Origin of the sequence: uncultured Phocaeicola sp. (assembly GCF_948499155.1) — a bacterium.
In the GTDB taxonomy this organism is placed as follows: domain Bacteria; phylum Bacteroidota; class Bacteroidia; order Bacteroidales; family Bacteroidaceae; genus Phocaeicola; species Phocaeicola faecalis.
Genome location: NZ_CAOOSE010000007.1, coordinates 57,672 through 115,342 on the forward strand (window position 1 = coordinate 57,672; position 57,671 = coordinate 115,342).

General features: G+C 44.1%; 54 protein-coding genes and 1 pseudogene (2 of these 55 cut by a window edge). 37 read left to right on the top strand and 18 right to left on the bottom strand.

What is annotated here, in order from left to right; all coding sequences use genetic code 11:
- The 6 genes from QYT14_RS07370 to QYT14_RS07395 form a co-directional block, all read left to right on the top strand.
- Positions 1-395 carry the 3' portion of a 2-amino-4-hydroxy-6-hydroxymethyldihydropteridine diphosphokinase gene (locus tag QYT14_RS07370; RefSeq protein WP_237039351.1) on the top strand. Its footprint begins 4 nt before the window's first position, so the window shows 395 of its 399 coding nt (coding positions 5-399); the start codon falls outside the window, past its left edge; its stop codon occupies positions 393-395.
- Between the two features lie 906 nt (positions 396-1,301).
- Positions 1,302-2,600, top strand: coding sequence for a TolC family protein (locus QYT14_RS07375; protein WP_288324776.1), 1,299 nt, complete (start codon positions 1,302-1,304; stop codon positions 2,598-2,600).
- Positions 2,587-3,489, top strand: a complete 903-nt coding sequence (locus QYT14_RS07380; RefSeq protein ID WP_117462819.1) for an HlyD family efflux transporter periplasmic adaptor subunit — start codon at positions 2,587-2,589, stop codon at positions 3,487-3,489. The genes QYT14_RS07375 and QYT14_RS07380 overlap by 14 nt, the downstream gene beginning before the upstream one ends.
- A 1-nt stretch (position 3,490) precedes the next feature.
- Positions 3,491-4,945, top strand: coding sequence for an ATP-binding cassette domain-containing protein (locus QYT14_RS07385; RefSeq protein WP_117462818.1), 1,455 nt, complete (start codon positions 3,491-3,493; stop codon positions 4,943-4,945).
- A gap of 41 nt (positions 4,946-4,986) precedes the next feature.
- A complete protein-coding gene (locus QYT14_RS07390; RefSeq protein ID WP_288324775.1) occupies positions 4,987-6,090 on the top strand; it encodes an ABC transporter permease in 1,104 nt (367 codons plus the stop codon).
- A gap of 21 nt (positions 6,091-6,111) precedes the next feature.
- Complete coding sequence (locus QYT14_RS07395) at positions 6,112-7,215, top strand: ABC transporter permease (RefSeq protein WP_237039347.1); 1,104 nt, start codon at positions 6,112-6,114, stop codon at positions 7,213-7,215.
- 50 nt (positions 7,216-7,265) lie between these two features.
- Here the strand turns inward: QYT14_RS07395 and QYT14_RS07400 are convergent, their stop codons facing one another.
- Both QYT14_RS07400 and QYT14_RS07405 read right to left on the bottom strand, forming a co-directional pair.
- On the bottom strand, positions 7,266-8,093 hold the full coding sequence (locus QYT14_RS07400; RefSeq protein ID WP_117462815.1) for a hypothetical protein: 828 nt from the start codon (positions 8,091-8,093) through the stop codon (positions 7,266-7,268).
- A gap of 197 nt (positions 8,094-8,290) precedes the next feature.
- Positions 8,291-10,621, bottom strand: a complete 2,331-nt coding sequence (locus tag QYT14_RS07405; RefSeq protein ID WP_288324774.1) for a transglycosylase domain-containing protein — start codon at positions 10,619-10,621, stop codon at positions 8,291-8,293.
- Between the two features lie 158 nt (positions 10,622-10,779).
- On the opposite strand from QYT14_RS07405, the gene pyrB reads away from it, so the two are divergent.
- The 8 genes from pyrB (at position 10,780) to mtgA (ending at position 18,151) form a co-directional block, all read left to right on the top strand.
- Positions 10,780-11,721 (top strand): aspartate carbamoyltransferase, encoded by a 942-nt coding sequence (gene pyrB, locus QYT14_RS07410; protein ID WP_237039344.1) that lies wholly within the window; start codon positions 10,780-10,782, stop codon positions 11,719-11,721.
- A 13-nt stretch (positions 11,722-11,734) separates the two neighbouring features.
- Positions 11,735-12,199 (top strand): aspartate carbamoyltransferase regulatory subunit, encoded by a 465-nt coding sequence (pyrI, locus tag QYT14_RS07415; RefSeq protein ID WP_005938833.1) that lies wholly within the window; start codon positions 11,735-11,737, stop codon positions 12,197-12,199.
- On the top strand, positions 12,196-12,768 hold the full coding sequence (locus QYT14_RS07420) for a flavin reductase family protein (protein ID WP_288324772.1): 573 nt from the start codon (positions 12,196-12,198) through the stop codon (positions 12,766-12,768). The genes pyrI and QYT14_RS07420 overlap by 4 nt, the downstream gene beginning before the upstream one ends.
- On the top strand, positions 12,769-13,491 hold the full coding sequence (locus tag QYT14_RS07425; protein WP_288324771.1) for a porin family protein: 723 nt from the start codon (positions 12,769-12,771) through the stop codon (positions 13,489-13,491).
- A 110-nt stretch (positions 13,492-13,601) separates the two neighbouring features.
- Positions 13,602-14,882 carry a serine hydroxymethyltransferase gene (gene glyA / locus QYT14_RS07430; RefSeq protein WP_288324770.1) on the top strand — a complete coding sequence of 427 codons (1,281 nt, stop codon included), beginning with the start codon at positions 13,602-13,604 and terminating at the stop codon, positions 14,880-14,882.
- A gap of 365 nt (positions 14,883-15,247) precedes the next feature.
- The gene (locus QYT14_RS07435) at positions 15,248-16,591 is read left to right on the top strand and encodes an MATE family efflux transporter (RefSeq protein ID WP_237039340.1); all 1,344 of its coding nucleotides are present in this window, start codon (positions 15,248-15,250) and stop codon (positions 16,589-16,591) included.
- A gap of 49 nt (positions 16,592-16,640) precedes the next feature.
- Complete coding sequence (locus QYT14_RS07440; protein WP_237039339.1) at positions 16,641-17,360, top strand: OmpA family protein; 720 nt, start codon at positions 16,641-16,643, stop codon at positions 17,358-17,360.
- 80 nt (positions 17,361-17,440) lie between these two features.
- Positions 17,441-18,151, top strand: coding sequence for a monofunctional biosynthetic peptidoglycan transglycosylase (gene mtgA, locus QYT14_RS07445; protein ID WP_288324768.1), 711 nt, complete (start codon positions 17,441-17,443; stop codon positions 18,149-18,151).
- 8 nt (positions 18,152-18,159) lie between these two features.
- On the opposite strand, the gene QYT14_RS07450 is transcribed toward mtgA, so the two are convergent.
- The 4 genes from QYT14_RS07450 to QYT14_RS07465 form a co-directional block, all read right to left on the bottom strand.
- Entirely contained in the window at positions 18,160-18,990 is an 831-nt protein-coding gene (locus QYT14_RS07450; RefSeq protein WP_237039337.1) for an N-acetylmuramoyl-L-alanine amidase-like domain-containing protein, read from the bottom strand.
- A 109-nt stretch (positions 18,991-19,099) separates the two neighbouring features.
- Positions 19,100-20,875 carry a biotin/lipoyl-binding protein gene (locus tag QYT14_RS07455; RefSeq protein ID WP_288324766.1) on the bottom strand — a complete coding sequence of 592 codons (1,776 nt, stop codon included), beginning with the start codon at positions 20,873-20,875 and terminating at the stop codon, positions 19,100-19,102.
- A 189-nt stretch (positions 20,876-21,064) separates the two neighbouring features.
- Positions 21,065-21,568: an RNA polymerase sigma factor gene (locus QYT14_RS07460; RefSeq protein WP_005938855.1), complete on the bottom strand. Its 504-nt coding sequence runs from the start codon at positions 21,566-21,568 to the stop codon at positions 21,065-21,067.
- Between the two features lie 164 nt (positions 21,569-21,732).
- A complete protein-coding gene (locus tag QYT14_RS07465; RefSeq protein WP_237039335.1) occupies positions 21,733-22,341 on the bottom strand; it encodes a trimeric intracellular cation channel family protein in 609 nt (202 codons plus the stop codon).
- A gap of 82 nt (positions 22,342-22,423) precedes the next feature.
- Here QYT14_RS07465 and QYT14_RS07470 point away from each other — a divergent pair, with 82 nt between their 5' ends.
- Positions 22,424-23,512 carry a UDP-N-acetyl glucosamine 2-epimerase gene (locus tag QYT14_RS07470; protein ID WP_288324765.1) on the top strand — a complete coding sequence of 363 codons (1,089 nt, stop codon included), beginning with the start codon at positions 22,424-22,426 and terminating at the stop codon, positions 23,510-23,512.
- 137 nt (positions 23,513-23,649) lie between these two features.
- Here QYT14_RS07470 and QYT14_RS07475 read toward each other — a convergent pair whose 3' ends face one another.
- Complete coding sequence (locus QYT14_RS07475) at positions 23,650-25,038, bottom strand: DUF3078 domain-containing protein (protein ID WP_237039333.1); 1,389 nt, start codon at positions 25,036-25,038, stop codon at positions 23,650-23,652.
- A 261-nt stretch (positions 25,039-25,299) separates the two neighbouring features.
- Between QYT14_RS07475 and QYT14_RS07480 the strand changes: the two genes are divergently transcribed.
- Together QYT14_RS07480 and yidC are read left to right on the top strand one after the other, a co-directional pair.
- Complete coding sequence (locus tag QYT14_RS07480; RefSeq protein ID WP_237039332.1) at positions 25,300-26,901, top strand: CTP synthase; 1,602 nt, start codon at positions 25,300-25,302, stop codon at positions 26,899-26,901.
- Between the two features lie 38 nt (positions 26,902-26,939).
- On the top strand, positions 26,940-28,805 hold the full coding sequence (gene yidC / locus QYT14_RS07485; protein ID WP_288324764.1) for a membrane protein insertase YidC: 1,866 nt from the start codon (positions 26,940-26,942) through the stop codon (positions 28,803-28,805).
- Between the two features lie 182 nt (positions 28,806-28,987).
- On the opposite strand, the gene QYT14_RS07490 is transcribed toward yidC, so the two are convergent.
- Positions 28,988-29,119 carry a hypothetical protein gene (locus QYT14_RS07490; RefSeq protein ID WP_288324763.1) on the bottom strand — a complete coding sequence of 44 codons (132 nt, stop codon included), beginning with the start codon at positions 29,117-29,119 and terminating at the stop codon, positions 28,988-28,990.
- Between the two features lie 78 nt (positions 29,120-29,197).
- Between QYT14_RS07490 and QYT14_RS07495 the strand changes: the two genes are divergently transcribed.
- Together QYT14_RS07495 and QYT14_RS07500 are read left to right on the top strand one after the other, a co-directional pair.
- Entirely contained in the window at positions 29,198-29,830 is a 633-nt protein-coding gene (locus QYT14_RS07495) for a DNA-binding protein (RefSeq protein WP_288324762.1), read from the top strand.
- 140 nt (positions 29,831-29,970) lie between these two features.
- Positions 29,971-32,151: a S9 family peptidase gene (locus QYT14_RS07500; RefSeq protein ID WP_288324761.1), complete on the top strand. Its 2,181-nt coding sequence runs from the start codon at positions 29,971-29,973 to the stop codon at positions 32,149-32,151.
- Positions 32,152-32,311: 160 nt separating this feature from the next.
- Here QYT14_RS07500 and QYT14_RS07505 read toward each other — a convergent pair whose 3' ends face one another.
- The 3 genes from QYT14_RS07505 to QYT14_RS07515 all read right to left on the bottom strand — a co-directional run bounded on the left by QYT14_RS07505 (position 32,312) and on the right by QYT14_RS07515 (position 35,078).
- Complete coding sequence (locus QYT14_RS07505) at positions 32,312-33,130, bottom strand: M48 family metallopeptidase (protein ID WP_288324760.1); 819 nt, start codon at positions 33,128-33,130, stop codon at positions 32,312-32,314.
- 219 nt (positions 33,131-33,349) lie between these two features.
- Positions 33,350-34,024, bottom strand: a complete 675-nt coding sequence (locus QYT14_RS07510; RefSeq protein ID WP_237039327.1) for a bifunctional 4-hydroxy-2-oxoglutarate aldolase/2-dehydro-3-deoxy-phosphogluconate aldolase — start codon at positions 34,022-34,024, stop codon at positions 33,350-33,352.
- 31 nt (positions 34,025-34,055) lie between these two features.
- Positions 34,056-35,078: a sugar kinase gene (locus tag QYT14_RS07515; RefSeq protein WP_288324759.1), complete on the bottom strand. Its 1,023-nt coding sequence runs from the start codon at positions 35,076-35,078 to the stop codon at positions 34,056-34,058.
- A gap of 244 nt (positions 35,079-35,322) precedes the next feature.
- Here QYT14_RS07515 and QYT14_RS07520 point away from each other — a divergent pair, with 244 nt between their 5' ends.
- The 3 genes from QYT14_RS07520 to QYT14_RS07530 all read left to right on the top strand — a co-directional run bounded on the left by QYT14_RS07520 (position 35,323) and on the right by QYT14_RS07530 (position 39,459).
- Positions 35,323-36,402 (top strand): LacI family DNA-binding transcriptional regulator, encoded by a 1,080-nt coding sequence (locus QYT14_RS07520; protein ID WP_237039325.1) that lies wholly within the window; start codon positions 35,323-35,325, stop codon positions 36,400-36,402.
- Between the two features lie 12 nt (positions 36,403-36,414).
- Positions 36,415-37,905: an altronate dehydratase family protein gene (locus QYT14_RS07525; RefSeq protein WP_288324758.1), complete on the top strand. Its 1,491-nt coding sequence runs from the start codon at positions 36,415-36,417 to the stop codon at positions 37,903-37,905.
- A 249-nt stretch (positions 37,906-38,154) separates the two neighbouring features.
- Entirely contained in the window at positions 38,155-39,459 is a 1,305-nt protein-coding gene (locus tag QYT14_RS07530; protein WP_237039323.1) for a Na+/H+ antiporter NhaC family protein, read from the top strand.
- Between the two features lie 23 nt (positions 39,460-39,482).
- Here the strand turns inward: QYT14_RS07530 and lipB are convergent, their stop codons facing one another.
- The 3 genes and pseudogenes from lipB to QYT14_RS07540 form a co-directional block, all read right to left on the bottom strand.
- A complete protein-coding gene (gene lipB / locus QYT14_RS18850) occupies positions 39,483-40,136 on the bottom strand; it encodes a lipoyl(octanoyl) transferase LipB (RefSeq protein ID WP_347280230.1) in 654 nt (217 codons plus the stop codon).
- A gap of 66 nt (positions 40,137-40,202) precedes the next feature.
- Positions 40,203-40,577: pseudogene (locus tag QYT14_RS18855) on the bottom strand (GNAT family N-acetyltransferase); the annotation flags it as partial.
- Positions 40,578-40,918: 341 nt separating this feature from the next.
- Positions 40,919-41,788: an AraC family transcriptional regulator gene (locus QYT14_RS07540; RefSeq protein WP_288324756.1), complete on the bottom strand. Its 870-nt coding sequence runs from the start codon at positions 41,786-41,788 to the stop codon at positions 40,919-40,921.
- Positions 41,789-41,902: 114 nt separating this feature from the next.
- Between QYT14_RS07540 and QYT14_RS07545 the strand changes: the two genes are divergently transcribed.
- The 5 genes from QYT14_RS07545 (at position 41,903) to QYT14_RS07565 (ending at position 45,179) form a co-directional block, all read left to right on the top strand.
- Complete coding sequence (locus tag QYT14_RS07545; protein WP_288324755.1) at positions 41,903-42,709, top strand: Cof-type HAD-IIB family hydrolase; 807 nt, start codon at positions 41,903-41,905, stop codon at positions 42,707-42,709.
- Positions 42,710-42,712: 3 nt separating this feature from the next.
- Entirely contained in the window at positions 42,713-43,111 is a 399-nt protein-coding gene (locus QYT14_RS07550; RefSeq protein ID WP_288324754.1) for a VOC family protein, read from the top strand.
- Positions 43,112-43,242: 131 nt separating this feature from the next.
- Entirely contained in the window at positions 43,243-44,127 is an 885-nt protein-coding gene (locus QYT14_RS07555; RefSeq protein WP_288324753.1) for a shikimate dehydrogenase, read from the top strand.
- Positions 44,128-44,139: 12 nt separating this feature from the next.
- A complete protein-coding gene (locus QYT14_RS07560) occupies positions 44,140-44,898 on the top strand; it encodes a sulfite exporter TauE/SafE family protein (RefSeq protein ID WP_288324752.1) in 759 nt (252 codons plus the stop codon).
- 95 nt (positions 44,899-44,993) lie between these two features.
- Positions 44,994-45,179 (top strand): hypothetical protein, encoded by a 186-nt coding sequence (locus QYT14_RS07565; protein WP_288324751.1) that lies wholly within the window; start codon positions 44,994-44,996, stop codon positions 45,177-45,179.
- A gap of 463 nt (positions 45,180-45,642) precedes the next feature.
- On the opposite strand, the gene QYT14_RS07570 is transcribed toward QYT14_RS07565, so the two are convergent.
- Positions 45,643-46,470: a helix-turn-helix domain-containing protein gene (locus QYT14_RS07570; protein WP_288324750.1), complete on the bottom strand. Its 828-nt coding sequence runs from the start codon at positions 46,468-46,470 to the stop codon at positions 45,643-45,645.
- A gap of 126 nt (positions 46,471-46,596) precedes the next feature.
- On the opposite strand from QYT14_RS07570, the gene QYT14_RS07575 reads away from it, so the two are divergent.
- The 5 genes from QYT14_RS07575 to QYT14_RS07595 are packed head-to-tail and all read left to right on the top strand — an operon-like array spanning position 46,597 to position 49,894.
- Positions 46,597-47,445, top strand: a complete 849-nt coding sequence (locus QYT14_RS07575) for an aldo/keto reductase (RefSeq protein WP_288324749.1) — start codon at positions 46,597-46,599, stop codon at positions 47,443-47,445.
- Between the two features lie 18 nt (positions 47,446-47,463).
- Positions 47,464-47,760: a hypothetical protein gene (locus QYT14_RS07580; protein ID WP_288324748.1), complete on the top strand. Its 297-nt coding sequence runs from the start codon at positions 47,464-47,466 to the stop codon at positions 47,758-47,760.
- 18 nt (positions 47,761-47,778) lie between these two features.
- Positions 47,779-48,645, top strand: coding sequence for an aldo/keto reductase (locus tag QYT14_RS07585; RefSeq protein WP_288324747.1), 867 nt, complete (start codon positions 47,779-47,781; stop codon positions 48,643-48,645).
- 4 nt (positions 48,646-48,649) lie between these two features.
- A complete protein-coding gene (locus QYT14_RS07590; protein WP_288324746.1) occupies positions 48,650-49,297 on the top strand; it encodes an NAD(P)-binding domain-containing protein in 648 nt (215 codons plus the stop codon).
- A 21-nt stretch (positions 49,298-49,318) separates the two neighbouring features.
- The gene (locus QYT14_RS07595) at positions 49,319-49,894 is read left to right on the top strand and encodes an NAD(P)H-dependent oxidoreductase (RefSeq protein ID WP_288324808.1); all 576 of its coding nucleotides are present in this window, start codon (positions 49,319-49,321) and stop codon (positions 49,892-49,894) included.
- Between the two features lie 100 nt (positions 49,895-49,994).
- On the opposite strand, the gene QYT14_RS07600 is transcribed toward QYT14_RS07595, so the two are convergent.
- Positions 49,995-50,519, bottom strand: coding sequence for a DapH/DapD/GlmU-related protein (locus QYT14_RS07600; protein WP_288324745.1), 525 nt, complete (start codon positions 50,517-50,519; stop codon positions 49,995-49,997).
- 8 nt (positions 50,520-50,527) lie between these two features.
- Complete coding sequence (locus QYT14_RS07605; RefSeq protein ID WP_288324744.1) at positions 50,528-51,436, bottom strand: helix-turn-helix domain-containing protein; 909 nt, start codon at positions 51,434-51,436, stop codon at positions 50,528-50,530.
- A 176-nt stretch (positions 51,437-51,612) separates the two neighbouring features.
- Here QYT14_RS07605 and QYT14_RS07610 point away from each other — a divergent pair, with 176 nt between their 5' ends.
- The 4 genes from QYT14_RS07610 (at position 51,613) to QYT14_RS07625 (ending at position 54,807) form a co-directional block, all read left to right on the top strand.
- Complete coding sequence (locus tag QYT14_RS07610; protein ID WP_288324742.1) at positions 51,613-52,446, top strand: SDR family oxidoreductase; 834 nt, start codon at positions 51,613-51,615, stop codon at positions 52,444-52,446.
- Positions 52,447-52,554: 108 nt separating this feature from the next.
- Complete coding sequence (locus QYT14_RS07615; RefSeq protein WP_288324741.1) at positions 52,555-53,100, top strand: flavodoxin; 546 nt, start codon at positions 52,555-52,557, stop codon at positions 53,098-53,100.
- 408 nt (positions 53,101-53,508) lie between these two features.
- Positions 53,509-54,159, top strand: a complete 651-nt coding sequence (locus tag QYT14_RS07620) for an HD domain-containing protein (protein ID WP_237039305.1) — start codon at positions 53,509-53,511, stop codon at positions 54,157-54,159.
- 90 nt (positions 54,160-54,249) lie between these two features.
- Positions 54,250-54,807, top strand: a complete 558-nt coding sequence (locus tag QYT14_RS07625) for a hypothetical protein (RefSeq protein WP_288324740.1) — start codon at positions 54,250-54,252, stop codon at positions 54,805-54,807.
- A 58-nt stretch (positions 54,808-54,865) separates the two neighbouring features.
- Here QYT14_RS07625 and QYT14_RS07630 read toward each other — a convergent pair whose 3' ends face one another.
- On the bottom strand, positions 54,866-57,079 hold the full coding sequence (locus tag QYT14_RS07630) for a heavy metal translocating P-type ATPase (RefSeq protein WP_288324739.1): 2,214 nt from the start codon (positions 57,077-57,079) through the stop codon (positions 54,866-54,868).
- 178 nt (positions 57,080-57,257) lie between these two features.
- Between QYT14_RS07630 and QYT14_RS07635 the strand changes: the two genes are divergently transcribed.
- Positions 57,258-57,671, top strand: the 5' end (the start) of a protein-coding gene (locus tag QYT14_RS07635) for an RsiV family protein (RefSeq protein WP_237039302.1). It continues 447 nt past the right edge of the window; the window shows 414 of its 861 coding nt (coding positions 1-414); its start codon is at positions 57,258-57,260; its stop codon lies off the right edge, out of view.

Below are 57,671 nucleotides of genomic sequence, written 5' to 3' on the forward strand. Positions count from 1 at the left end.
ACGAACACTACTGTTTGCTTTGCATGGGCTCTAACACAAACCGTTTCACACAACTTTCGGATGCACGAAAAGCGCTGAGTGAAGCCTTCCCCGATATTCATTTCGGCGAACTTATGGAAACAGAAGCCATCGGAAGCGGATTTCATTCTCCTTTCAGCAATCAGTTGGCCAGCTTCACCACAGCACTGTCACCGGGAGCGGTTCATGATTTATTCAAAGTATTGGAACATCGGAGCGGACGCCTCTCTACAGATAAAGCGGCCGGAATTGTTAAACTGGATATTGACCTGCTGATGTATGATAATGTCGTGCTAAAACCGGAAGATATGAAACGGGAATACATCAAACAAGGGCTAACCAAACTTAGAGCCTGTTTAAATTTTCCTCAATACTAATCTTATAGTTGCCAAGCTGACCATTTCTTCCGGAGACAAACGGACCAAATCCCGGCACAGAATATAGACGGAACCTGACTCAATGACATATATACGTGCAGGCTTATGCGTACGTACGTGTAGCCCGATGCGTATATACGTGTGGGCTTATGCCACCGTATGTGTAGACCGATGCCTACGTACGTGTTTTTTAAGAATATACAGCTCACACTGAATGTTGCAAAAAGACCTTTGTGTTTTCCAAAAAGCTCGGTATGTTTTCTAAAAAGCTCTTTATGTTTTCAAAAAACCTCAGCACCTTTTTAAGAAAGCCCGGCATGTTTTTCATGCAGTGGCGGGTGAGATTATCCCCTCATTAAGCCGCTCATCACCTCTTTTCCGTTCATCCTTACATTATAATTAAAACATTCAGATAATCAATCGGTTAAGAATGACAGTACATCCCCTCATCCTCCCTTCATCCGTGCTTTTCAAGTCCCTTCACACTCTGCCTTCAGCAATTCCCTGTGTACTCCGTTTTTTACAAATGAAAGGAGGCTGAAGGGGCGGTGACGGAATGCCCATTCACTACCGATTTCCCCATCAACAGAACGTTTCAACAGCTAATGAAAGGAAGAAGGAACGCCCCCACTGATACAGAAGCTTTGTAATAAAAAGACTTCAGCCATTTTTAAACAAGGCTCTAAAAGATAAAAAAACTTATTTCTACCTTTCTCCCCTCTTTTTCTCTTGATTATTCAAATTATTCCAAATACATTTGCGCTTACCGACAATGCTGTTAAAAACACTCCTCAAATTCAAGTTGGCGGCAAAATACCTTGAACAATCCTTGAACCAAGACTATCATCAGTACCTTGAACGAAGGAAACAAGAAAATGTAGAAACCATATAAAGCAGACTAAGGATATGAAAAAATTATTCATTTTGGCAAGCTTTCTACTTATCCTCCCGACCGCCATGTTACGGGCTCAGGAACTGACCTTGGAAGAGTGCCAGCAACAGGCCCGGGAGCACTATCCTTTAATAAAGCGATACGGATTGATTGAGAAAACAAAGGAATATAATATTTCCAATGCCAATAAAGGGTATCTGCCACAACTGTCGTTATCAGCCAAAGCCAGCTACCAATCAGAAGTGACGGAAATTCCTTTCGACTTACCCGGAATCGACATTCGTGGGATGCGTAAAGACCAGTATCAAGCAATGCTCCAACTGGACCAAGTAGTGTGGGACGGAGGGAATATACATGCACAAAAAACTGTCACCCGCGCTGCATCCGAGGCAGACAAGCAGAAGTTGGAAGTAGATATGTATGCTATCAACGAAAGGGTCAATCAATTGTTTTTCGGTATTCTGCTTTTGGAAGAACAGCTGAATCAAAATCAATCCATGCAAGAAGAGTTGCAACGGAATTACGATAATGTAAAAGCATATATGGCAAACGGAATAGCCAACCAAGCTGATTTGGATGCCGTTAAAGTGGAACAACTGAATACCATCCAACAACGCCACGCCCTCGAAGCCTCCCATCGCGCTTATTGCGATATGTTACAGACAATGATGAACCATCGTGCCCCCCTCACCCGAAACACGTTGAAAAAGCCGAGGGTTGATACCTTATTATATAGAGGTGAACCTTATACTCCGGAGTTAATACGACGGCCCGAACTGAACCTCTTTGCCGCACAAAACAATCAGTTGGAAGCCCGCCGCAAATTACTTTCTGCCAAAAATCTTCCCCGGCTGGGCTTGTTCGTACAAGGTGCTTATGGTAATCCGGGACTGAATATGCTGAAAAATGAATTTTCAGCCTACTACGTAGCCGGTATCCGTCTTTCGTGGAATTTCGGCAATCTATATACCCGTCGCAATGAATTCCACCAAATCGCCCTCGACCAAGAAAATGTGAACGTACAGAAAGAAACTTTCTTATTCAACACTCATCTTGAGGTCACTCAGAACAACAGCGAAATCAGAAAGCTCCGCGAGTTGATAAAAAACGATGACGAAATCATTGCCTTACGAAACAACATAAAGAAATCGGCACAGGCAAAGGTAGCAAATGGCACACTGACCGTCACCGAAATGCTGCGCGAGGTAACCGCCGAAGACTTGGCCAAGCAGGAAAAGGTATTGCATGAGATACAACTGTTATCGGCTATTTACGAACTTAAAAATACAACCAACCAATATGAAAACAAATAAATATTATCTTTTATTCGCAGCCACTCTCCTTGTATTGACATCCTGCGGAAACGGTAAAGGAGACTATGATGCATCCGGTACCTTTGAGGCTACCGAAGTCATTGTGTCGGCCGAAGGCAATGGAAAATTGCTGCAATTCAATGTGGAAGAAGGCATGCGACTGAAAGCCGGAAAAGAGGTAGGATATATCGACACTTTACAACTTTACCTGAAAAAATTGCAATTGCTGGCAAGCGGTAAGGCCGTTGCCCATAAAAGTATGGATATCAATAAGCAGATTGCTGCTACCAGAGAGCAAATCAGCAAAGCGGAATATGAGAAAAAGCGTACGGAAAACTTGCTGAAAGAGAATGCCGCCACACAAAAGCAGATAGATGATATCGACTCCCAGATAGCTGTTCTGCAAAAGCAACTGGAAGCACAGATTTCTACGCTCCAACGGGGAAACGCCAGTGTCACGGAAGAGAGTTCTGCTTATGAAATCCAAGTGGCACAACTGGAGGACCAATTGAACAAATGCCGTATCAGCAGTCCCATTAACGGAACTGTATTGGCTAAATATGCCGAAACCGGAGAACTCGCCATATCAGGCAAACCTCTTTTTAAAGTAGCCGACATACAGAATATGTTTCTACGTGCCTACATCACCGCCGACCAGCTCTCACAACTGAAGCTGGGCGACAAAGTGAAAGTATTCTCCGACTTGGGTGACGACGACCGGCGTGAATACGAGGGAGTCATTACCTGGATTTCGGACAAATCGGAGTTTACCCCAAAAACCATTCAGACCAGAGATGAACGTGCCAACTTGGTTTATGCTATCAAGATAGCAGTCAAGAATGACGGTTATCTAAAAATCGGTATGTATGGAGAAATAAAAAAAGAGTAAAATGGAGAATATCGTTTCTGTCAGGCAGATAAGCAAAAGCTATGGTTCGGTACAGGCTTTGAAAGATATCAGCTTTGATGTAAAGCCGGGAGAAATCTTCGGATTAATCGGACCGGACGGTTCGGGAAAGACGACTCTGTTCCGCATCCTCACCACACTTGTACTTGCCGACAAAGGAGAAGCCCGCGTGTGCGGGTATGAAGTGATGAAGGAATATAAGGACATCCGTAGACTGGCCGGCTATATGCCGGGACGCTTTTCCTTATACCAAGACTTGTCTGTAGAAGAAAACCTCACTTTCTTTGCCACTCTTTTCAATACCACCATCCGGGATAACTATGCCCTTGTGGAAGACATCTATCGACAAATAGAACCGTTCAAGCATCGGCGTGCCGGAAAGCTATCGGGAGGTATGAAACAGAAATTAGCCTTAAGTTGTGCCCTGATTCATAAACCCTCTATTTTGTTTTTAGACGAACCGACCACCGGCGTAGACCCCGTCTCGCGAAAAGAGTTTTGGGATATGTTGCTGAAACTGAAAAAAGAAGGAATTACCATCATCGCTTCCACTCCTTATCTGAATGAGATGAAATGCTGTGACCGCATCGCTTTTATCCGGGAAGGAGAGATACAGGGAATCGATACTCCCGAACGTATCTTGCAGCAGTTCAGCCATATTCTTTCGCCCGAAGGATTGAAGCACAAAGGACAAAAGACATCGGACGAGTATGCCATCCAAGTAGAAAACCTGACTAAAAAGTTTGGTGATTTCACCGCTGTAGACCATATCTCTTTCCAAGTGAAGCGCGGAGAGATTTTTGGTTTTCTCGGTGCCAATGGTGCAGGAAAGACTACTGCTATGCGCATGTTGTGCGGGCTTTCCCGACCAACAAGCGGAAAAGGCAGCGTGGCGGGATTTGATATCTCCACGCAATATGAATTGGTAAAAAAGAATATAGGATATATGAGCCAGAAGTTCTCCTTGTATGAGGACCTGAAAGTGTGGGAAAACATACGCCTGTATGCCGGCATCTATGGCATGAGCGATGAAGAAATTGCTGTCAAGACCGATAAAGTGCTGGAACAGTTAGGCTTTCTACATGAAAAGAACACATTGGTTCGTTCGCTTCCATTGGGTTGGAAGCAGAAACTTGCCTTTTCCGTAGCCATCTTTCACAATCCTAAAATTGTCTTTTTGGACGAACCCACCGGAGGTGTAGACCCCGCCACTCGCCGTCAGTTCTGGAAACTGATTTATGAAGCTGCCGAAAGAGGGATTACCATATTTGTCACCACCCATTATATGGACGAAGCAGAGTATTGCAACCGGATATCTATGATGGTAGACGGAAAAATAGAAGCATTGGATACACCGGACCATTTAAAAGAGCAGTTCGGGGCAAAAGACATGGATGAAGTGTTCAGACGGCTGGCACGCAAAGCGGTAAGAAACTGAGCCGAGCTCCACCCCAAACGAAAAATAGTAAAAGAAAGATTATGAAGCAATTTTTATCTTTTGTACAGAAAGAATTCCATCACATCTTCCGCGACCGCCGGACGATGCTCATACTGCTGGGGATGCCTATCGTGCAAATCATCCTCTTCGGCTTTGCCATCACCACCGAGGTAAAGAATGTAAAAGTGGCAATATTGGATTATTCAAAAGATATTTCAACCCGACAGATTATCGACAAACTGGATGCCAGTGAATACTTCGATGTCCGACGGATATTACAAAACAGCAACGAGACCGAAGAAACATTCAAAAGAGGAGAAGCCGACCTTATAGTCGTCTTCGAACCGAATTTTGAGAATAACCTGCGCCACACGGGGCAAGCCAAAATACAATTGATAGCCGATGCCACCGATCCCAATAATGCCACTATCCTGACCGGATATGCCACCAGCATCATTACCGACTATCAACAAAGCCTGGCAGCACATCCCATTTCCATACAGATTATCCCTCAAGTGAAGCTACTTTACAACCCCGGCATGCAGAGTGCCTACAACTTCGTCCCCGGGGTTATGGGATTGATTCTGATGCTGATATGTGCCATGATGACCTCCATCTCCATTGTCCGCGAAAAAGAGATAGGCACGATGGAAGTACTTCTCGTTTCACCTGTACGCCCGCTAATGATGATTATCGCCAAAATGGTGCCCTATTTTTTTCTGTCCTGCATCAATCTGATAACCATTCTGCTGCTGTCTGTATATGTGCTTCATGTCCCGGTAGAAGGAAATCTGCTTTCACTGGCTTTCCTTTCATGGATATTCATTATTGTATCTTTATTATTAGGGTTGCTGGTATCCACCATCGCCAAGACACAAGTAGAAGCCATGCTGTTCTCGGGTATGGTACTGATGATGCCTACAGTCTTACTTTCGGGCATGATATTTCCTGTCGAGAATATGCCGCTGCCGCTACAGATTATCTCTAATGTCATTCCGGCCAAATGGTATATCATCGGTGTAAAAAAGATTATGATAGAGGGCCTGAGTATCAGTTATACCATGAACAATATCAGTGTACTGACTTTGATGGCCGTCATATTAGTCATTATCAGTCTGAAGAAATTCAATAAACGTTTAGAATAAGCTCAAAACAAACAAAGAGATATGATTAAATATTTATTAGAAAAAGAGTTCAAACAGATGCTCCGCAACCCGATGTTGCCCAGAATGCTTCTCGTATTTCCCTGCATCATCTTGCTGGTACTCCCTTGGGCTGCTAATTTTGAGATAAAGAACATAAACCTAAGTGTAGTAGACAATGACCATAGTCCCTATTCCACTCGTCTGATTCAGAAAGCCGGAGCTTCGGAATATTTCCGGATAGTGGATGTGTCCGACAGCTATAAGGAAGCCATGGAAAGCATTGAAGAAGGGAAAGCCGACATCATCCTCGAAATACCGCCCCATTTTGAACGGGATATACTAAAAAGCGGAACTGCCAGAGTCCTCATATCCGCTAATACCGTGAATGGAACCAAAGGAGGGCTGGGCAGTTCATATCTTAGCAACATCATCCATGATTATGCCGGCGAAATCAAACCGTCAGACAACAGTATCATTTCTGAGCCTAAGATTGAGATAGATACACAGGGGCGATTCAATCCGCACCTTGACTATAAAATATTTATGGTTCCCGCATTGATGGCTCAATTGCTGATGATGCTTTGTGGCTTTCTCCCTGCACTTAATATCGTAAGCGAGAAAGAATTCGGCACTATCGAACAGATAAACGTTACCCCGGTGAGCAAGTTTACCTTTATTCTTGCCAAACTCATTCCATACTGGATTGCCGGACTTATTATCCTCACCATAGGCATCCTTTTGGCACGAGTGGTGTATGGTCTTTCGCCCGCAGGCCCTTTATGGTTGCTCTATTTCTTTGCGCTATTGTTCATCGTTGTTATATCAGGAATGGGACTGGTGGTGTCAAACTATTCGCAGACCATGCAGCAAGCCATGTTTGTGATGTTTTTTTTCCTTATTATCATTATGCTGATGAGTGGTTTGTTTACACCTATCAACAGTATGCCCCAATGGGCACAAACCATCACCATCTTAAACCCTTTAAAATATTTTATCCAAGTCACCAGAGCCGTATATCTGAAGGGAAGCAGTTGGGGCGACCTGACTGCACAGTTTACAGCGCTGCTCATAATGGCGGCCACCTTGAACACTTGGGCTGTATTTAGTTACAAGAAGAATTCATAGCCAACCCAATATTTGCAATGACGGCATTAAGTTTGGTTATCATTTTCCGGCTATTTAAACTTAAGATAACCGATGCGGGTACATTTAACTCCTCTGCTTTCATAATGTGACAGCACCTTGGCCGACTTAATATATAATGTGTCCTTTGGGTTAATCTTCTTGGTATAGCAGTTCAGCGTATCCGGCGTCGGACTGGGGGCTGCCGCTTTTATAACAAAGGAAAAGCGATTGCCGTCCGCATCTGCCGCCAACACACTTTGATCCACATAATAGTCATGAGTTTTGTAGACATCCAATTGCAGTCTTACCCCCAACACTTCCAAATGCAAATCGGTCAGTTTCTCCCCCTTCTCGCCTATAAAACGGCTTCCGCCGGACAAGTGGTGCTTTCTAATCACAGTGTCATAATGTACCACTGCAAAGTCTTTGGCAATCACAGCCAGTTTTCTGTCGCGGGGATTTCGCGCTTCAAACTTATGCGCCAGCCATAACACGTAATTAGGGTCGACGTAATACACCTCCGCCAACCGCTTGCCTCTGTATTTGCCGAAAGCCACAATGTCTTCGGAAGAACCGTAATAAGGCTCAAAGAAACTGTTATCCTTCACCTTCAACATGATATTGCAGTTCTGCAAATACAAAAACGCACGCTCGGCAGCATCATCAAAAGTGACAGCCAGCGTGCATACAAACAAGGGAGAATGACTATTGTCAGGGAAAATGCGCCACAAGGCATAATAAGAACGGTAGGGAGTGGAAACGCTAATCGCATAATATCCTATATCTTCCCTGCGGCCCTTATTGAAACGGTCTATTTTCTGAAAGACTTTCTCAGCCATCTCATTGGTTATCTGATACAGAGTTATATTTTTATCCATCGTCTCCTCCTCTCACATTCGGTTAAGGTTTTCTTTCTCGTAAATATAAGGATTTACGAGGAATATTCCAAAAGAAGACTCGTCTTTTTTCCCTTTGAAACCAAGCTTCGGCTGTGTGTCGCGAAAAAGAAAACATCCATATGGGCAGGCACAAGAAAGCCCGCGGGCTTTATCACAATCCACACGGGCTTTATCATTTATTCAAAGATAGCATCCAGACCGGTATTGTCTTCGCTGCTCGAAGAACTGTCCATCAGTGTATCCTTGCAAGGGTCGAAATCTTCGGGTATATTGAAATGTTCCTCCTGTGAGTACCCCAAGCTCTTATCCTTATATACTTTCTGCATATAGAGCCCCCATACCGGCAACGCCATGGCAGCTCCCTGACCGTTGACCATCGTATCGAAATGAATATCGCGGTCTTCACCTCCCACCCATACACCGGAAACCAGTGAAGGCGTGAAGCCCATAAACCAACCATCGGAATTATTGTTGGTGGTACCCGTCTTACCGCCCATATCGGCAGTAATGCCGTACAAACGACGAACACGTCCACCCGTACCTTCATTGATAACGGCACGCAGCATTACCAACATCTTATATGCACTCGATTCACTGATAACTTCATCCATCTGAGGAGTAAAGTTGGCAAGTACATTTCCCTCATTATCCTCTATCCGAGTAACAAACAACGGTGCCGTACGGATACCTCTATTGGCAAATGCTGTGTACGCACTGACCATCTCGCCTACCGATATTTCGCAAGGGCCGAGGCTCAATGACACCACCGGATCTATTTGCTTATTCAGCACACCAAATGAATGAATCAGACGCACCAACTGGTAAGGATTTAACTTGCTCATCAGATATGCCGTTACCCAGTTATCGGAATTGGCCAATCCCCATTTGATTGTTACCATTTCACCATAGCGTTTCTTATTGGCATTGCGCGGAGTCCAGGGACGTCCGTTTTCATCTATCAACGTTTGTTCTACATGGCGCACTTCATCACAGGGAGAAAAACCATTTTCCATCGCCAGCGTATATAGATAAGGCTTGATGGTAGACCCCACCTGACGACGTCCTGTCATAGCCATATCATACTGGAAATAGTTATAATTAGGGCCGCCCACATATGCTTTCACATATCCGGTAGTAGGATCCATCGACATGAATCCGGCACGCAGGAAGTGCTTGTAATACCTAATGGAATCCATCGGTGTCATAATAGTATCTTTCTCTCCCTCGTATGAGAATACAGACATCTCATACTTCGTATCAAACGCCTTACGGATTTCAGCTTCCGAATGTCCGACTTCTTTCATAATGCGGTAACGGTCGGTTTGTTTCATGGCTCTGGTCATGATGGCATTCACCTCTTCCTGAGTCAGATTTCGAGTGAACGGAGCCGTTTTCTTCTTCGACTTTTCTTTGAAGAAACGCGGTTGCAGATATTGAGTCACATGTTCGCTCACAGCTTCTTCGGCATAGCGCTGCATACGCGAGTCGAGCGTGGTATAAATTTTCAGTCCGTCTGTATAGATATTGTAGTTCGTTCCGTCTTTCTTCTTATTCTTGGCACACCAGCCAAACAGCGGATTATTTTTCCACGCCAACGAGTCCTCATAATATTTCTGCATCTGCCAACCGCGATATTCACTCTTCTTCGGCTCCTTAGCAGTCATTACGCCACGCAGATATTCACGGAAGTAAGTTGCCAATCCTTCCTTGTGGTCCACACGACGATACTTCAGCACCAACGGTAATTTCTTCAATGAGTCTGCTTCAGCGTCAGTCAGATAGCCGGCTTTACGCATCTGGTCAAGCACCACATTCCGACGGCCGCGGGCACGCTCGTTAAAACGTTTCGGATTATACAACGAAGGGTTTTTACACATCCCCACCAGCGTTGCCGCCTCTTCTATTTTCAAGTCTTTCGGTTCTTTGGAGAAATAAGTGTTCGCAGCCGTCTTGATTCCCACAGCATTGTTGAGGAAATCGAACTTATTGAGATACATGGTCAGAATTTCTTCCTTGGTATAATAACGCTCCAACTGCACGGCAATCACCCACTCGATAGGCTTCTGCAACAGACGCTCCATCACATTGTCTGCCGTAGGAGAATAAAACTGCTTGGCCAACTGCTGTGTAATGGTGCTGCCGCCTCCCGCATTTTTCTGCATCAAAATACCGCGTTTCACCAATGCGCGGATAAACGCACGTGCATCAATGCCCGAGTGTTCAGAGAAACGTTCGTCCTCGGTGGCAATCAAGGCATGAATCAAATTAGGCGACAACTGATCATACCCCACAAAGACACGGTTTTCCTTACTGAGCGACCAAGTGCCCAGCATTTTGCCGTCATCGGATATAATCTCGGTTGCAAACTTCAAGTTCGGGTTCTCCAACTCCTCGATAGGGGGAACATAACCAATCCATCCCTTGGCTATCGCGGTAAAAATGAAGGCTATAGCTAATATTACACAGGCTACCAATGCCCAAAGTACATAAATAAACTTCTTCCTCATGTCCGTTTCTAGTAATTACACTGCAAAAGTAAGGAAAAACTTTGAGATAGAAGGCGTTTCTAACAAAGTTCAACTAAATATCTTTAGAAGCTTCGCCATTTTATTTTTTTTTCATACCTTTACGCTCCGTATAATTGTAATTATAAATACAAATAGGTATGGAAAATAGAAGTTTAGTCACTATTGCCGAACACTCCAAAGAGAAGATTCTCTATTTGTTGGAAATGGCAAAAGAGTTTGAAAAGAAACCTAACCGTAAATTACTGGACGGCAAGGTGGTAGCCACCCTCTTTTTCGAGCCATCCACCCGAACACGACTCAGTTTTGAAACAGCAGCCAACCGCCTGGGCGCACGGGTAATCGGGTTCACCGACCCTAAAGTTACCAGTTCTTCAAAAGGCGAAACATTAAAAGACACGATTATGATGGTAAGCAACTATGCCGACATCATCGTAATGAGACATTATCTGGAAGGAGCTGCACGCTATGCCAGCGAAGTTGCCCCGGTGCCTATCGTAAATGCCGGAGACGGAGCCAACCAGCATCCTTCACAAACCATGCTAGACCTCTATTCCATATACAAGACACAAGGCACTCTCGAAAATCTGAATATCTATCTGGTAGGCGACCTGAAATATGGACGAACCGTTCACTCTCTATTGATGGCCATGCGCCACTTCAACCCGACTTTCCACTTTATTGCTCCCGAAGAGCTGAAGATGCCCGAAGAATATAAGCTATATTGTCGCGAACACGGCATTAAGTATAAAGAATATACAGACTTCGACGAAGACACTATTGCCGAAGCCGACATCCTGTATATGACACGCGTACAGCGCGAACGCTTCACCGATTTGATGGAGTATGAGCGCGTGAAAGACGTATATATATTAAGGAATGAAATGTTGAGACACACCCGCCCCAACCTGCGTATCCTCCACCCGCTGCCCCGCGTAAACGAAATTGCTTATGACGTGGACGAAAATCCAAAAGCATATTATTTCCAGCAGGCACAAAACGGACTGTACGCACGACAAGCCATCCTCTGCGATGTATTGGGCATTACACTGGATGATGTAATAGAAGATGGTAATAAGTAAAAACGAAAAGACTATGAGCGAAAAGAACAAACAAGAATTACAAGTTGCCGCTTTAAAGAACGGAACTGTTATAGACCATATACCTTCCGACAAGCTGTTCACCGTAGTTGCACTGCTCGGATTGCAGAATTCCGACTCTAACATTACTATCGGAAACAACTTCGAGAGCAAGAAACTGGGCAAGAAGGGTATCATTAAGGTAGCCGACCGCTTCTTTACGGATGAAGAAATCAGCCGTCTGTCAGTAGTTGCCCCCAACGTGAAACTGAATATTATCCGTGACTACGAGGTGGTGGAAAAGAAACAGGTATTAATGCCCGAAGAGTTACGCGGCATCGTGAAATGTGCCAACCCCAAATGTATCACCAATAACGAACCAATGGCAACCCTGTTCCATGTTATCGACAAGGAACACGGCATTTTGAAATGCCACTATTGCGAAAAAGAACAAAGCAAAGAAGCAATTAAGTTATTATGAAACAAGACTGGAAACCGGGAACTATGATTTATCCGCTACCGGCTGTTCTGGTGAGTTGTGGAAGTACGGAAGAAGAATATAATATCATTACAGTGGCGTGGGCAGGTACAATATGTACCAACCCACCCATGTGTTATATATCCGTACGCCCCGAACGCCACTCTTACCCCATACTGAAGCACAATATGGAGTTTGTCATCAATCTCACCACCAAGGATATGGCTTTTGCCACCGACTGGTGCGGCGTGCGCTCGGGACGAGACTATAATAAGTTTCAGGAAATGAAGCTAACCCCCGGAAAGGCTAAAATGGTGAGTGCACCTATCATTGAAGAATCCCCCCTCTGTATCGAATGCCGTGTGAAGGAAATCATTTCGCTGGGCTCGCACGATATGTTCATTGCAGATGTAGTGAACGTAAAGGCTGACGACAAATATCTTAACAAAGAAACAGGGAAGTTCGAGCTGGCCGAGAGCAACCCATTGGTATATGTTCATGGCGGATATTTTGATTTGGGGACCAAGATCGGAAAATTTGGCTGGTCAGTAGAAAAAAAGAAAAAAGAATAGATGAAGAAGTATTTCCTGTTCATACCAATATTGCTTCTTTGTACATCCGCCCTGAAAGCAGAGGAACAGAAGCAGAACTCCCAAACGGAACCTAAAGTCAATGTAGGTCTGAAGGTAGGATTTAACTCTTCCATGTATTTCACCAGCCGCCTGCAACTGGACAATCAACGTTTTGAAGACATACAAAACAATTACAAGGTGGGCTACTTTGCCGCCTTGTTTTTCCGTTTTAATATGAAACGCCATTTCATTCAGCCTGAGTTTACTTATAACGTAAACAAAGGAGACATCACCTTCAACAAGAATCAAAATGACGAAATTCTCCCACCCGATTTTGCCACCATCCGTTCCACCATTCATTCTTTGGAAGTCCCCCTGCTGTACGGATACAGTTTCGTCAAAAGCCATCCATACGGCATGGCACTCTTCATCGGTCCCAAACTGGAATATATCTGGAAGAAAAAAACGAAAGAAGAGTTCTCCAACTTTGAGCATGACAATATCCAAGAGAAATTACACCCCATCAATATGAGCAGTGTCATCGGTTTGGGTGTGAATATCTCTAATATCTTTTTCGATTTCCGTTACGAGATAGGCCTGACTAACATATCGAAAGAAATTACTTACGAAAAGAACATCAACGGAGAAATATCCCACGAAAAAGGCATCGTTATCAACCGTCATAAAAACGTGCTCAGTTTCTCATTGGGAGTTATTTTTTAAATTATCACAGTATCGAAAGATTTTCCCGAATTTATTTCCTCCTAATCTAAAATTTCTTAACTTTGTAAACTCTAAATCGAATATCGTACATAAACTTATTATAAAAAGAAATGAAAAGAGACGATTTGATTTTCGATATCATCGAAAAAGAGCATCAACGCCAGCTCAAAGGTATCGAGCTGATTGCATCCGAAAACTTTGTTAGTGACCAAGTAATGCAGGCTATGGGGTCTTGCCTTACCAACAAGTATGCCGAAGGTTATCCGGGCAAACGCTATTACGGTGGTTGTGAAGTGGTAGACCAAAGCGAACAAATCGCTATCGACAGACTGAAACAAATCTTTGGTGCAGAATGGGCCAATGTCCAGCCTCACTCCGGTGCACAGGCCAATGCTGCCGTTTTCTTGGCAGTCCTGAATCCGGGTGATAAATTTATGGGATTGAATCTGGCTCACGGCGGTCACCTGTCACATGGTTCTCTGGTGAATACATCGGGCATTATCTACACTCCGTGCGAATACAATCTGAACAAAGAAACAGGACGCGTGGACTACGACCAGATGGAAGAAATAGCATTGCGTGAAAAACCGAAAATGATTATCGGCGGCGGCTCTGCATACTCTCGCGAATGGGACTACAAACGCATGCGTGAAATAGCCGACAAAGTGGGCGCCATCCTGATGATTGATATGGCACATCCGGCCGGACTCATCGCTGCAGGCCTGCTGGACAACCCTGTAAAATATGCTCATATCGTTACTTCCACCACTCACAAGACACTTCGCGGACCTCGTGGCGGTGTCATCATGATGGGCAAAGACTTCCCTAACCCATGGGGAAAGAAAACTCCAAAGGGTGAAATCAAAATGATGTCACAACTGCTGGACTCTGCCGTATTCCCGGGCATTCAGGGCGGACCGTTGGAACACGTTATCGCTGCCAAAGCTGTTGCCTTTGGCGAATGTTTACAACCCGAATATAAGGAATATCAAAAACAAGTGCAGAAGAATGCCAAGGTATTGGCACAGGCTTTGATAGATCGTGGGTTCACCATTGTATCCGGTGGCACCGACAACCACTCCATGCTGGTAGACTTACGCAGCAAATATCCTGAACTAACAGGTAAAGTGGCTGAGAAAGCATTGGTTTCCGCAGATATCACCGTAAACAAGAATATGGTACCGTTCGACAGCCGTTCAGCATTCCAGACTTCGGGCATCCGTCTGGGTACTCCTGCCATTACCACTCGTGGTGCAAAAGAAGATTTAATGATTGAAATTGCCGAAATGATTGAAACTGTTCTTTCTAACGTGGACAATGAGGAAGTCATTGCACAGGTTCGCGCCCGTGTGAATGAAACAATGAAGCAATATCCTATTTTTGCTTATTAAAAACTGGAAAACGCTTATATTTACCATCAAAGAAATGAGGTTGTCCCATTTTGGACAACCTCATTTCTTTTAACTACAGGGAAAAGTAATACATTAACATCGCCAAGCGTAGGAGCAGGAGGTGCCTGTTCGAAGCAATTGCAGTAAAACATAGAAGAATGTATTAAACTGATGATACGTCGTACAACAACCTCCTCGCAAAAGAGCAAGGTCTTTTTTCAAAGCTCTTCCAGCTTTAAAGAAAACATCAAGGTCTTTTAAAGAAACACTTTCCGACTTTTTTGAAAAAGCCTAAATGTTTTTCATCTCTACTGGAAATCCTCCTTTATTTTTATACCTTTGCACACATTTTACATTAACGACTGATGAAAGGAACAAAGAATCTAACTCAAGGTCCCATTCTACGCCAACTTTTTACTTTAGCAATGCCCATCATGGCTACTTCTTTTATCCAAATGGCATATAGCCTGACAGATATGGCATGGGTAGGAAGATTGGGAAGCGAAGCCATTGCCGCAGTGGGCTCCGTAGGAATTCTCACATGGATGTCTACTGCCATTGCCCTACTCAATAAAGTAGGTGCCGAAGTGAATGTGGGACAAGCAATCGGTGCTCAGGACGAACAAGCCGCACGCAGTTTTGCTTCCAATAATATTACTTTGGCACTGTTGATTTCCGTGCTTTGGGGCGCCTTGCTGTTTATCTTTGCACGCCCTATCATCGGCATCTACGAACTGCAACCACACATCGAAGACATGGCAGTAGAATATCTGCGCATTGTATCTACAGCATTACCATTCGTATTCCTGTCCACCGCTTTTACCGGAACATTCAATGCTGCAGGAAGAAGCAAGATTCCTTTTTCTATCAATGGTATTGGCCTGATAACTAATATTATACTCGACCCTCTCTTCATCTTTGGTTTAGAATGGGGAACTACCGGCGCTGCCATTGCCACATGGCTGGCAGAAGCCATCGTATGTTTCCTTTTTGTCTACGAACTAAAGAAAAAAAAGATTCTGTGGGACAACTTTATTTTCTTTACGCGCCTTAAAAAACAATACGCAGTACGCATCATCAAGATAGGACTCCCTGTAGCAACATTCAATACCCTGTTTGCATTCGTCAATATGTTTCTCGGACGAACCGCTTCCGAACAAGGTGGACATTTGGGACTGATGGCCCTCACTACAGGCGGACAGATTGAAGCCATAACCTGGAACACCTCACAAGGTTTTGCCACTGCCCTCAGTGCTTTTGTAGCTCAAAACTACGCAGCACGCCAAGTAACACGTGTACTGAAAGCCTACCACACCACACTGTGGATGACTTTTATCTTCGGCACCTTCTGTACCTTCATTTTTATATGCTATGGTAATGAAATATTTTCTATCTTTGTACCAGAAAAAGCGGCCTACGAGACCGGCGGTGTATTTTTACGCATTGACGGATACTCCCAAATATTTATGATGCTTGAAATCACCATTCAGGGGGTGTTCTACGGAATAGGGCGCACCATGCCGCCTGCCGTGATAAGTGTCAGTTGCAATTATCTGCGCATCCCGATGGCACTTCTGTTTGTTTCATGGGGATGGGGATTGCCGGGCATTTGGTGGAGCGTGACCATTACCAGTACAATGAAAGGGATTATTTGCCTGATATGGTTTATGGCTATCAAGAAAAAGGCATTAAGTTATCAGGTTAATTAATGAACAATTTTTGCATTAAGTCATTATATAATTAAAAACAAATGAGATTATGAGAAAGACTAAATTTATTGCTTTTTTGCTGAGTGCAACATTAGTATTCAGTGGATGTGGTAACATGAATAATACAACCAAAGGCGGATTAATCGGCGGTGGTGGCGGTGCTGCCTTGGGTGCTATTATCGGAGGTATTGCCGGACACGGTAAAGGTGCCGCTATCGGTGCTGCTATCGGTGCTGCCGTTGGTACGGGAGCCGGCGTTTTGATTGGTAAGAAAATGGATAAGGCGGCTGCCGAAGCTGCTCAAATTCAAGGTGCCCAGGTAGAGCAAGTGACCGACAACAACGGCCTTCAGGCTGTAAAAGTGACTTTCGACTCGGGCATTCTCTTTAATACCGGAAATGCTGCCTTAAGTCCTCAGGCTAAATCTGCATTGAGCAAATTTGCCAACAATGTATTGAACCAGAACAGAGATATGGATGTATCCATATATGGTTACACCGACAACCAAGGTTGGAGAAACAGCACTGCTGAGCAAAGCATCCAGAAGAACCTCAATTTGTCTCAAGAACGTGCACAGAGTGTAGCTAGTTACTTGTTGAGTTGCGGTGCCAGCAGTTCTCAAATCAAATCGGTTGAAGGTATGGGCCAGGCTGATCCTATAGCAAACAATGATACTGCCGAAGGACGTCAACAGAACCGTCGCGTGGAAGTATACATGTATGCCAGCCAGCAAATGATTCAGCAGGCAGAAGCCGGTACATTGAAATAAATTATACGGCAAAATCACGCTTTCAATCCACTCACAGGAGTAGATGAAAGCGTGATTTTACTTTTTTCCGCTACACAAACATGAAGAAAAAGAAGATTTTTAAATTTATCCGCAATCTATTGATTGTATTCTTTGGCTCATCTATTCTGTCAGTCATAGCCTTGCGTTTTATTCCCGTTTATTTTACTCCCCTAATGTTCATCCGAACCGCACAGCAGGTGATTCATGGCGAAGATATTAAATGGAAACATACTTGGGTGTCGAAAGAGAAGATTTCCCGACACCTGCCCATGGCTGTCATCGCCTCGGAAGACAACCGGTTTGCCGAACATAATGGATTCGATTTTAAAGAAATAGAAAAGGCCATGGAGGAAAACAAGACCAGAAAACGTCCTCGCGGCGCAAGCACTATCAGCCAACAGACTGCCAAGAACGTGTTTTTATGGCCGGCCTCCTCTTGGCTGAGAAAAGGGTTGGAAGTGTATTTCACTACCCTCATAGAACTGTGTTGGAGTAAGGAAAGAATTATGGAAGTTTATCTCAACTCCATCGAAATGGGAAAAGGAATCTATGGAGCAGAAGCTGTCGCCAAGGAACATTTTAATAAGAAGGCAGGTAACTTGACTCCGGGCGAATGTGCCTTGATAGCAGCCAGCCTGCCCAATCCCCGCAAGTTTAACTCCGGCAAGCCAAGCAATTATATGTTTAAAAGGCAAAAGAAAATCCTTTATCTGATGAAATGTGTCCCCGCTTTTCCTCCCAAAGAAAAGAAGAAGACGAAGAACACCTAGCTCTGTCTTTACAATACGGAGATTATCCGCACCCCTGTATGAGTCCTTTTATTCTTAGAATAGTCGTACATCGGCTGCGGATCCAAAATAACCTGCTTTGCCACAGAGGAAGCATGCAATAAGTGAAGGGTATCACCCACCCAACAAACAAAACCGACATGTACCACGTCAAGCCCGGCAATGTTCGTTGTGATTGCCAATATATCACCGTTCTTAATATTCAACTTATAAGGAGGATAACTCAATTGATCTTTCGGGAAATAAGTAACCACATTCCCATTCAACATCTGTTCCTGCCGCACTATCTCAGCTACTAAATGAGGATTATCCTTCAACTGCTTATAACTATCGGGATGGGTAGACATAAAGTTGAGATGAAGTTCTTCTTGCTGAGTACTGAACTCATCTGTCCGTTCCTTTACAATGCCTTTCCGCTCATTATCTTTTATCCACTCGCTGAAATAATGCAGACGTGATGGATAGCCATCCAATATTCCGCCCCTATAACGAATATGTTGCAACGCCTTTTTAAAACTGCCAAAGTTCCTTTTCTTTTCTTTATCTGCTAAAGCCAAAGCTAAAACCGTTTCAACAAAGGTCGTACAATCCACCTTGTCCAAATGGACTATCAGTTTTTCCTCTTTGCCTTCATCCAAGGTTCCCGCCACATAAGGTACGCCCAACAGCTGTTGGGCAAAAAACATTGTTCTGCTACTATCGGCGGGTAATTCCGACGCTTTCTGCAATAAAGCTTCCACTTTTATACTGTCCTTCTCCTGAGCTGCCGCAGGAAGCATCAGCATCCCTGCCAAAAAGAATAATAAAGCCGTTCGTTTCATCCTGTTGATTTTCTGAAGGAGTAAAGATAGTAATTAAATAGATAAGAAGAAAAACAGGCGCCTGTTTTTTAGAAAAACAAACGCCCATCCCTTGTTGCTACATTATAAATCAAGCAGAAAACTCTGTTCGTTCCAAGTAGGCAATCACATCACCTTTGTTGACAACCGCCCCCTGTGCAGCGCATACTTCCACTATCCTTCCGGTGAAGTTGGCCATTATCTTTTCATATTCTCCCCACGGAGTGGAGATGTAACAGAACACTTCGTCATGCTGATACTTGCGACCGATAAAAGGAGCTGTCGACGGGCCTTCCACCGACACTTCCCATAATATCTGTCCCTTGTCGGGTGCAATAATCGGATCGGCCTTGGCACGTTTATACTTCTTTATTTCTTCTTCATTAAAACCACTTTTTGCCATTGCCGCATCTTTGGCGCGTTGCAGGTCATCCAAGAAACGCTTCTTGGCAATCCCTGATTTATAATCACGGTATTGACGGTCGTGCATGGCCAGTTCAAAGAGTTCTTCATCATCTTCTCCATAGTCCCAACCATTATCATCCATTTCTTTGCGGTATTTATCCAACTCATCAGGATAGTTTAGTTGCGGGTCTTCATTCGTAAATTCCAATCCTTTGCTCTTTGCCAGTTCTATAATTTCGGGACCTAACTCACCGGGCAATTTGCCACTCTTTCCCAATATCATATCCCAGGTATGGTTGTCTATCATTGTCCAGCGTTCTTCGCCTTTTATCAATTGCATTACGTTCATCAGAGCCACATTCTTCACATATTGGCTAAATGGAGTCACCAACGGAGGATAACCCAATTTCGGCCATACATATTCTACTTCCTCAAATAGCATCACTACCAGGTCATCCAAACTCATCGGCTCTTTGCCCTGCCCTTTCAATATCAAGTTGATGCCCGAATGCACCCCCTTCAAATCGGCCATCATAGAACCCATCATGCCCCCCGGAAGCCCGCAACCAAGCAACAGTGAAGACATGTGCTTGTTGGTAGGATCAATAAAGTAACCCAAGAAATCATCTATAAACTCCTGCGTCATGCTGCGTGCCTTCATGTAAGCCTTCATATTGATTTCAGGCACCCGGAAACCGGCATTCTTCAGCATAGCCTGAACAGAGATGACATCAGGATGCACTTTTCCCCATGACAAGGGTTCCATTGCAACATCAATAATATCGGCACCATTTTCACAAACTTCCAAAATAGATGCCATCGACAACCCCGGTCCCGTGTGTCCGTGATATTGAACAATCACTTCGGGATGTTTTTCCTTGATATTTTTCACCAGCTGCCCCAGCATCTCGGGACGTCCGATACCTGCCATATCCTTCAGGCAGATTTCGGGAGCTCCCGCCTCTATCAACTGGTCGGCTATACGTGAATAGTACTCTACGGTGTGAACCGGAGAATAAGTTATACACAAGGTAGCCTGCGGAATCATTCCGGCTTCCTTGGCATATTTTATAGAAGGGATAATATTGCGCACTTCATTCAACCCACAGAAAATACGGGTGATATCTACTCCTTGGGCATGTTTCACCTTATACATCAACCGTCGCACATCAGCGGGAACGGGATACATTCTCAATGCATTCAGGCCACGATCGAGCATGTGAGTCTGAATGCCTGCTTCATGCAAAGGTTTGGTAAACGTACGGACTGCTTTATTCGGGTTCTCCCCATAAAGTAAGTTCACTTGTTCAAAAGCACCTCCATTAGTCTCCACACGGGCAAAGCAGCCCATTTCAATGATAAGAGGAGCTATCCGTGCCAACTGGTCTGCTCTGGGTTGATACTTTCCTGATGACTGCCACATATCGCGGTAGACCAAGCTGAATTTGATTTCTTTTTTCATAATTATATTTCGATTTAAAGGTGTTTTTGTCCTTCTGCAAATATAACAAATGAATAAAAAGAAAGTTAAGATTCAAGTGGATTTTTTGCTCTCTAAAAACATGTTTAATATCATATTGTTAACTACAAAAGGCAGAAAAGGTCGAATTACACCAACCCATCCTGCCTTTTTGCTATTCACAAACACTAATTATACAAAATCACGGAGCTGTCCCTGCAAGCGTTGACGGGTAAAGAAGATACGACTTTTTACTGTTCCAAGCGGCAAAGATAATTTTTCGGCTATCTCACGATATTTAAAGCCCGACACGTGCATGGCAAACGGAATACGGTATTCATTCGGCAAGAGATTCACTACCCGGTGTATTTCCTTAATGTCATAAGCACCTTCTGTGCTGTCAAAACCGGAGTCCTGCGGCAAGTTCAAGTGATATAAATTATCGGTGTGGTCGACAAATGTTTGGTCACGTACAATTTTTCTGTAATTATTAATAAAGATGTTACGCATGATTGTGTACATCCATCCCTTAAAGTTAGTATCGGGGATATACTTATCCTCATTATCCAAGGCTTTCAGTGATGTTTCCTGCAATAGGTCGTTAGCTTCCTCACGGTCGGCTGTCAGTTTATAGGCAAATCGAAGTAATTCTTCTTGCACACTAAGCAGGTTTTTCTTAAAACTAATACTATTCATAAGTTTTTAAGTTTAGGTTTATAACTCTTTGTTCATGCTCTCGTGCTGCAAGGATAAGGCTTTTTTAAGGGGCGGACAAGAAAAAACTATCAAAATAGGGGGTAAAAACCGCCAATTATCAGTTTTTACCCCCTATTTTATCAATTAACAGGTGATTCTCAGAGCTATTCTCCTTTTAAAGTTGGTAAACAAATACTATATTTAACAGCTAGAATACGAGTAAAAAACACGGTTACTCCTCCCACTACCTGACATCCATAAGCTTCCATACCGGCAAAGTCGCATAGCCAATAAGCCAGTCCGCCCACGACACACGCCATTGCATAAATTTCCTTACGAAAGATTAACGGAATCTCATTAATAAACACATCACGGATTACACCTCCGGCAGCTCCCGTAATACTACCCATGATGATGGCCACCCAATAAGGATACCCCAATGCAATACTCTTGCCCACACCTACAACGGTGAACAGTGCCAAACCGATGCTGTCAAACAAGAAGAATGTATTATGCATGTGAATCAGATACTTTCCAAAGGCAATCACCCAAAATAAGGCAAGCCCCGTACATATCAAATAAATGGGGTCGGTCATCCATCCCGGCGTCACATCCAACAATACATCGCGAATTGTACCTCCGCCGATAGCCGTTGCCATTCCTACTACATAAGCTCCAAACCAGTCAAATTGTTTAGCCGAAGCAAGCCGGATGCCGCTAATGGCAAAGGCAAACGTTCCTATAAAATCTAAAACTTGTACAAATGTTATCATAAATAAAATTATTTGGCTGCAAAGTAACGAATAATTTCGATAAGAAAACGTATTTTTGTCTTTTGAAAATAGCTAAAATGAAATGAAAATAACAATTATCGCAGGCGCACGCCCCAATTTCATGAAAATTGCCCCCTTAATGCGTGCTATTAACGCTGCCAAAGCAGCAGGTAAGAACATCAGTGCCCGCCTGGTATATACAGGTTCGGACGAAGACAAGAGTCTGGAACCTTCTTTGTTCACCGACCTTGACATGCCCCGCCCCGATGCTTATTTAAGAGTGGATGATACTGATTTCTTTCAACGAATGGCAGGCATCGTAGTCGCTTTTGCCCGTGAACTGGAAAAGCACCCTGCACAAATTGTCATTGTGGTAGACGACCTTACCCCCACCATGGCCTGCTCTATCGTAGCTAAAAAGAAAGGGCTGAAAGTAGCGCACCTGGTAGCAGGAACACGCTCTTTCGATATGGATATGCCGAAAGAGGTCAACCGAATGATTACCGATGGACTATCGGACATTCTATTTACTGCCGGAATGGTTGCAAACCGAAACCTGAACCAGACAGGAACAGAACAAGCCCATGTGCATTTTGTTGGAAATATCTTAATCGACACCTTACGATATAACCGCACACGATTACAACGCCCTGTGGCTTTTTCCATTATAGGAGTGAAGGAGAAAGAATACGTCCTGCTTACTTTAAACCGGCATGCATTAATTAATAATGATAGTGTTCTGAAGAATCTTTTCCAGACCATATTGGAGAAGACAGATAAACCGATTGTCGCTCCTTTACATAATTATGTAAAGAACAAGCTGAGCTCTCTGGGCGTTCATTCCGAGCGACTGCACATTCTTCCTCCCCAACCCTATCTGGCTTTCGGATATATGGTGAATCAGGCACAGACCATTATCACGGACTCGGGTAATGTGGCCGAAGAAGCTACCTTCCTCGGAATTCCATGCATCACACTGAACACATATGCCGAGCATCCTGAAACCGTAAGTATCGGTACGAATTGTCTGGTGGGTGAAGAACCTGAAGCTTTGGCTGCCGCACTTGACAGACTGAGTAAAGGCGAATGGCAGGAAGGACATCTGCCGGAACGCTGGGACGGTCGTGCCGCCGAAAGAATTGTGCAAACCTTGCTCGAAGAAAAATTATAAGGAAAAAAACAATATTATAATAAGAGAGGAATCTTTCCCATATCCGAAAATGTCAAAACTCCAATGACTTGCTTTATCTATTCAAGTAACATTGGAGTTTTGATATTTTTTCCTACAGCACAACAGGCTGGAAGAATTTACCAAGTATAGTTCAAACCGAAACTCAGCAATTCCTGCAACTGGAAGTAGCTTTTATTATCATCCGTCAGCTTCACACCATCATCATAGCGGGCATGAACGAATAACTTCGTTGACAAATAACGGTTTAATACGAAGTTGAATGTATTTTCCCAACTGGCAATTACTTTATCATAAGTAGTAAAGTATTCCAATTTAGACTCCCACACGATGCTTGGAATAATCTTCCAAGTAAGGTTTCCTGTGAATTTAGAACCGATTAGGTTAGCAGTGCTGTGCCCCGGCTCCACATTAAAAGCAGCAGGGTCGGCTATTTTATCATTACTGATATATATAAAGGTATATGCAAACGGAGAGGTCAGCAAAGACAAAGTATAATTCTTCTTGTTTTGCTTAAAGTCCATACCGAGGGTTATATCAAGCTGTGCCGGAGACATGAAGTTAGAAATCATGTCGTTCGTATTGGTCTTGTAATTAGCAAAGAATTGAGTCTTGAACTCGGCAGCCAATGTATAATACCAATTCTTGAACGCTTTCACACCAAGTTTACTGTTCAACCGAAACAAATCGGCGTTTGTCTTATACTTATGAACCGTGTCAGAAGGGGCAGTAACGAATCCCAACTTCATTTCCAGTTTATTCTCAAATTCCAGTCGCTGTCGATCGTCAAAATTAGCTTCAAGCACTAAGCCCGACAGCAATGAATTGGTACTTTCACCACCTTTATACCAGTTATCCGAAATATAGTGCTGCGTGAATTGAGCATATCCGTTTCCTTTATATTTCCAAAAGTTGGGGCGGACAATCACCAAATCACTTTCCGTATCCACACTCTCCACCGGATTTTCCGGTTGCAAGAAACTCTTAATATGCTCTTTGCGCGGATTTTTCACTATCTGGCTATCCTCCAAAGGCTTCAAGTCTGCCAGATAAAGTTCGTTACCCAACACTTTTTCAGGGTGCTGCATATAATAATTAAGAAGAATCTTATTCACCCAACGGTCTACCTTGGCCGAGCGTTCCAAATCGGGTACAGTAAACAACTGTATGGAATCCTGTTTGGCACGGTAAACAGAGTCTGCTGCTGTGTGTTTAGTATTATATTCTTCGGGCGACCACTTCAATTCGAAAGCTTGCTCCACCGGTGCTGTATAATAAGTAGGCGGAACAAATAGTTTATAATAAGCCGGATTACGGTGGACACGCGGAGCCGGAGCATCCAAGTCATCCCACATTCTAAAATAAGCATAATAAGCGGCTCTCAGATTAGCCAAAGAATCGGCAAATGCCGCTACAGCTGGACTTTCCTTCGTTTTGGTTATCTTCTGTGCCGGTGCCGCAGAACAAAGCAAAGCTAAAATCAAGGGCAAAGCTAGTTTTCTTTTCATATTCCTTATCGTTTTTGCGTAAAAAGACACTTAAATGGTGCAAAAGTACACTTAATTTTCCTTTTATCAAAAGACAAAAGTATTTTTAAAAACCATATCAGTGACTTTTTAAAACTGAAAGAAGTTTTTAAAAAGCATCACCGATTACTTTTTAAACGTTCTATTATGATTTTTTGTTGTGCAACCGGGGAATTCAGAAAAAGATTTTGTAATTTTGCAACTTCGATAATTTAAGAGAATAACAATTAAAAATATTAAGTAGTGGGAGAAACTAAGTATATCTTCGTAACTGGTGGTGTTGCCTCTTCATTGGGCAAAGGTATTATTTCATCATCAATAGGTAAATTGCTGCAAGCAAGAGGCTACAATGTTACCATTCAAAAGTTTGATCCGTATATCAACATCGACCCGGGAACTCTGAATCCCTATGAACACGGTGAATGTTATGTGACTGTAGACGGTCACGAAGCCGATCTTGACCTGGGGCACTATGAACGTTTCTTAGGCATCCAGACAACTAAAGCCAACAACATTACAACCGGTCGTATTTATAAGAGTGTTATCGACAAAGAACGCCGTGGCGACTATTTGGGAAAAACCATTCAGGTTATTCCTCATATCACCGACGAAATTAAGCGCAACGTAAAATTATTAGGCACTAAAAATAAATTTGACTTCGTAATCACCGAAATCGGAGGCACGGTAGGTGATATCGAGTCATTGCCTTACTTGGAAAGTATCCGTCAGTTGAAATGGGAAATGGGACGCAACGCTTTGTGCGTACACCTTACTTATGTACCCTATTTGGCTGCTGCCGGCGAACTGAAAACAAAGCCGACACAACATTCTGTAAAAGAGCTGCAATCCGTAGGTATCCAGCCGGATATTTTGGTACTGCGCACAGAACACGAATTGAGCACTAACCTGAAGAAGAAAGTCGCTCTATTCTGCAATGTAGACGAAAATGCAGTGGTACAGTCCATGGATATGCCGACTATTTATGAAGTTCCCGTACGCATGCAGGAACAAGGTCTGGACGTCACCATCCTTCAGAAAATGGGCTTACCCGTAGGCGAGACTCCTACCCTCGGCCCGTGGAGAGACTTCCTCGACCGTCGTCACAAAGCTACCGAAAAAGTAAAAATAGGCTTAGTGGGAAAATATGATTTGCAGGATGCTTATAAATCTATCCTCGAAGCATTGTCACAGGCAGCAACATACAACGACCGCAAGGCCGACATCCACTTCATCAACAGCGAGAAACTGACTGATGAAAATGTGGAAGAGCAAATCAAAGACATGGACGGTATCATTATCTGCCCGGGCTTCGGACAGCGTGGTATCGAAGGTAAGTTTGTAGCTATCAAGTACGCTCGTACACACAATGTTCCCACATTCGGTATATGTCTAGGCATGCAGTGCATCGCCATCGAATTTGCCCGCAATGTATTGGGCTATGCTGATGCCAACAGCCGCGAGATGGATGAAAAGACTCCGCACAATGTTATCGATATCATGGAAGAACAGAAGGCCATCACCAACATGGGCGGCACAATGCGTCTGGGAGCTTACGAATGTGTGCTCGACCAGAATTCCAAGACTTTCGAAGCCTATAAGAGCGAGCACATTCAGGAACGTCACCGCCATCGCTATGAATTCAACAATGACTACAAACAGGAATTTGAGAAAGCTGGTATGAAGTGTGTCGGTATCAACCCCGAATCGGACTTGGTGGAGATTGTTGAGATTCCTACCCTGAGATGGTTCATCGGAGTGCAGTTCCATCCCGAATACAGCAGTACCGTACTGAAACCGCATCCGTTATTCCTGTCATTCATCAAGGCAGCCATTAACAAAGGATAAAACGAGAATTATAATATAAATAAGGTAAACAAGAAAAAATGGACAAAAACACTTTAGTGGGATTCGCCCTGATTGGTGCAGTTGTAATAGGCTTCAGCATCTACAACCGTCCCAGCCAGGAAGAGATGGCACGTGCAAAACACTACCAGGATTCCATTCAGGCTATCGCCCAAAAAGAAGCTGCCATGCAAGAACAGGCAGCAGCACAGCAGAGTCCGGCCCATACAATACAGGCAGACTCCACTTCACTCCTTTATGGCGCGAGCCAGGGTACGGAGCAGTTGACAACGCTGGAAAACGATTTGGTAAAAGTAACATTTACTAATAAAGGCGGACGTGTGTGCGCTGCCATGCTGAAAGATTATAACGGTCAGGACGGCAAGCCATTGGATCTGTTCGACGAAAAGGACTCGGGCATGAACTTCGCTTTCGAAGGAAAGAACGAAAACATCTTGACCGAAGACCTCTATTTCCAGCCGACCAATGTGACAGACACTACAGTGACGATGCGACTGACCACCAACGGTGCAGGCTATATTGATTTTGATTACAAGCTGTTGCCCAACACCTATGTGGTGAATTTCTCCATCCGTGCCAACGGAATGCAGAATTTCTTCCCCGCAGCAGCCAACACTGTCAACATCAACTGGCATCAGCGTGCACGCCAATTGGAAAAGGGATTCAGCTTTGAGCAACGCTATACTTCACTCACTTACAAGCCGGTAAACAAAGGCTCCGACTACCTGAGCGAAATGAAAGACGCCAAAGAAGAAGTAACCGACCGCTTGGACTGGATTGCGTTCAAGAACCAGTTCTTCTCAAGCGTGCTGATTGCCGATCAGGACTTCGACAAGGCTTCGCTGGTCTCTACTCCCCAAAAAGAGGGAAGCGGATATATGAAGAACTATACCGCAGACATGACCACATTCTTTGACCCCACGGGAAAACAGGCTACCAATATGCAGTTCTATTTCGGCCCCAACCGTTTCAAGACACTGCTGGCAAGCAATGACTTGAGCCTTTCACAAAAAGACCTGGAACTGGAAGACCTGGTATATTTGGGCTGGCCGATTATCCGATGGATTAACCGCTGGTTTACCATCCCCTTGTTCGACTGGCTGTCTGGTTGGGGACTGAGCATGGGTATAGTGTTGTTGTTGATGACCATTATCGTAAAAGCACTGGTATATCCGGCTACCCACAAGTCATATATGTCGTCTGCCAAGATGCGCGTATTGAAGCCTTATATCAACGAAATCAATGCCAAATATCCCAAAAAGGAGGATGCGCTGAAGAAGCAACAGGAAACAATGGCACTTTACAGCAAATACGGTGTCAGTCCGATGGGCGGCTGTCTGCCTATGCTGATTCAAATGCCGGTATTCATGGCCTTGTTCTTCTTTGTGCCAAACGCCATCGAGCTGCGCCAACAGAGTTTCTTATGGGCTCCCGATATGTCTACTTACGATGATATCATTCATTGGAGCACCACTATTCCTTTACTGGGCAACCACTTGAGCCTGTTCTGTCTGCTGTTCAGCATCACCAACATACTGAATACAGTGTACACCATGAAGCAACAGGACACCGGCCAACAGCAAATGCCGGGCATGAAACTGATGATGTATATCATGCCTGTGATGTTTATCTTCATTTTCAACGGTTACTCTTCCGGTCTGAACTATTATTACTTCATTTCCGGTCTGATAGGTATCCTGACTATGGTAATCCTGCGCAAGACAACCGATGAAAAGAAACTTCTAGCACAGTTGGAAGCCAACAAGGAAAAGAAGAAACAGAAAAACGGCGGTAAAGCTGGCGGTGGCCTGATGGCCAAGCTGGAAGCACTGCAGAAAGAACAGGAGCGTCTGCAGCAGGAAAGAATGAACAAAGGAAAAAAATAAAACTCCGCAACATTACATTTTTTTTGAATTAATAATTATCAAGGGGGCGACCATTTCTCAATGAGATTTGGCCGCCCCCGCCTTTTCTTCCGATGCACCAACCCGATGAGGGGATTGCGGACTGATTGAAATCCCCCGCCACACCGTCTCATACTCTTTTCCTTCCCCTTACAAAGCCTCCCTCATGCCATCACAAACCCCAAAGCTTCCTGCTGCACAACCGGATTACAGCCACTAATCCGTAAATCACAAGCACTAATCCATAAACCAATGCCATCAACCTGTAAATCAATGGTAAAAATTAGGATATACATCAGGCATATAGTACCTTTGTATAGGGATTCCAAAGACTTTGGATACTATGAATATCAACTTTATACAGACAGACAATTATGGCTGAATACATCAAACAGGAAATGAGTGACCTGGACGGCTCAGGTGAACAGCGGGTGTTCTACCGCATGAAAACCTATCACAATATCAATGCCCGGGAATTCGTCAGCAAGCTGGCACGTCCGGGTTCAGGGCTGAGCGAAGGAAATGTATTGCACGTACTTACCACTCTTGCCGACGAACTGGCTTATTATATGGCACAAGGATACAGCGTGAGCATCGACGGTGTGGGAACCTTCAAACCCACTTTGGGAATAGCCGAAGGCAAAGAAACGGACACACTGGACGGTGACGAACAAAAACGAAACGCGCGGAGCATCATGGTGAACGGGGTAAACTTCCGCGCCAGCAAGGAGCTGATAAAAGAAACCGCCCGGCATTGTGACTTGAAGCGTGCGGGGGTGAGCCGCATCCACCATTCGCCCTACTCACCCGAAGAGCGTATCGCACTCGCCTTGAAATATCTGGATGAACATCATTTTATGCGCGTAGCCGATTATATGAAGCTGACCGGGCTGCGCAAGACAAGCGCCACCCTGGAACTGAAACGATTGAGAGAAGACCCGGCCAGCGGAATCACAACGGAAGGAAAAAGAAACGGAATGATTTATGTGAGACGAAAAGACGAATGACCATACCCCACACACCCAATACACCAACAGCATTCCCTGAAGCGGACAAAGAAAAGAACAAATATGCAAGAACATTTCACTTCACCGGCTTTTATGTGTATTTTTGCAATCATTTAATCATCAAAAAATAGCTTTTAAGTATGAATAAATCAAGCGCAACCATCATGGCAGCAGCACTTATGCTAGCTTCTTCCTGCACTGAGATAAAGCAGGAAGGACAGGGCTACGAGCCCATCATCGGTAAGCAAGAGATTTCCATCAAAGACGGCCGCCTCACCCCCGAAACCCTCTGGGCAATGGGACGTATAGGCAGCTTGAGTGTATCACCCGACGGCAAGAAAATAGCCTACACCGTAGCATACTACAGTGTTCCCGAAAACAAAAGCCACCGTGTGATTTATGTAATGGATGCCGACGGGCAAAACAATACCCTGCTTACCCAAACAGCCTGGAACGAAGGAGAGCCCCAATGGATAAAGGGAGGAACCAAGATTGCATTCCTGTGCAATGAAAGTGGCGGCAGCCAGATTTGGGAAATGAACCCTGACGGTTCGGAACGCCGCATCATCTCCGACTTCAAAGGAGACATAGAAGGATTCTCGTTCTCACCGGATGGCAGAAAAATTCTTTTCATTTCGCAGGTAAAATATGGTCAGCGCACCGTAGACCTCTATCCTGACCTGCCCAAAGCCAGCGGTATCATTGTAAACGACCTGATGTACAAGCATTGGGACGAATGGGTGGAAACGACTCCGCATCCCTTTGTAGCCGACTTTGACGGCAACATGATGGGAACGGCCACCGACATTATGGAGGGCGAACCGTTTGAAGCTCCGATGAAACCGTTCGGCGGCATCGAGCAACTGGCATGGAGCAGCGACTCTAAACAAATAGCCTATACCAGCCGCAAGAAGCAAGGGCTGGCTTACGCCATCTCTACCGATTCGGATATCTACCTTTATGATTTGGAAAGCAAAAAGACCGAGAATCTATGCAAGAACTATACTGAAAGCAGCATACCTGCTACCATGACCAATGCAATGGACGGCGCTACCCCACAAGCAGTCAAACTGACTGTAAAGGACGAGAACAAAGGGTATGACATCAACCCCAAATTCTCGCCCGACGGCAAGTACATCGCATGGCAAAGCATGGAACGCGACGGATATGAGAGTGACCGCAACCGCCTGTGTGTAATGGATTTGGGCAGCAAAAAGAAGACTTATATCACCGAGAGTTTCGAATCGGGTGTAGACGACTATTGCTGGAACAATGACTCCCAAAGCCTGTACTTTGTCGGTGTATGGCATGGTACCAGCATGATATACAGTACTAACCTGAACGGCGAAGTGAAGAAACTGACCGACGGTATGTACGACTACGGTTCGGTGGCGATGGCAGGCGATAAGGTGGTTACCAAACGCCATTCCATCAGTGCAGCCGATGAAATCTATACCCTCACTCCTGCCGACGGTCAGTTGGCTCAAATCTCACATGAGAATGACCACATCTTCAATCAGCTGAAATTGGGCAAAGTGGAAGAAAGATGGACCAAGACCACCGATGGCAAACAAATGCTTTCATGGGTAATCTATCCCACCAACTTTGATCCGAACAAGAAATACCCCACTCTGCTATTCTGCGAAGGCGGCCCGCAAAGTCCTGTCAGCCAGTTCTGGAGCTACCGTTGGAACTTCCAGATAATGGCGGCCAACGACTACATCATCATTGCCCCCAACCGTCGCGGTCTGCCCGGCTTCGGCATGGAATGGCTGGAACAAATCAGTGGCGATTACGGAGGTCAGTGTATGAAAGACTATCTGTCGGCCATCGATGATATTTCTAAGGAGCCTTATGTGGACACAGACCGTCTGGGATGTGTGGGCGCCAGCTTCGGCGGATATTCGGTCTATTGGCTGGCCGGTCACCATGACAAGCGCTTTAAAGCCTTCATCGCACACGATGGTATCTTCAATATAGAACAGCAATATCTGGAAACGGAAGAAATGTGGTTTGCCAATTGGGATATGGGCGGCGCATACTGGGATAAGAATAATGCAACGGCACAACGCACGTTTGCCAATTCGCCCCACCGTTTTGTAGACAAATGGGATACCCCCATCCTGTGTATCCACGGTGAAAAGGACTATCGCATCCTGGCCTCACAGGGTATGTCTGCCTTTAATGCAGCCGTGCTTCGCGGAGTTCCTGCCGAGCTATTGCTTTACCCGGACGAAAACCATTGGGTATTGAAGCCCCAGAACGGAGTGTTGTGGCAACGCACCTTCTTTAGCTGGCTGGACAAGTGGCTGAAGAAATAATTCAGCGGAAACATTCTGTCCGAACATTATATAAAACATAACCACAAAAAAGAGTCATATCAAACTCAATCCTGAGTAAGAATATGACTCTTTTTATGATTTACAACTTCCTTAAGCTGTCATTGTCTGTTTTAACAAACAACACGGATGTTCTTATGTCTTATTGGGCAGCCTCCGGTGTTTTATTCTCCGGCTTTTCGATACCTTCGCCGGTAGCTCTTTCCTCCATACGCTTGATGCGGACATCAAGATCGGGGTGAGTAGAGAATAACTGATTCAGTTTACTGCTCTTCTGTGCACCGGCTTCTTCCTGCAACTGTTTCAGTTTTTGGAAAGACAGAGCCATTGCCCACGGATTTTTCCCTGCTTTCTTCAGAAACTCGTAACCGTAGTCATCCGCCTCACGCTCCTGTTTTTGTGAGTAAGTGGCATTAACCAACGCTTCTCCCAAATCGCCCAACTGAGATTCTGTAAGTGCAGCAGCTTTGCCGCCTTGCGAAGAAATACCGTCTTTCAAAGCTGAAGTCAGCAATGCCGTGCGGAAACCGTTCTTAGAATCCTTATGGGCTACATGACCTACCTCGTGGCCAATTACGCCCAGCAATTCTTCATCACTCATAATGTCCATCAAAGAAGAAAAGACACGGACACTACCATCGGCACAAGCAAACGCATTCACATCAATCACATAGTACACCTTGAAATTCAAAGGAATGCCTTCCACTTCACTCAAACCTTCGGTCAGCTTTTTCAAACGAACTGTGTATGGATCATCATCGGCACATACCTGATTGTGTTTGTCCATCCAGTCAATATATTCTTTTACATATTCCCTCATCTGCTCATCGGTCAGCGTAACTGCCTTTGCAGCTTTCACAGCGCCACCTATGGCCTTTTTCAAATTGAACTGTGCCATTACCGGTACAGAACACGTCATACACAACAGTACAACTGCCAGTTTCATCAAAGTCTTTTTCATTTTCGTGTAAGTTGTTAATGGTTTTTAATTCTATTTCTAAATATGACACAAAAGAACAAAATTATCGTTTATCCACCAATCTTTTCACTAATATTTTAAACGAAAAGCCGCCGCAAATTCAGTTTGCGACGGCTTTCACCCTTTTTTATACACACCTTTAAACAAAATGATAATCTTGCCTTAGCATCTCCCCTACACACAACGAGGGGAGCCTGCTCTTTATTTATTTGCGCGAGCCTCGGCAATGTAGCCTAAAGCCTCTTTACATTTTGCAGTAACATAAGCCCAGTCTTCCGCTTCCACTTTATCTTTCGGGAAAAGCTTAGAGCCCATACCTACGCAGAAAACACCTGCTTTAATCCATGAAGTAAGATTTTCCTGAGTAGGCTCTACCCCACCGGTCACCATCAGTTTTGACCAAGGCATCGGTGCCAGCAAACCTTTTACCAACTTCGGACCGAGTACATCACCGGGGAACAACTTGCAAAGGTCACAGCCCACTTCTTGTGCAAAACCTACCTCAGACACGCTTCCGCATCCCGGAGTATAAGCCACCAGACGACGGTTGCAAATCTTGGCTATTTCAGGATTAAACAATGGGCCGACAACGAAATTTGCCCCTAACTGAAGATACAGTGCAGCGGTAGCCGGATCAACAACCGAGCCAACTCCCATTGCCATTTCAGGACACTCCTTAGCTGCATATTTTACTACCTCGGCAAATACTTCGTGAGCAAAATCACCACGATTAGTGAATTCAAACGCACGAACGCCGCCTTCATAACAGGCTTTTACCACTTTCTTTGCCACTTCTGCATCTTTATGGTAGAACACAGGAACCATGCCGGTAGAACCAATCTTGTTCAACACAGCTATTTTATCAAATTTTGCCATTTTACTGTTTTACAAAAATATGTCTGAATTCTTATCTCTGAACACGTCCGCTGGCATCGCCGCCTGCCAATGCTTCCACTTCCTCAGCAGAAACCAGATTGAAGTCACCATTGATGGTGTGCTTCAAGGCAGAAGCTGCAACAGCAAATTCCAAAGCCGCACCCTGATTGGGTTTTGTCAGCAATCCATGAATAATACCTCCTGAGAATGAGTCGCCGCCACCTACACGGTCAATAATAGGATTGATATCATAACGCTTTGATTCATAGAATTCCTCACCGTTATAAATCATTGCCTTCCAGCCGTTGTGAGAAGCCGAGAACGATTCACGCAAAGTTGAAATAACATATTTGAATCCGAACTCCTGAGCCATTGCCTTGAAAATGCCTTTGTAGCCTTCGGCATTTGTTTCGCCGGCTTCCACATTTGCTTCCGGTTTGAACCCAAGGCAAAGTTCCGCATCTTCCTCATTACCAATGCATACATCCACATACTTCATCAACGGTTTCATGATAGACTGTGCCTTTTCTTTTGTCCACAGCTTTTTACGGAAGTTGAGGTCTACAGAAACCGTCACACCATGACGTTTGGCGGCTTCACAAGCCAATCGGGTCAACTCGGCAGCCTTGTCGGAAATGGCAGGAGTAATACCTGACCAATGGAACCAGTCGGCCCCTTCCATAATGGCATCGAAATCAAAATCAGTGGGGTCGGCCTCTGAGATAGCCGAGTGTGCACGGTCATAAATAACCTTGCTAGGACGCATTGACGCTCCCGTTTCCAAATAATAGATACCCACGCGGTCACCACCACGAGTAATGAAATCAGTCTTCACACCATATTTGCGCAAAGCATTGACAGCAGACTGGCCGATTTCGTGCTTCGGTAGTTTTGTTACAAAATAAGCTTCATGACCATAATTGGCGCAGCTCACTGCCACATTTGCCTCACCACCGCCATAAACTACGTCAAATGAGTCTGACTGTACAAACCGTGTGTTTCCCGGAGTTGAGAGTCTCAACATGATTTCACCTAAGGTTACTATTTTTCCCATAATTACGTGATTTTAAATTGTTATTTATCTGTTCGTTTCACTTTACACTTTACTAAAGCACTGGTCTGCAAGCCGATAGTTGTTAAGGCTTTAACATCTTCGCCCAGTCCCCTACTCGGATATTTCATCCGTGTACGTGCACAAAGGTACTATTTATTTTTTTAATACCAAAAATTGTTATATATTTGTGGGTGAAAAAAATAATTTATTAGTGTGTCCGAGCACGCTATATATAATAAGGTATATGAATAAACTGCCCGAAAGAATCAGAATTAAAGATATTGCCCGCTTAGCGGACGTATCGGTTGGCACAGTAGACCGCGTATTGCATGGCCGCACCGGAGTTTCGGAAGCCAGCCGAAAGAGAGTGGAAGAAATCTTAAAGCAACTGGATTACCAGCCCAATATGTATGCCAGTGCATTGGCCTCAAACAAAAAGTATCTGTTTGTCTGTCTGCTTCCCCAGCACAAAGAAGGAGACTATTGGACTGATGTGGAAGCCGGCATAAAACGTGCTGTGGAAACATTTTCTGATTTCCATATCACGCTCTCCATCTCCTATTACGACCAATATGAATATGCTTCTTTCACAAATTCCGGCAAAGAGATATTGGCCCGGGAAGTGGACGGAGTTTTGGTGGCTCCCACCGTTCCCGAAATCACTTCACAGTTTATCGAACAATTGCAAAAGAAGGAAATCCCTTACATCTTTATCGACTCCAATGTACCCAGTCTTCGTCCTTTGGCATTCTTTGGGCAGAAATCCGAACAAAGCGGTTATTTTGCCGCACGCATGGCAATGATGCTGGGAGAGAGACCGAAAGAAATTGTCGTGTTCCGTCAAATTAATGAAGGGCGATTGGGGTCCAACCAACAGGAGAACCGGGAGAAAGGTTTCAGAAAATACATGCAGGAACATTTCCCCGACTGTCGGATTGTAGAACTAAACCTCTACGCCAAGCGTCCCGACGAGGATGAGATACTGCTACAACGCTTCTTTATCGAACATCCTCAAATTAATTGCGGTATCACGTTCAATTCCAAAGTATATATTGTGGGAGAGTATTTGCTAAAGCATAACAAAAAGGACTTCAAGCTGATGGGGTATGACCTGCTGAGCCGCAATGTACACTGCCTGAAAGAAGGAACTGTAGATTTTTTGATTGCACAGCAACCGTCCGTTCAGGGATACTGCGGTGTGGAAAGTCTTTGCAATCATCTCATTTTCAAAAAAGAAGTGAAGCAGTGCAACTATATGCCCATTACCTTGCTGACAGTAGAGAATATAGATTTCTATCTGGATGCCCACAAAAAACAAATCTAATAACTGACATAAATGGAAACAAAGTATTTAAAAATCAATCCGGCCGACAATGTTGCTGTCGCTATCTCAGAACTTAAATCCGGTGAAACAATTACTGTGGATGGTGTTTCAATCGTTCTGAAAGAGAACATACCCGCCGGGCATAAAGTGGCTTTAAAAGACTTTTCTGAAGGAGAGGATATCATTAAATACGGTTACCCCATCGGACATGCGCGCATGGCTGTGAAACAGGGAAGCTGGATGAATGAAAAGCAAATCCAGACCAACCTTGCCGGATTGCTGGAATATACTTATAATCCGGTGGAAGTCTCACTGGACATTCCCAAAAAGGATTTGACTTTTAAAGGATACCGCCGTAAGAACGGAGAAGTGGGCATCCGCAATGAGATATGGATTATCCCAACTGTGGGATGCGTTAATGGCATAATCAACCAACTGGCAGAGGCATTGAGACGCGAAACCAACGGCGAAGGATTAGATGCTATCATGGCATTTCCTCATAATTATGGCTGTTCCCAACTGGGTGACGACCATGAAAACACTAAGAAAATTCTGCGTGACATGGTACTGCATCCCAATGCGGGAGCCGTATTGATTGTCAGTCTGGGATGCGAAAACAACCAGCCTGATGTATTTCGTGAGTTCCTTGGAGAGTATGACACCGACCGTGTGAAATTTATGGTTACTCAAAAAGTGGGCGATGAATTTGAAGAAGGAATGAAAATATTGCGCGAACTTTATGCCAAGGCAAAAGAAGATGTGCGGGTGGAAGTTCCTTTATCCGAACTGAGAGTAGGTCTGAAGTGTGGCGGATCGGACGGTTTTTCGGGCATCACAGCCAATCCCTTGCTGGGAATGTTCTCCGATTTTCTTATTGCCCAAGGAGGTACCTCAGTCTTGACGGAAGTGCCGGAAATGTTTGGTGCGGAAACTATCTTGATGAACCGTTGCCGTAACAAAGAATTGTTTGAGCAGACTGTCCGGCTCATCAATAACTTTAAGGAATACTTCTTGTCTCATGGGGAACCGGTAGGCGAAAATCCGTCACCGGGAAACAAGGCGGGCGGTATCTCTACACTGGAAGACAAGGCATTAGGCTGTACACAAAAGTGCGGCAAATCTTACGTTGACGGGGTATTGCCTTATGGCGAACGCCTAAAAGTGAAAGGACTGAATCTGCTTTCGGCGCCGGGCAACGACTTAGTGGCAGCTACTGCCCTCGCCTCTTGCGGTTGCCACATGGTGCTTTTCACTACCGGTCGCGGTACTCCTTTCGGCACTTATGTCCCCACCATGAAGATTTCAACCAACTCCGCACTGGCAAAAAACAAGCCGGGATGGATAGACTTCAATGCGGGTGTTATTGTAGAGCATGAACCGATGGAAAAGACATGCGAAAGATTCATTGATTATGTCATCAAAGTGGCAAGCGGCGAATTCGTAAATAATGAAAAGAAGAATTACCGCGAAATAGCCATCTTTAAAACAGGAGTAACCCTCTGATACCTATATTCGCCACATTATTCCTTTAGGAGAAGAACAAAAGGGCAAATTCTAAATAGGGTGTTTGGATTTGTTCTTTTGTTCTTCTATTCATAATATCCTTCTATCACTAAACCCAATCCACAACCCGGTATTCTTAATACCGAACTCACGCTTAGTAACCCAAAAAAGGATAAATTAATTCTGCTAACGAGGTATCAAGCAGTCTTTTTTGTAACTTTGCACCCCATTTCATAAAAATAGAAATTCATGAACGGTGAAAAATTAACTCCTATAACCAATAAACCCAGTCTATGGGCACTTAGTCCGTTACTGGTATTTCTGTGTCTTTATTTGGTAACATCTCTCATAGTAGATGATTTTTATAAAGTCCCCATAACCGTTGCATTCATGGTTTCTTCGGTATATGCTGTCTGCATCACCAAAGGACTGAGCCTGAATGAACGAATGTTGCAATACTCCATCGGTGCAGCCAATAAGAACATCATGTTGATGATATGGATTTTTATTTTGGCAGGTGCTTTTGCCCAAAGTGCAAAAGATATCGGCGCCATCGATGCAACCGTTAATATGACGCTCCATTTATTGCCTGACAACCTCTTATTGGCAGGTGTCTTTCTAGCTGCCTGTTTCATATCCATCTCCATTGGAACCTCGGTAGGAACAATTGTAGCATTAGTGCCGGTAGTGGCAGGTATTGCCGAGAAAACAGACATGAATCTGGCATTCATGGTAGGTATTGTGGTGGGAGGCGCCTTTTTCGGTGATAATCTTTCCTTTATTTCGGATACTACCATCGCAGCCACGCGCACCCAAGGATGTGCCATGCGTGATAAGTTTCGGGTAAACTTTATGATTGCTTTGCCGGCGGCATTGATAGTGTTCGGTTATTATATTTTCAGGGGAATGGATATTATGACTACTCCCGAAGTACATTCAGTAGAATGGGTGAAAGTTATTCCTTACCTGGTGGTGCTGGGAACAGCCATTGCCGGTATGAATGTGGCCTTAGTGCTCATCTTGGGAATTGCCAGCACAGGAATCATCGGAATATTGACCGGAAGTATCAGCTTCTTCGACTGGTTTGGCTCTATGGGAACAGGCATCACGGGAATGGGTGATTTAATTATCATCACACTCATGGCAGGCGGAATGTTGGAACTGATTCGTTTTAACGGTGGAGTGGATTATATTATTCAAAAACTAACCAAACACGTAAACAGCAAACGAGGTGCCGAATTATGCATTGCAGCATTGGTGAGCATTGCCAACTTTTGCACGGCAAACAATACGATAGCCATCATCACCGTAGGCCCGTTGGCAAACGACATAGCTACCCGCTACAGAGTGGACAAGCGCAAGAGTGCAAGCATTCTGGATACTTTCTCCTGTGTCATCCAAGGAATAATCCCTTACGGAGCACAGATGTTAATTGCTTCCAAACTAGCTGCATTGTCACCACTGAGTGTAATCGAGTATTTATACTATCCGGTTACCATCGGGATATTTGCACTGTTGAGTATCATACTCCGATATCCGAAGCGCTACTCATGAGATAAATGTTATTTTTGATACATTTATGACAACAGCCCGCACAATGCCTGTTGCAAACGTGCTATGACTTCTTCCATCGGAACTTCTTTGCCCAATTCCTTCTGCAAAGAAGTCACTCCTTTATCTATAAATCCACATGGATTGATATATCCAAAATAACGCAAATCCGTATTGACATTCAATGCCAGCCCATGCATCGTAACGAAATGACTACTACGCACCCCCATAGCACAAATCTTCCGTTCCTGAGAAGTTCCGATAGCAAGCCATACGCCTGTTGCCCCTTTTACCCTGCTAGCTTCTATACCATACGAAGCACATACCTTAATCACCGCTTCCTCCAATAGATGAATGTAGTCTTTCAAACCCAAATGATAGTCTTCCAAATTCAGAATGGGATAGCAAACCAACTGTCCGGGACCGTGATATGTAATATCTCCCCCTCTATCAATATGATAGAGCGTTGCACCGATAGCTTGCAACTGTGCCTCACCCAACAACATATTTACATCTTTTCCACTCTTTCCCAACGTATAGACGTGAGGGTGTTCTACAAAAATAATTCTGTTCTCATAAGGCTTTCTTTCCTGCTTTGCTTCCACCAGTGCATTGAAAAGCACGGTTTGTCTTTCCCAAGCTTCGGAGTAAGGAACTATTCCCCAATTTTCTATTTTCATGTTTTCCTTTAATTTTAAATGTAATATAGGATACGGTTCACCTGATGCATCAGTAGCATCTCTGCCTATCACCTCAAATCCTAAGTGACGGTAAAAACCATAAGCCTGCTCATTCTGTTCATTTACATCAACATAATGAACATGACAATAGTTGATGGCATACTGCAGTAATTTCTTCCCTATTCCTTTTCCCATGCTTTGGGGGTGCACAAAAAGCATCTCCAACATATCACCGTTTATCCCCATAAAGCCTTCTATCCGTTCCGGCCCTCGCACTATGTAGACAGGCATGCTATGAAGATAAACACTCCACACCAACGGTCTGAGTTTCAGAATATATTGTTCGGGAATAAAATGATGAGTAGCACGCACCGACGCTTCCCACAGCTCGGTCAGTTCCTCAAAATCATCAGCAGTAGACAAAGTAACACACATAAGCATTCATTATTTCTGGCAAAGATAAGGATAAAAACCGAGAGTTAGAGCGGATTGGAGCAAGAAGGTTGTAAACAAGGGGTTTAGAGAGAACCTGACTACGATGTCGAAGCCGAAAACGCAACATGGCACATGGGAAGACATCGTTAAATAGGTAACGATTACAGCAGCATTATTTTTGAGAAATACACATTCACAGATAGCCAAATTCAATAAATTATCAGCTTATTGTTGCTGAAATCAATATTTCAGTCCATACGCTTCCTGTTTGTTGTCCAGCGTTGTTCTATCTATCCTAAATGAAATGTCTTCCAGAATTACACGATAACTTCCAAGGGTATTTCATTCTATATTTTTTCTATTTGATTACGATATTCTTTAGGAGTCCGTTGAGTTATGCTTTCAAATTGTTTGATAAAATATGGGACATTACCATACCCTGACTCGTAGGCTATTTGAGAGACGCTCAAATTGGAATATGATAGTAACTTACAAGCATGTTCCACCCTAATTTCCGCAAGACATTGAAAGATACTTTTATCTGTCCGTTGCCGAAAATAACGGCATAGTGCCGATGGATTTTGCTTGACGTAATTGGCGATTTCCTGTAATGTGATTTTCTCCTTATAATGGTTGAATAAATAGGTATATACTTTACTGACGGGCTCATTGACTTCTACGGCAAAATTCGTATTGCTATATGCCGTACTGGACAGAAGTTTTATGTTTTTACATGCAGACAGCCGCTCCAAAATTTGAAAGAGAGCTATTATCCGATGGGTATATTCATAATGATCAATGTCTTGAAACCGTTGTCCTAATTCCTCGAATAACTCTTTATCATAAAAACGTATCCCATATTGACTCTTTTGAAGCAACTGATAAATAAGTTGATAATCAGGTATATCCTCCAACTTGAAAGGAAATATTATTGGATGGAACTGCAAAGCCTCTCCTGCACTTGATTCAAAGTTTATCGTAGAATTCAGTTTGGTATTACAAAGATGCAAATGAGGAACATTACTGCCGATTAATGCGATGTCTCCCTTTTGATAGTCAAGAACCCCTTCCCCAACAAACTGTTTTCCACTTCCACGGGTAAACAGCATAATTTCGTATTCTACATGCTTATGACGGGGCAATACGAATTGAGGATAAAGAATATGACTGCATAATGTTGTCCGCTCGTGAATGATTTTACGTTCCAGTATACCCATATTTCCTTCTTTTTTGTTTTCGCAAATATAAGAAAGTAATTAGCAAATATAATAGAATTACATGTTAAAAACATACCCTACCTTTGCAAAGTCAAAAGATTAATAGAGAGAGACATGAAAAATAATCCCATAAAACTGATAGCATCCGATATGGACGGTACACTTTTGGATTCAAATGGAATATTGAATCCGGAGTTTTTCACTATGTTTGAAGATTTAAGTAATAAAGATATAATGTTTGTTGCCGCAAGTGGCAGACAATACTACAACTTGCTGAAACTTTTCAACCTTATAAAAGATAAAATCATATTTATAGCAGAAAACGGAACTTATGTCCTTTTTAATTCCCAAGAGTTGCTAATAGTGGATGTTCCCGTAGAAAAAGCCCGTGAGGTCATACGTGAAGTTCGGGAAATAGAGGGAGCTTATCCTGTTTTATGCGGAAAGAACAAGGCATATATAGAAGACTACCACCCGGATTTTGTAAAGCAGGCATATACTTATTATGAGAAATGTAATGTCGTACCGGATTTGATGAATGTCACCGATGACAGATTTCTGAAAATAGCTGTTTACGATTTCCGAGGTTCTGCTATAAACAGCTATCCCATCATGGAGCATTTCAATAATAGCCTGAAAGTGGTTGTTTCCGGATCGAACTGGTTGGACGTAAGCCATCGGGATGCGAATAAGGGCAATGCCTTGAAGCTAATTCAGTCGTATTTTTCCGTAACGCCGGACGAGTGTATGGCTTTCGGTGATCAGATGAACGATGCTGAAATGCTTCAGTCCGTGGTTTACAGCTATGCAATGGAAAATGCTTCGGAGGAGTTGAAGCGTTACGCACGTTATACAGCCCCGTCCAACGATGCCGGAGGGGTACTGTCAGTCATCAAAGAATCTATTTTTAATAAGCAATAAACTATGGAGATAAAGGCAAAAATTACAGGAATACAGCATGTCGGTATTCCGACAAACGACATTGGAAAGAGTATGCAATTCTACCGGAGCCTCGGTTTTGAACCGGTCTGGCAAACAGTTAATCCGAACAATGGAGAAGCCGTGGTTTTCCTGCAACTGGGAAATCTGGTAATGGAGATTTACGAGAGTACACAGGTAGCAGATAAATCCGGAGCGATAGACCACATAGCGTTGAATGTTACTGGTATCGACCTGCTATTTGAGAGTATGAAAGAGACCGGACACAAGATGTTGGATGAAAAGGTGCAATACCTGCCTTTTTGGGAACATGGGGTAAAGTTCTTTACGATACTCGGTCCTAATAAAGAGAAAATAGAATACTGTGAAAAACTGACTGAATAGAATGAGGTGAGCAAGGAGGATTTATTATCGAAAATACCTTGTGCCGTATTGTGCGAGTTGACCAACGATAACGGCATAATTCCCGCCTTCCTGAAATTGTAGAATTTAGTAACCAATATAATTATCCGATTATGAGTATCAATGATTTAAAAAATTACACTCCGGCTCCCGATTTTTTGCCGGGGTTAGTCGGTTCATTTGCAAAACCCGCGTCCGAAAATCCTACTGTGGCTATCATGGAAGCCGCTTTCAAGCATCACGGTATGCACTACAGATATATCAACTGTGAGGTAGGACCGGATAATTTGGAAGCTGCCGTAAACGGAGCTAAGGCCATGGGCTGGAGAGGATTCAACTGTTCCATTCCCAACAAAATCAAGGTTATACAATATCTGGACGAGTTGGGAGACTCTGCTAAAATTATAGGGGCTGTCAATACGGTCATCATCGGGAAAGATAAAAGGACCAGAGGTGAGAATACGGATGGGAAAGGCTTTGTGAAAGCCATTTCAGAAGTGACCTCCATTCCGGGCAAGAAGGTGGTTCTGTTCGGAGCCGGTGGTGCTGCACGTGCCATTGGTGTAGAAATGGCTTTGGCGGAAGCTGCATCCATTACTATTTTGAATATCGATAACGCAGGATGGGAACTGGCCGATTTGCTGAATGGCAAGACACCCGCCAAAGCAGACTTTGTCTTATGGAATCATTCTTACCGAATTCCGGCCGATACGGACATCGTGATTAATGCCACTTCCGTAGGACTTTATCCGAATGTAGATCAGCGTCTGAACATGGATTCCGACACCTTGTTACCTAACATGGTCGTAGCCGACTGCATTCCTAATCCGGTGTACACCCATTTTGTCAAGGATGCGATGGCACGCGGATGCCAATACGTACTTCCGGGTATGAACATGCTTGTCAATCAGGCTGTGATTGCCGTGAAATACTGGACAGGTGTGGATGTGGATGCTGAAGTTATGCGTAACGAGCTCAAAAAGGTACTTGGATTATAACGGTTGTATATTATGATAATGGACTTTTCGATGTGGATACAATCATCTTCCGACTGGGGAATATTGTTTTTGTCTGCCCTGTTTATCGGTATGTCTAAGACCGGTATTCAAGGTATCAGTTTGCTTGCTGTACCAATGATGGCAATGACTTTCGGAGCCAAACCTTCTACCGGGTTGATATTGCCCATCTTATGTGTGGCTGATTTGATAGCCGTCCTGTATTATCGCAGGATTGCCGAATGGAGGTATATACTGAAATTATTACCTTCTGCTTTAGTAGGGTTTGCCGTCGCGCTGTTTGTTGACAAGCTAATTCCTCCCGCCGAGTTCAAGCACCTAATGGGTGGCTGTCTTTTAGTGGTACTGCTTGTGATGTTCTGGTCAGACTGGAAAGGTAAGGAAAATACGCTTTCCTCCCACTGGTGGTACGGACCTTTATTCGGACTGATGGGTGGCTTCACCACAATGATAGGCAATGCGGCGGGGCCTGTGATGGCCATTTACCTGCTATCGGTCAAGATGCCCAAATATAGTTTTGTAGGGACGAATGCTTGGTTCTTTTTGGTCATCAACTACCTGAAGATTCCCGTGCAGATATTTGCATGGGGCAATATCACCACCTCCTCACTGATATTAGATGCCTATACCATTCCTTTTATTATTATAGGCGGTGTGTTGGGAATTGCATTAGTTAAAAAACTGCCGGAGAAGGGATTCCGCTATTTCACAACTGCTGTCACCTGCTTGTCGGTATTGCTATTATTAGTTTAATAATCATTTTTAATTTTATACTCAATGGAATATAGAAATCTAAATGGAACCGGACTTTTTTGTTCGGACATTGACTTTGGGAACCGCCACTTTCGGTGGTACACACGGGTTTGAAGGATAAAGCCACACAGAGATGTCTGAAGCTACACGTATGGTGGATATGTGCAGATGCCAGTCTGAATAGGTTCGATACGGCTGATATGTACTCCCGTGGGTTGGTGGAAGAAATATTGGGAAAGGCCATTGCCGGAATACTCCTATACCGGCAGACAGGCACATGACTAACGGAGGCGTACCTGTCCGTGATAATATCGTACTCTATAAACTGTTTCATTGGATTGATAAAGAGAAACAGCCTCTGTTATTAAGGCAGGTCAACCGGACATTGAAACTACATGAGCAACTTGTCTGTGAATTTGGAGGAAAAGGGTATGTGGCAATGGTACATGCCTCTTTGAGGATAAGTTTTGAAAAAAGATATGGATTATGCCTTTTCTTTCTATTTCCCTTCAATTGGTGAATATACCAGTATGCTGGAGCAGGCGGAATTTAGAGTAATATATGTGATTCTGTTCAACCGTCCGACTTGTTGCCTGAACGGAGAAAACAGTCTGGCGAAAAGGGTTAGATATTCAATAAACTTCCTTTTCTACAAATGGAAGAATAATAAAGATTTAAATTAAGGACAGTCGTACAAAAACGGCTATCCTTATTTCGTTTGTTTTACATTAAATGCCATAGAAATTAACGAATATACGTATCCTTTCTATACTCCGACGGAGTTATTTTCATTCTCTTCTGTACATATCGACTAAAATAAGAAACAGATGAGAAATTCATTCGCTCGGCAATCGTAGTTAAAGACAATTCTTTTTGTCGCAGCAAACGGGTAATCTCTTGAAGAGTAAAGCGGTCAATCCAATACGTGGCAGGTTTACCACTTACCTTTTTACATATCTCCGATAGGTAATGAGGAGTAATGCAAAGTCGGGAAGCGTAAAAATCGAGATCCCGGTTTCGGATATATTCGCCGTTATATAACAGCTCTATGAATTTCCGAAGCAACGAGGTTATATGTTCCGACACCTCCACGTTATTCTGACTGCGTGCATGAATATCATAGAGGTCGAGGATGTGTGCTGTGAGCAGGCTTCCCATCAATTCTTCCCAAAACAGATGCTCTTTATCTTTCAGACGTTGCCGGATACTGTGCATAGCCTGCTTGCATACTTGAAAATCATGGGAGGAAAGTTTCATGACCGGATTCTGCAAGAGTGACAGATACCCAATAATGCCGTAATTGCTGCGAATAGCAATCGAGGAAACGAACGCATCCGAAAGATTCATCAGGATACCTTGAAAGTCTTCGGAATCCGAAAATTCCGATACGAGTGTGGCGTTGGGCAGAATTACATAATCCCCGGCCGCGATGTTATAACGGGTATCCTGAAACGTGAAACCCATATTTCCTTCGCTGCAAAGAATATGGATTACTCTTCCTGCATATCGTAAGGCATTAAATTCCTGCAATGTATCAGCGAAAATAATCCCGTCGAAGTCTGTATGTCTCATTCTTTCTTTCATCTCCTGCGAAAATAACAAAAAACCACGAATAGTGAAAATTCTTCCCCGAATAATGCAACGATAAAATAATAGGTACTCTGTAATTTTGCATCAGAATTAAAAACCATAAAGGATATGAAAAATGTAAGATTAAACAATGGAGTAATGATGCCTGCCATCGGGTTCGGTGTCTTTCAGATTCCTGAAAATGAAACGGAACGAGCCGTGAATGATGCTATCGAGATCGGTTATCGGAAATTCGATACGGCTGCGGCCTATTTCAATGAAGAACAGTTGGGAAATGCCATCCGGCAAAGTGGCATCAAACGTGAAGAGTTTTTCATAACCACCAAATTGTGGGTACAGGACTACGAGTACGACGATGCGTTGCGGGCTTTCGACCTCTCAATGAAAAAGCTCGGATTGGACTACCTCGACCTCTATTTGATGCACAAACCCTACGGAAATTACTATGCCGCATGGCGGGCGATGGAACGGCTCTATAAAGAGGGACGTATCCGGGCTATCGGGGTCACGAGTTTTTCCAACGAACGCCTGCAAGACCTTTTCTTGCATAACGAAATAAGACCTGTCGTAAACCAACTTGAAACCCATCCGTTTTTCCAGCAGCAGGCTGCTAATATTTTCTTACAGCAGGAAGGCATCCAGCACGAAGCATGGGCACCTTTTGCCGAAGGGCAGAATGACATATTCAATCATCCTACATTGAAAGCGATAGCAGAGCGGCACGGTAAGGGCGTCGGAGCCGTGATTCTTCGCTGGCTGAATCAGCGTAATATCGTGGTTATCCCGAAATCCGTACACAAGGAGCGGATGATCGAGAACTTCAATATTCTCGATTTTACGCTGTTCAAAGAGGAAATGGATGCCATCGCCCTGCTGGAGACAGGGAAAAGTCCTATCTATGACGATATGGATTTGCCTACGGTAAAAGGCATCGGGTTACATAGAATACACGAATGATTTATAAAAAAAAAGAATATGTTACGTCATGTATTTATCATCAACGTCAAGGAAGGAATTTCCGATGACGTGGTAGAACAGAAGATGGCCGAAATGCGTGCCATGAAAGAGAAAGAAACGGTTATTGAAGAGATCATGGTAGGTCGTACACGCGGACTGTTCGGACGTCTCGATGCCGTGATGATGGTCGTCGACCTTAAAGACAAGGCCGCTTTCGATGTGTTGATCCGGAGCCGGACACATATCGACATGGCGGAAAAAGCAGAAGAGGCTTTCGATATGCAGAGCGCCGATATTGCTCAAATAGAATATTAACCCTTAAAACAGAATGATATGCAGACTGTAAAATTAAACAACGGCATCGAAATGCCGATAGTAGGATATGGTGTATTTCAAGTATCGCCCGAAGAGTGTGAGCGTTGCGTGCTCGATGCCATCGGCGCAGGTTATCGGTTGATAGATACGGCGCAGGCTTATTATAACGAAGAGGGCGTGGGTAATGCCGTTGCCAAATGCAACGTGTCCCGTGATGAACTTTTTCTCACCACCAAAGTCTGGATTACTAATGCCGGAGAGGAAAAGGCAACCCGCAGCATCGACGAATCGCTCCGTAAGTTGCGCACCGATTACATCGACCTGCTACTTATCCACCAGCCGTTCAGCGACTATCCGGGAACATGGCGGGCGATGGAGAAAGCGGTAAAGGCCGGAAAAGTCCGTGCCATCGGACTCTCGAACTTCTATCCCGACCGCTTCGTGGATATGGCCGAATGTGCCGAAATAAAACCTGCCGTAAACCAATTAAAAACCAATGTATTCAGTCAGCAGTGGGACGCTGAAGCCGAAATGAACTCCTATGATACACGGATCATGGCTTGGGCGCCGCTGGCACAAGGCGATCCCGACCTTCTGACCAATCCTGTACTGACAGCCTTGGCCGAACGATACGATAAAACGGCGCAGCAAGTCGCCCTGCGTTACTTGGTGCAACGCGGCATCATCGCTATTCCGAAAAGCACGCACATCGAGCGTATGAAACAAAATCTGGATGTATTCGATTTTGCGCTTACATCGGAAGATATGGAAAGTATCCGTCCGCTCGATAAACCTGCCGGCTTCCGTTGGTCGCACCGTAATCCCGAACTGGTAAAATTCCTTCTGAATTACGACAAGCAATTTAACCCTCACAATAAGAAATAAAAGTATGAAATACGGAATATTGGGAACAGGCGATGTGGCTCACGCCATCGCCACGAAATTGACCGAACTCGGTCATGAAGTCATGATGGGGGCACGCAGTGCTACCAATGAGAAAGCTGCATGCTGGGCAAAAAACAATGATGAGCGGGCTTCTCACGGCACTTTTGCCGATGCTGCCCGATTCGGTGAAAGAGTATTCAACTGTGTCCAGGGCATTCACTCGCTCGAAGCTCTGAATGCTGCCGGAAAAGAAAATCTGAACGGGAAACTGTTGATCGACTTGGCAAATCCGTACATCTACAAGGACGGGCATATTTCACTCGATTCGAGGTGGAGCGGAACAACCAGTTTGGGAGAAGAAGCCCAAAAATTTCTGCCGGACACAAAAGTCGTAAAAACACTGAACTATCTCTGCAATCAATTGATGGTTCATCCGAGGCTACTACCGGAAGCCATTACGGGCTTCTATTGCAGTAACGATGCTGACGCAAAAGCCGAAGTAGCGGTTTTATTAAAGGATTTCGGCTGGGAGGATACCTTTGATTTAGGAAATATCAGTATGTCCCGCTACACTGAAATGCTCGGTTCGTTCTGGGTAGCCGCACTTAGTGCTACCGGGAATATGGATTGGGGAATAAAACTAGTAAGATAAACAAGTAAAAGATACAGAATGATGAAAACAAGAAAATCCGGGACATTGGTATTGATTATCAGCGGCCATACAGACCTCGCCGCATCCGTGGCCAATAAAACGATTCTCGAAACCTTGAATGAACGGCTGCCGGAAGCCGAAATCGTAAAGCTGGACGAACTCTATCCCGACTTCAAAATCGATGTGGAAGCCGAACAGCAGAAATTGCTCCAGGCAGACATCATCGTGTTGCAGTTCCCCCTATTTTGGTACTCCGCACCCTCCATATTGGCACGTTGGATGGAAGAGACTTTCCGTCACGGATTCTCGCACGGAAGTACCGGAGACAAGCTCAAAGGCAAGAAACTCGTTCTCTCTTTCACAACGGGAGCTCCCGAAACACTATATAGCCATGAGGGGGCGATGGGCTACATGATCGACGAATTTTTGGCTTGCTACAAAGCAACCTGCCGACTGACTCAAATGGAGTATAGCGGCAGTGTTTATACCTGTGGTGTAAGTTATGGCAACCGTACCACACCGGAACTTATCGAGCAACAAAAAAATGTATCGGTGGCGCACGCTGAACGTCTTATCAAATTACTCGAAACGCTCTGATACTTGAAGATAGAATATATAATCTCGATAAAAAGTAAAGGGAACAAGATGCCATTGCCTGTGGTAGTATCTTGTTCCTTTTTTAAATAAACTGGTGGGATTATATTCGTTTAATCACTTTAGCCGGATTGCCGCCCACTACCGTATTATCCTCGACATCGTGGGTAACAACCGCACCGGCGGCTACTACCGCATTTTCTCCGACCGTAATACCGGGGAGAATGGTAGCTCCTGCACCGATCCAGCAGTTACGTTTCAGCCTGACGGGTTTGCAGGTCAAAATCTGGTGATCGTATAAATCGTGATTGTTTGAGATAAGTTGCGCATTGGCGGCTATCATCACATCATCTTCGATGGTAATACCTCCGGCAGCCATGAAGAGCGAATTATTCATCACTACCACATTCCGACCTATTTTTACGCTATTGCCTCGTACCACTGTCAGAGGAGGCATAACACGACTTCCCTCGCCTATGTTCCCCATAAAAAGCTCCGACACAAGCCGGTTGTACTCTTCGGTCATAGGCATGGTGTGGTTAATCTTAAAGCAAAGCTGCACACAACGAATCCCTTCGGCGGGGTCGGCCTCTTCAGGCTTGCGCATGTCGATTCTAAATTCTTCCATATCCGTATTTACGCTGTTATTGCCTGCCCTTTATAATCATTCGGGGTTTGTCCCACCACTTTCTTGAACAACCGTGTGAAATGTTGCGGGTATTGAAAGCCCAATTCATAGGCAATCTGGCTGATGGACTTTTCCGGATTCAAGATATGTTCTTTAGCTATATCCATAACCTTGAATTGTATGTATTCTTGGGCTGATTTTCCGGTTTCTTTTTTTATCAGGTCACCGAAGTAATTGGGCGACAAGCATAGCTCGCCGGCACAATATTTGACTGTCGGCAGACCGTTCTGTTGCGCTTTTCCAGACTGGAAATAATCGTCGAGTAACGTTTCAAAGCGGGTCAGTACATCGTGATTAACCGGCTCCCGTGTAATAAACTGTCGTTCATAAAAACGCAGGCAGTAATCCAGCAACAGTTCGATATTGGTCGCGATCAGTCGTTTGCTAAGACAGTCGATAGTGTGTTCCAACTCGTTCCGAATCTTCTCCAGACAGTCAATAAACAATTTTCGTTCCCGTTCCGACAGATGCAGGGCTTCATTCACCTTGTATGAGAAATAGGAATACTCCCGGATGTTACGACCGAGCGATGTTCCCCGTATCAGTTCCGGATCGAAACAAAGCGCCCACCCTTGAGGCTGGAAAGTCTCTCCCGTGTCTTCCACCCCGATTACCTGTCCGGGTGCAAGACACACGACAGAACCTTTCTGATAATCGTAACGCTGGCGTCCGTAAACCAACTCGCAATTCTTCTCGTCTTTCAGAAATACGACATAAAAACTGAAAGTGTGTTTCATATGTTTCATCGGCTTCGCTTTCGACAAGTCGATTACACTCACCAACGGATGCAAGGTCTCCACACCCAGCATATCATTATATTCTGTAACGGTTGTAATATTCAATAGTTCTTTATTCATTGCTTTGTTGTTTTTCTGACGGCAAATATAAGAATTACCCCGTTTATCAATATCATAAGAAGGCCAGAATCCGTAATTTCGGTAAGAGAATCCGTAATCGGGTTAAGGTCGGGCAATCGGCAATACCGTAATTTTGCAACTACTAAGAATAATAATTAAAGTAATAGATTTAGAAAATGAAACTAGATGTAATGATATTGACCGGAGCCGGTCAGATCGGTATGGCAATAGCCCGTCGCATGGGCTATGGAAAGAAAATAGTTGTGGGTGATAAGAAGATGGAAAATGCGGAAGATGTTGCCCGAATCATGAATAATGCCGGGTTCAATGCAATACCCGTTGAAATGGATCTTTCATCCAGAGCATCCATATTGAGCCTGATTGCCGAGGCCCGGAAATACGGTGAGATCTCGATGCTCGTCAACGCAGCGGGCGTATCGCCGTCGCAGGCTTCGATAGAAACCATATTGAAAGTGGATTTATACGGAACTGCCGTTTTGCTTGAAGAAGTCGGTAAAATTATCAAAGAAGGTGGTGTCGGCATTACGATTTCCAGCCAGTCGGGATACCGAATGCCTGCACTCACTGCCGATGAGGACGAACAACTGGCCTGCACACCGACAGAGGAATTGCTCTCGCTCGATATTCTTCAACCTCAAAATATCCGGGATACGCTGCACGCTTACCAGATGGCCAAACGCTGCAACGTGAAACGTGTAATGGCCGAGGCCGTGAAATGGGGTGAACGGGATGCCCGTATCAACTCCATCTCTCCAGGGATTGTCGTAACCCCGCTGGCATTGGATGAGTTCAACGGGCCGAGAGGCGATTTTTACAAGAATATGTTCGCCAAGTGTCCGGCAGGGCGTCCCGGTACGGCGGACGAGATTGCTAACGTAGCCGAGTTGCTGATGAGTGACCGGGGAGCGTTTATCACGGGAGCCGATTTCCTCATTGATGGCGGCGCTACGGCATCCTACTTTTATGGAGCGTTGAAGCCCGAAAAATGAAACAATCAAATCAATGGAGTTATGAAAAATATAATATCAATTTTAATGATGCTTTGCGCGTGTGCATTTACCGTTCATGCGCAGGGTAATACGTCTCAAACAACAGATATGAAAAATAGTAAGAAAGTACTTGTGGTTTTCTTCTCCCGGACGGGTGAGAACTATGCGGTGGGAAATATCGAAAAGGGAAATACCCATATCATTGCCGAAATGATTACGAAAGAGACCGGAGGCAAGTTGTTCCAAATAGAAACGGTCAAACCTTACCCGGATGAATACAAGGCTTGCGTAGAGGTTGCGAAAACGGAGAAAGAAAGCAATGCACGCCCGGAAGTAAAAGGTGATGCAAAAGTCGAGGATTACGATATTATCTTCTTGGGGTATCCCAACTGGTGGGGAGATATGCCGATGGCGGTCTATACCTTTATCGAGAGGCATAATTGGAACGGGAAAACTGTCGTTCCGTTCTGCACGCACGAGGGTAGCGGGCTGTCGGGTACGGAACGTAAACTGAAAGATGCCTGCAAAGGAGCTACGGTAAGTGAAGGGCTTGCCATAAAAGGCACAACCGCGCAAAATTCGCAGCTACAAGCACAGAAAACAGTACAGGCGTGGTTGCTAAAAATGAGTTTTGATAAATCTATTATTAGATGATTTATGATTCTTATATGATTCAGAATAACAAATATTTAACTGTAATAGAAATTGGAGATATCGCTACGAAGATACTTATCCGCCAAGACCTCATGTATGCAAACGACGTTGGACGAGAGCCGTTATCGAACTGGTCGAATTGATATGTGCCTTGCACGAAATGAAACGTATCGATGACGGGAAGATGCCATGAACGAAGTGACCGGATTCTTCGGCAAAAGTGGTTTGGTATTCGTCTCAATGTGCAAAATTTCTATGACGCTTATATCGGCATCAGACGTCGCAAGGGCGAGAGCTGTACCTATTTGCTCGATAAATTGCGCGAATGTCTGATACATAAAAGTTTCTTATCCCCTGCATAGAAAAGATATTTATCGTATATTTGCAACTCAAAACAAGCTAAAGAATATGGCACTATCCAATAAAGAAATACCGATTGACCTACGTGAGCATATCGCAAAAAACATTCTTCCCCGATATGAGGCTTTTGACAAAGCTCACCGTCTGGATCATGTAGAAAAGGTAATGGAAGAAAGTATGAAGCTGGCACAATATTACGAAGTGGAAACCGCAATGGTATATGCCATTGCAGCTTACCATGATTTGGGGTTATGCGAAGGACGGGAATTTCATCATTTGGTTTCGGGAAAGATTCTGGCAGCCGATGAAAAACTACGGGAATGGTTCAGTGAAGCACAACTGCAAACCATGAAAGAAGCCGTGGAAGACCATCGTGCATCAAACAAACAGGCTCCCCGAAGTATTTATGGGAAAATTGTAGCAGAAGCCGACCGGATTATCAACCCCGAAGTGAGCCTGCGCCGTGCCGTTCAATATGGTTTATCCAATTATCCCAAGCTGGAAAAAGAGGCGCAATATGAGCGTGCCGTCGCCCACCTGCGGAACAAATATGCCTACGGAGGATATCTAAAGTTATGGATACCCCAGTCTTCCAATGCCCATCAGTTGGAAGAGCTACGTGCTATTTTGGCAGATGAGGAGAGGCTGAGAAGTATCTTTGAAAAGCTATACAAAGAAGAGATACAACAAAGAGGATAACACGACTTGTTTATTCCTAAAAATTGCGAAAGCATCTGCAGGATTATAGAAAGAAGAGTTATCTTTGTCACAACAGAATGTTTACGAATTATGAAAAAGTTTATATTATCCGTTTCATTGTATTTGCTGTCTTTGGCAGCTTCTGCACAGTCGGAAGTGCCCACCGACACCATCCACGGCATATCTATGGATAATTACAAAGTATATGATGACGGCTTTATTCTGGATATGGGGATGAAGATAGCAACTCCCATGCGCCTGGTTCCTCCACAACTTACTTATGACGTCTACAGTATGGGAAACACCAAAGATTATTATAAACTGTTTCAGCTTAATCCGGATATCACTTACGGAAAAGAAAACGCGACCATATTCTCACGCGGATATTCCGGATTCGGGATGTATGGCTTTGGCGCTTATGGTTTCGGCGCTATGCCTCCTACTCTGCAAAGTGCTACCTTCAAGCTCAAAAACGGATGGAAAATAACGACCTACGGAGAATATGATGCGGATGGTAATAAGGTTAGAAACCCAAGTGCGTTACCGTGGGAAAAGAATAACTTTAACGGTGCTTTCGAGATGAAATCGGAGAATGGTAATTTCGGTATCCGCATAGAAGTACAAAGAGGAAGAACGACACCCTACTAATTATTTGCCGTTTTATTATAGGGGAGAAACGAACTCATCCCCTATAATAAAAAACAGTTTACAGTCTTCGCCAATTGAGGCTTAAGCTATTTAGCACCACACTAACCGAACTGCAAGCCATGGCAGCACTGGCAATCATCGGATTCAATAAAATGCCATACATCGGAAACAGGATACCTGCTGCAATAGGAATACCTATCAAATTGTATATAAATGCCCAGAAAAGATTCTGATGTATCAGTCTTACCGTTTTACGAGATAATTTAAACGCCTTTGGGAGCAACAGCAAATCTGAGGTCATCAATGTAACCATTGCCACATCCATTGCAATATCCGTACCCTTACCCATCGCAATGCTCACGTCGGCACGGGCCAACGCCTGCGAATCATTGATTCCATCACCGACCATGGCAACTACCCTACCCTCACGCTGCAATTCTTTAATCACATTTTCTTTATCATCCGGCAAAGCTTCGGCTATGAAAAGGTTGGCATTAATTTCTCCTGCCACATTTTGTGCAGTCAGATGTCCGTCACCTGTCAGCAATACAACATATTTGCCTTCTGCCTGCATCTGCTTCACTGCCTGGATAGATGTCGGCTTCACCTTATCACTTATAGCAATGACAGCCAATAATGTGTCCCCCTCGCCAAAGTAAACCAGACTCTTGCCACTACGCTCGTATTCCTCCACCATACCTTTAAGTAGGTCGGACACTTCCGCACCGAAATCATTTAACAAACGATGACTACCTGCCCAGTATGTTTTACCTCCTCGAGTCACAACAATGCCACGTCCTGTACGGCTTTCAAAAGAATCTATAATAGCGGGCTTATTGCCATCCTTCTTCAATTCCTCTACAATGGCAAGTGCCAACGGATGTTCGGATTTCAATTCTGCTGCATACAAAATACCTTTATGTTCGTTTACCCAACCGGCATCATGTAACCAACCGGTCACTGCCGGACGACCTTCTGTTACAGTTCCGGTCTTGTCAAGTACCACCGTATCCACCTTTCGCAGCTGCTCCAGTGCCACAGCATCTTTAATCAGAATATGAGCTTCGGCTCCTTTACCTATACCAACCATCAAAGCAGTAGGTGTAGCTAATCCCAAAGCACACGGACAGGCAATAACCAATACAGAGACGGCTGAAAGCATTGCATAAGAGAAATCATCCACACCACCCACTATCATCCAAACGGAAAAAGTAAGAATGGCTATAGCCAACACCGTCGGCACGAAAACAGCCGTAACCTTATCTACAATGCGCTGTACGGGAGCCTTTGAGCCTTGTGCTTCTTGCACCATACGGATAATCTGTGCCAATACCGTTTCTCTTCCCACCTTCTCTGCACTCATGACAAAAGCACCATTTTGATTTATCGTACCGGCAAGCACTTTATCATTCAACTTTTTCTCTACTGGAATAGGTTCACCGCTTATCATACTCTCATCTATAAAAGTATCTCCTTCTACAATAAGTCCGTCCACCGGAACACATTCTCCCGGACGTACACTTACTTTATCGCCCTTCTTTAATTCGGAAATAAGAATATCCTCCTCTTTGCCATCGCGCAAAATGCGGGCCGTCTTCGGTTGCAGGCCCATTAATTTACGAATCGCCGTAGAAGTTTTTCCTTTTGCTTTTTCCTCCATCAACTTCCCTACAAGTACAAAGGCAATAATCACCGTTGCTGCTTCATAATATACGTGAGGCTCCAGTCCTCGTTCAAACCAGAACTCAGGATAAATTGTATTGAATAAACTAAACAAAAAGGCAATAGAAGTACTCAGTGCCACTAAAGTATCCATATTACTGGTAAACTGTTTAGCCTGCTTCCATGCATTAACATAGAAAGTACGTCCGGAATAAAGTAATACAGGCAACGATAACACAAGCATCCACCAATTTATGCCCGGAGCATCCATAAAAAACATTCCCATAAAAGCCACCGGCAGAGCAAATATCCATGCCACTAGAGTTTTTCGCTTTAGTTGCGCATAATAGGAATGCTCCGCTTCTTCCTGTTCCTCCACAGAGTTGTCTTCATCAATTATCAAATCGAAACCTATCTTCATCACAGCATCTTTCAACTGTTCCGGCGAAACGACATCAGAATTGAAACCCACAGTCAGAGAAGCAGCAGCCAGATTGACTGATGCCTCTTCCACTCCTTCTTGTTTCTTTACTATTTTCTCTACATTATTAGCACACGCCGCACAATGCATCCCCGTGACGGGATATACTTTTTTAGTAATCTTGCTCATATATCTTTTTCTTTATTTGCTTATCTATTATTTAACGGACAAATTTAGGAAAAAGTTCATGCAACTCAGTTGCTAAAAGACGAATATATTTTCGTTTTTTAAGAGGACAATTCGCGAAGTTATCCTATATTTGTGGAGAAAGTTTGGATATAGAACTCGAATTAATTAACAAAAAGACATGAAAAGACGAAATATAATGACGTCTGTTATGGCAACCTATCTTGTCTCCTGCTTTTTATTGTCAGGATGTAACGGACAAAAACAAATGGATAGTAATACAGTGGAATATATAAATTTGAAAGAGGATGTGCATTTGGAAGATAATACAACCTCTCCTGCCTGTAAAATGACTATTGATTACGCTTATTTAGCAGAAGACAATAGCAATGACACCATTGCACACAGAATTAACCATACTGTTCAGTCCACTATTTTAGGAAAGAAGTATGCCGAAATGGAACCGCAGGCTGCTGTAGACTCTTTTAAGAATGTTTATGTACGCGAATACCGTAACGGTGTAGCGGATTTATATGAGGAAGATATCAAAAACGGTACTTCGAAAGATGAACTCCCTTCATGGTACAATTATGAA

What these genes read in the sequence shown, in the direction of transcription:
- QYT14_RS07515 (WP_288324759.1), bottom strand. Translation starts at nt 35,078, where the DNA reads ATGGGAAAAATAGTAACCTTAGGTGAAATCATGTTGAGACTCTCAACT.
- QYT14_RS07615 (WP_288324741.1), top strand. Translation starts at nt 52,555, where the DNA reads ATGAAAAATAGTAAGAAAGTACTTGTGGTTTTCTTCTCCCGGACGGGT.
- QYT14_RS07555 (WP_288324753.1), top strand. Translation starts at nt 43,243, where the DNA reads ATGAGTATCAATGATTTAAAAAATTACACTCCGGCTCCCGATTTTTTG.
- QYT14_RS07520 (WP_237039325.1), top strand. Translation starts at nt 35,323, where the DNA reads ATGAATAAACTGCCCGAAAGAATCAGAATTAAAGATATTGCCCGCTTA.
- QYT14_RS07495 (WP_288324762.1), top strand. Translation starts at nt 29,198, where the DNA reads ATGGCTGAATACATCAAACAGGAAATGAGTGACCTGGACGGCTCAGGT.
- pyrB (WP_237039344.1), top strand. Translation starts at nt 10,780, where the DNA reads ATGGAAAATAGAAGTTTAGTCACTATTGCCGAACACTCCAAAGAGAAG.
- QYT14_RS07605 (WP_288324744.1), bottom strand. Translation starts at nt 51,436, where the DNA reads ATGAATAAAGAACTATTGAATATTACAACCGTTACAGAATATAATGAT.
- glyA (WP_288324770.1), top strand. Translation starts at nt 13,602, where the DNA reads ATGAAAAGAGACGATTTGATTTTCGATATCATCGAAAAAGAGCATCAA.
- QYT14_RS07440 (WP_237039339.1), top strand. Translation starts at nt 16,641, where the DNA reads ATGAGAAAGACTAAATTTATTGCTTTTTTGCTGAGTGCAACATTAGTA.
- QYT14_RS07580 (WP_288324748.1), top strand. Translation starts at nt 47,464, where the DNA reads ATGTTACGTCATGTATTTATCATCAACGTCAAGGAAGGAATTTCCGAT.
- QYT14_RS07585 (WP_288324747.1), top strand. Translation starts at nt 47,779, where the DNA reads ATGCAGACTGTAAAATTAAACAACGGCATCGAAATGCCGATAGTAGGA.
- QYT14_RS07395 (WP_237039347.1), top strand. Translation starts at nt 6,112, where the DNA reads ATGATTAAATATTTATTAGAAAAAGAGTTCAAACAGATGCTCCGCAAC.
- QYT14_RS07505 (WP_288324760.1), bottom strand. Translation starts at nt 33,130, where the DNA reads ATGAAAAAGACTTTGATGAAACTGGCAGTTGTACTGTTGTGTATGACG.
- QYT14_RS07540 (WP_288324756.1), bottom strand. Translation starts at nt 41,788, where the DNA reads ATGGGTATACTGGAACGTAAAATCATTCACGAGCGGACAACATTATGC.
- QYT14_RS07390 (WP_288324775.1), top strand. Translation starts at nt 4,987, where the DNA reads ATGAAGCAATTTTTATCTTTTGTACAGAAAGAATTCCATCACATCTTC.
- QYT14_RS07575 (WP_288324749.1), top strand. Translation starts at nt 46,597, where the DNA reads ATGAAAAATGTAAGATTAAACAATGGAGTAATGATGCCTGCCATCGGG.
- pyrI (WP_005938833.1), top strand. Translation starts at nt 11,735, where the DNA reads ATGAGCGAAAAGAACAAACAAGAATTACAAGTTGCCGCTTTAAAGAAC.
- QYT14_RS07460 (WP_005938855.1), bottom strand. Translation starts at nt 21,568, where the DNA reads ATGAATAGTATTAGTTTTAAGAAAAACCTGCTTAGTGTGCAAGAAGAA.
- QYT14_RS07455 (WP_288324766.1), bottom strand. Translation starts at nt 20,875, where the DNA reads ATGAAAAAAGAAATCAAATTCAGCTTGGTCTACCGCGATATGTGGCAG.
- mtgA (WP_288324768.1), top strand. Translation starts at nt 17,441, where the DNA reads ATGAAGAAAAAGAAGATTTTTAAATTTATCCGCAATCTATTGATTGTA.
- QYT14_RS07530 (WP_237039323.1), top strand. Translation starts at nt 38,155, where the DNA reads ATGAACGGTGAAAAATTAACTCCTATAACCAATAAACCCAGTCTATGG.
- QYT14_RS07525 (WP_288324758.1), top strand. Translation starts at nt 36,415, where the DNA reads ATGGAAACAAAGTATTTAAAAATCAATCCGGCCGACAATGTTGCTGTC.
- QYT14_RS07475 (WP_237039333.1), bottom strand. Translation starts at nt 25,038, where the DNA reads ATGAAAAGAAAACTAGCTTTGCCCTTGATTTTAGCTTTGCTTTGTTCT.
- QYT14_RS07590 (WP_288324746.1), top strand. Translation starts at nt 48,650, where the DNA reads ATGAAATACGGAATATTGGGAACAGGCGATGTGGCTCACGCCATCGCC.
- QYT14_RS07600 (WP_288324745.1), bottom strand. Translation starts at nt 50,519, where the DNA reads ATGGAAGAATTTAGAATCGACATGCGCAAGCCTGAAGAGGCCGACCCC.
- lipB (WP_347280230.1), bottom strand. Translation starts at nt 40,136, where the DNA reads ATGAAAATAGAAAATTGGGGAATAGTTCCTTACTCCGAAGCTTGGGAA.
- QYT14_RS07450 (WP_237039337.1), bottom strand. Translation starts at nt 18,990, where the DNA reads ATGAAACGAACGGCTTTATTATTCTTTTTGGCAGGGATGCTGATGCTT.
- QYT14_RS07490 (WP_288324763.1), bottom strand. Translation starts at nt 29,119, where the DNA reads ATGTATATCCTAATTTTTACCATTGATTTACAGGTTGATGGCATTGGT.
- QYT14_RS07550 (WP_288324754.1), top strand. Translation starts at nt 42,713, where the DNA reads ATGGAGATAAAGGCAAAAATTACAGGAATACAGCATGTCGGTATTCCG.
- QYT14_RS07470 (WP_288324765.1), top strand. Translation starts at nt 22,424, where the DNA reads ATGAAAATAACAATTATCGCAGGCGCACGCCCCAATTTCATGAAAATT.
- QYT14_RS07545 (WP_288324755.1), top strand. Translation starts at nt 41,903, where the DNA reads ATGAAAAATAATCCCATAAAACTGATAGCATCCGATATGGACGGTACA.
- QYT14_RS07400 (WP_117462815.1), bottom strand. Translation starts at nt 8,093, where the DNA reads ATGGATAAAAATATAACTCTGTATCAGATAACCAATGAGATGGCTGAG.
- QYT14_RS07435 (WP_237039340.1), top strand. Translation starts at nt 15,248, where the DNA reads ATGAAAGGAACAAAGAATCTAACTCAAGGTCCCATTCTACGCCAACTT.
- QYT14_RS07500 (WP_288324761.1), top strand. Translation starts at nt 29,971, where the DNA reads ATGAATAAATCAAGCGCAACCATCATGGCAGCAGCACTTATGCTAGCT.
- QYT14_RS07380 (WP_117462819.1), top strand. Translation starts at nt 2,587, where the DNA reads ATGAAAACAAATAAATATTATCTTTTATTCGCAGCCACTCTCCTTGTA.
- QYT14_RS07465 (WP_237039335.1), bottom strand. Translation starts at nt 22,341, where the DNA reads ATGATAACATTTGTACAAGTTTTAGATTTTATAGGAACGTTTGCCTTT.
- yidC (WP_288324764.1), top strand. Translation starts at nt 26,940, where the DNA reads ATGGACAAAAACACTTTAGTGGGATTCGCCCTGATTGGTGCAGTTGTA.
- QYT14_RS07610 (WP_288324742.1), top strand. Translation starts at nt 51,613, where the DNA reads ATGAAACTAGATGTAATGATATTGACCGGAGCCGGTCAGATCGGTATG.
- QYT14_RS07620 (WP_237039305.1), top strand. Translation starts at nt 53,509, where the DNA reads ATGGCACTATCCAATAAAGAAATACCGATTGACCTACGTGAGCATATC.
- QYT14_RS07510 (WP_237039327.1), bottom strand. Translation starts at nt 34,024, where the DNA reads ATGGCAAAATTTGATAAAATAGCTGTGTTGAACAAGATTGGTTCTACC.
- QYT14_RS07630 (WP_288324739.1), bottom strand. Translation starts at nt 57,079, where the DNA reads ATGAGCAAGATTACTAAAAAAGTATATCCCGTCACGGGGATGCATTGT.
- QYT14_RS07405 (WP_288324774.1), bottom strand. Translation starts at nt 10,621, where the DNA reads ATGAGGAAGAAGTTTATTTATGTACTTTGGGCATTGGTAGCCTGTGTA.
- QYT14_RS07420 (WP_288324772.1), top strand. Translation starts at nt 12,196, where the DNA reads ATGAAACAAGACTGGAAACCGGGAACTATGATTTATCCGCTACCGGCT.
- QYT14_RS07560 (WP_288324752.1), top strand. Translation starts at nt 44,140, where the DNA reads ATGATAATGGACTTTTCGATGTGGATACAATCATCTTCCGACTGGGGA.
- QYT14_RS07385 (WP_117462818.1), top strand. Translation starts at nt 3,491, where the DNA reads ATGGAGAATATCGTTTCTGTCAGGCAGATAAGCAAAAGCTATGGTTCG.
- QYT14_RS07625 (WP_288324740.1), top strand. Translation starts at nt 54,250, where the DNA reads ATGAAAAAGTTTATATTATCCGTTTCATTGTATTTGCTGTCTTTGGCA.
- QYT14_RS07595 (WP_288324808.1), top strand. Translation starts at nt 49,319, where the DNA reads ATGAAAACAAGAAAATCCGGGACATTGGTATTGATTATCAGCGGCCAT.
- QYT14_RS07425 (WP_288324771.1), top strand. Translation starts at nt 12,769, where the DNA reads ATGAAGAAGTATTTCCTGTTCATACCAATATTGCTTCTTTGTACATCC.
- QYT14_RS07570 (WP_288324750.1), bottom strand. Translation starts at nt 46,470, where the DNA reads ATGAGACATACAGACTTCGACGGGATTATTTTCGCTGATACATTGCAG.
- QYT14_RS07375 (WP_288324776.1), top strand. Translation starts at nt 1,302, where the DNA reads ATGAAAAAATTATTCATTTTGGCAAGCTTTCTACTTATCCTCCCGACC.